This is a genomic window from Streptomyces sp. NPDC060064 (assembly GCF_042736455.1).
Lineage (GTDB): Bacteria > Actinomycetota > Actinomycetes > Streptomycetales > Streptomycetaceae > Streptomyces.
In genome coordinates this window covers 112,411-168,861 of record NZ_JBHWWF010000017.1, presented here as the reverse complement: position 1 = coordinate 168,861, position 56,451 = coordinate 112,411, and the positions used below count along the sequence as shown (strand labels likewise).

52 protein-coding genes and 1 pseudogene (1 of these 53 only partly in view) are annotated in these 56,451 nt (G+C 69.4%); 31 read left to right on the top strand and 22 right to left on the bottom strand.

What is annotated here, in order from left to right; translation table 11 throughout:
• Positions 1 to 286: 286 nt before the first annotated feature.
• From ACFWDI_RS21565 to ACFWDI_RS21540, 6 genes are all read left to right on the top strand, one after another.
• Complete coding sequence (locus ACFWDI_RS21565; protein WP_327325335.1) at positions 287 to 1,012, top strand: redox-sensing transcriptional repressor Rex; 726 nt, start codon at positions 287 to 289, stop codon at positions 1,010 to 1,012.
• Positions 1,009 to 2,745, top strand: coding sequence for a glutamyl-tRNA reductase (locus ACFWDI_RS21560; protein WP_385306071.1), 1,737 nt, complete (start codon positions 1,009 to 1,011; stop codon positions 2,743 to 2,745). Before ACFWDI_RS21565 ends, ACFWDI_RS21560 begins: the two co-directional genes overlap by 4 nt.
• On the top strand, positions 2,742 to 3,701 hold the full coding sequence (gene hemC, locus ACFWDI_RS21555; RefSeq protein WP_385306069.1) for a hydroxymethylbilane synthase: 960 nt from the start codon (positions 2,742 to 2,744) through the stop codon (positions 3,699 to 3,701). Before ACFWDI_RS21560 ends, hemC begins: the two co-directional genes overlap by 4 nt.
• A complete protein-coding gene (locus ACFWDI_RS21550) occupies positions 3,698 to 5,356 on the top strand; it encodes a uroporphyrinogen-III synthase (protein WP_385306067.1) in 1,659 nt (552 codons plus the stop codon). The genes hemC and ACFWDI_RS21550 overlap by 4 nt, the downstream gene beginning before the upstream one ends.
• 240 nt (positions 5,357 to 5,596) lie before the next feature.
• A complete protein-coding gene (gene hemB, locus ACFWDI_RS21545) occupies positions 5,597 to 6,586 on the top strand; it encodes a porphobilinogen synthase (RefSeq protein ID WP_385306065.1) in 990 nt (329 codons plus the stop codon).
• Between the two features lie 54 nt (positions 6,587 to 6,640).
• The gene (locus ACFWDI_RS21540; protein WP_385306063.1) at positions 6,641 to 6,793 is read left to right on the top strand and encodes a hypothetical protein; all 153 of its coding nucleotides are present in this window, start codon (positions 6,641 to 6,643) and stop codon (positions 6,791 to 6,793) included.
• A gap of 44 nt (positions 6,794 to 6,837) precedes the next feature.
• On the opposite strand, the gene ACFWDI_RS21535 is transcribed toward ACFWDI_RS21540, so the two are convergent.
• The 6 genes from ACFWDI_RS21535 to ACFWDI_RS21510 form a co-directional block, all read right to left on the bottom strand.
• Positions 6,838 to 9,618 carry an alpha/beta hydrolase family protein gene (locus ACFWDI_RS21535; protein ID WP_385306061.1) on the bottom strand — a complete coding sequence of 927 codons (2,781 nt, stop codon included), beginning with the start codon at positions 9,616 to 9,618 and terminating at the stop codon, positions 6,838 to 6,840.
• A 173-nt stretch (positions 9,619 to 9,791) separates the two neighbouring features.
• Complete coding sequence (locus ACFWDI_RS21530) at positions 9,792 to 10,688, bottom strand: glycoside hydrolase family 19 protein (RefSeq protein WP_385306059.1); 897 nt, start codon at positions 10,686 to 10,688, stop codon at positions 9,792 to 9,794.
• 238 nt (positions 10,689 to 10,926) lie between these two features.
• On the bottom strand, positions 10,927 to 12,564 hold the full coding sequence (locus ACFWDI_RS21525; protein ID WP_385306057.1) for an IS200/IS605 family accessory protein TnpB-related protein: 1,638 nt from the start codon (positions 12,562 to 12,564) through the stop codon (positions 10,927 to 10,929).
• Positions 12,557 to 13,132, bottom strand: a complete 576-nt coding sequence (locus ACFWDI_RS21520; RefSeq protein ID WP_385306055.1) for an IS607 family transposase — start codon at positions 13,130 to 13,132, stop codon at positions 12,557 to 12,559. Before ACFWDI_RS21520 ends, ACFWDI_RS21525 begins: the two co-directional genes overlap by 8 nt.
• 36 nt (positions 13,133 to 13,168) lie before the next feature.
• Complete coding sequence (locus ACFWDI_RS21515) at positions 13,169 to 13,879, bottom strand: DUF4253 domain-containing protein (protein ID WP_385306053.1); 711 nt, start codon at positions 13,877 to 13,879, stop codon at positions 13,169 to 13,171.
• A 111-nt stretch (positions 13,880 to 13,990) separates the two neighbouring features.
• Positions 13,991 to 14,860 carry an NAD(P)-dependent oxidoreductase gene (locus tag ACFWDI_RS21510; protein WP_385306052.1) on the bottom strand — a complete coding sequence of 290 codons (870 nt, stop codon included), beginning with the start codon at positions 14,858 to 14,860 and terminating at the stop codon, positions 13,991 to 13,993.
• A gap of 224 nt (positions 14,861 to 15,084) precedes the next feature.
• Between ACFWDI_RS21510 and ACFWDI_RS21505 the strand changes: the two genes are divergently transcribed.
• Positions 15,085 to 15,354, top strand: a complete 270-nt coding sequence (locus tag ACFWDI_RS21505) for a DUF1876 domain-containing protein (RefSeq protein WP_385306051.1) — start codon at positions 15,085 to 15,087, stop codon at positions 15,352 to 15,354.
• 120 nt (positions 15,355 to 15,474) lie between these two features.
• Here ACFWDI_RS21505 and ACFWDI_RS21500 read toward each other — a convergent pair whose 3' ends face one another.
• Positions 15,475 to 16,170, bottom strand: coding sequence for a DUF4232 domain-containing protein (locus tag ACFWDI_RS21500; RefSeq protein ID WP_385306049.1), 696 nt, complete (start codon positions 16,168 to 16,170; stop codon positions 15,475 to 15,477).
• A 339-nt stretch (positions 16,171 to 16,509) separates the two neighbouring features.
• On the opposite strand from ACFWDI_RS21500, the gene ACFWDI_RS21495 reads away from it, so the two are divergent.
• Positions 16,510 to 17,811: a helix-turn-helix domain-containing protein gene (locus tag ACFWDI_RS21495; protein WP_385306048.1), complete on the top strand. Its 1,302-nt coding sequence runs from the start codon at positions 16,510 to 16,512 to the stop codon at positions 17,809 to 17,811.
• Between the two features lie 38 nt (positions 17,812 to 17,849).
• On the opposite strand, the gene argS is transcribed toward ACFWDI_RS21495, so the two are convergent.
• Positions 17,850 to 19,619 (bottom strand): arginine--tRNA ligase, encoded by a 1,770-nt coding sequence (gene argS / locus ACFWDI_RS21490; protein WP_385306047.1) that lies wholly within the window; start codon positions 19,617 to 19,619, stop codon positions 17,850 to 17,852.
• Between the two features lie 197 nt (positions 19,620 to 19,816).
• Here argS and lysS point away from each other — a divergent pair, with 197 nt between their 5' ends.
• Positions 19,817 to 21,550 carry a lysine--tRNA ligase gene (gene lysS / locus ACFWDI_RS21485; RefSeq protein ID WP_385306045.1) on the top strand — a complete coding sequence of 578 codons (1,734 nt, stop codon included), beginning with the start codon at positions 19,817 to 19,819 and terminating at the stop codon, positions 21,548 to 21,550.
• A gap of 93 nt (positions 21,551 to 21,643) precedes the next feature.
• Here the strand turns inward: lysS and ACFWDI_RS21480 are convergent, their stop codons facing one another.
• From ACFWDI_RS21480 to ACFWDI_RS21470, 3 genes are all read right to left on the bottom strand, one after another.
• The gene (locus ACFWDI_RS21480; protein ID WP_385306043.1) at positions 21,644 to 23,077 is read right to left on the bottom strand and encodes a DUF2637 domain-containing protein; all 1,434 of its coding nucleotides are present in this window, start codon (positions 23,075 to 23,077) and stop codon (positions 21,644 to 21,646) included.
• A gap of 122 nt (positions 23,078 to 23,199) precedes the next feature.
• On the bottom strand, positions 23,200 to 23,922 hold the full coding sequence (locus tag ACFWDI_RS21475; RefSeq protein WP_385306041.1) for a DUF3558 family protein: 723 nt from the start codon (positions 23,920 to 23,922) through the stop codon (positions 23,200 to 23,202).
• Between the two features lie 124 nt (positions 23,923 to 24,046).
• Positions 24,047 to 24,916 (bottom strand): DUF3558 domain-containing protein, encoded by an 870-nt coding sequence (locus tag ACFWDI_RS21470; RefSeq protein ID WP_385306039.1) that lies wholly within the window; start codon positions 24,914 to 24,916, stop codon positions 24,047 to 24,049.
• A gap of 163 nt (positions 24,917 to 25,079) precedes the next feature.
• On the opposite strand from ACFWDI_RS21470, the gene ACFWDI_RS21465 reads away from it, so the two are divergent.
• The 6 genes and pseudogenes from ACFWDI_RS21465 (at position 25,080) to ACFWDI_RS21440 (ending at position 33,987) form a co-directional block, all read left to right on the top strand.
• A complete protein-coding gene (locus ACFWDI_RS21465; RefSeq protein WP_327325352.1) occupies positions 25,080 to 26,273 on the top strand; it encodes an RtcB family protein in 1,194 nt (397 codons plus the stop codon).
• Between the two features lie 328 nt (positions 26,274 to 26,601).
• Positions 26,602 to 29,109, top strand: a complete 2,508-nt coding sequence (locus tag ACFWDI_RS21460) for an NACHT domain-containing protein (RefSeq protein WP_385306037.1) — start codon at positions 26,602 to 26,604, stop codon at positions 29,107 to 29,109.
• A 57-nt stretch (positions 29,110 to 29,166) separates the two neighbouring features.
• A pseudogene (locus tag ACFWDI_RS21455) lies at positions 29,167 to 29,317 on the top strand (RtcB family protein); the annotation flags it as partial.
• Positions 29,318 to 29,629: 312 nt separating this feature from the next.
• Positions 29,630 to 29,962, top strand: coding sequence for a deoxyxylulose-5-phosphate synthase (locus ACFWDI_RS21450; RefSeq protein ID WP_385306035.1), 333 nt, complete (start codon positions 29,630 to 29,632; stop codon positions 29,960 to 29,962).
• A gap of 365 nt (positions 29,963 to 30,327) precedes the next feature.
• Complete coding sequence (locus ACFWDI_RS21445) at positions 30,328 to 31,611, top strand: phosphatase PAP2 family protein (protein ID WP_385306092.1); 1,284 nt, start codon at positions 30,328 to 30,330, stop codon at positions 31,609 to 31,611.
• A gap of 342 nt (positions 31,612 to 31,953) precedes the next feature.
• Entirely contained in the window at positions 31,954 to 33,987 is a 2,034-nt protein-coding gene (locus ACFWDI_RS21440; protein WP_385306034.1) for a SpoIIE family protein phosphatase, read from the top strand.
• A gap of 53 nt (positions 33,988 to 34,040) precedes the next feature.
• Here ACFWDI_RS21440 and ACFWDI_RS21435 read toward each other — a convergent pair whose 3' ends face one another.
• Together ACFWDI_RS21435 and ACFWDI_RS21430 are read right to left on the bottom strand one after the other, a co-directional pair.
• The gene (locus ACFWDI_RS21435) at positions 34,041 to 34,805 is read right to left on the bottom strand and encodes an SDR family NAD(P)-dependent oxidoreductase (RefSeq protein WP_385306032.1); all 765 of its coding nucleotides are present in this window, start codon (positions 34,803 to 34,805) and stop codon (positions 34,041 to 34,043) included.
• Between the two features lie 64 nt (positions 34,806 to 34,869).
• Positions 34,870 to 35,205 (bottom strand): YnfA family protein, encoded by a 336-nt coding sequence (locus ACFWDI_RS21430; protein WP_362678099.1) that lies wholly within the window; start codon positions 35,203 to 35,205, stop codon positions 34,870 to 34,872.
• A gap of 96 nt (positions 35,206 to 35,301) precedes the next feature.
• Here ACFWDI_RS21430 and ACFWDI_RS21425 point away from each other — a divergent pair, with 96 nt between their 5' ends.
• Positions 35,302 to 35,775, top strand: coding sequence for a hypothetical protein (locus ACFWDI_RS21425; protein ID WP_385306029.1), 474 nt, complete (start codon positions 35,302 to 35,304; stop codon positions 35,773 to 35,775).
• Positions 35,776 to 35,799: 24 nt separating this feature from the next.
• On the opposite strand, the gene ACFWDI_RS21420 is transcribed toward ACFWDI_RS21425, so the two are convergent.
• Complete coding sequence (locus ACFWDI_RS21420; RefSeq protein WP_385306027.1) at positions 35,800 to 37,302, bottom strand: FAD-dependent monooxygenase; 1,503 nt, start codon at positions 37,300 to 37,302, stop codon at positions 35,800 to 35,802.
• A gap of 103 nt (positions 37,303 to 37,405) precedes the next feature.
• On the opposite strand from ACFWDI_RS21420, the gene ACFWDI_RS21415 reads away from it, so the two are divergent.
• Together ACFWDI_RS21415 and ACFWDI_RS21410 are read left to right on the top strand one after the other, a co-directional pair.
• Entirely contained in the window at positions 37,406 to 37,981 is a 576-nt protein-coding gene (locus ACFWDI_RS21415; RefSeq protein WP_385306025.1) for a TetR family transcriptional regulator, read from the top strand.
• 104 nt (positions 37,982 to 38,085) lie between these two features.
• Positions 38,086 to 38,568, top strand: coding sequence for a MarR family winged helix-turn-helix transcriptional regulator (locus tag ACFWDI_RS21410; RefSeq protein ID WP_385306023.1), 483 nt, complete (start codon positions 38,086 to 38,088; stop codon positions 38,566 to 38,568).
• A 58-nt stretch (positions 38,569 to 38,626) separates the two neighbouring features.
• Here ACFWDI_RS21410 and ACFWDI_RS21405 read toward each other — a convergent pair whose 3' ends face one another.
• From ACFWDI_RS21405 to ACFWDI_RS21395, 3 genes are all read right to left on the bottom strand, one after another.
• Positions 38,627 to 39,361 (bottom strand): Mut7-C RNAse domain-containing protein, encoded by a 735-nt coding sequence (locus tag ACFWDI_RS21405; RefSeq protein ID WP_385306021.1) that lies wholly within the window; start codon positions 39,359 to 39,361, stop codon positions 38,627 to 38,629.
• Positions 39,362 to 39,598: 237 nt separating this feature from the next.
• On the bottom strand, positions 39,599 to 40,438 hold the full coding sequence (locus ACFWDI_RS21400; protein ID WP_385306019.1) for an NAD(P)H-binding protein: 840 nt from the start codon (positions 40,436 to 40,438) through the stop codon (positions 39,599 to 39,601).
• A 106-nt stretch (positions 40,439 to 40,544) separates the two neighbouring features.
• Positions 40,545 to 41,084 (bottom strand): GNAT family N-acetyltransferase, encoded by a 540-nt coding sequence (locus tag ACFWDI_RS21395; RefSeq protein ID WP_385306017.1) that lies wholly within the window; start codon positions 41,082 to 41,084, stop codon positions 40,545 to 40,547.
• Positions 41,085 to 41,128: 44 nt separating this feature from the next.
• Between ACFWDI_RS21395 and ACFWDI_RS21390 the strand changes: the two genes are divergently transcribed.
• Entirely contained in the window at positions 41,129 to 41,761 is a 633-nt protein-coding gene (locus ACFWDI_RS21390) for a hypothetical protein (RefSeq protein WP_385306015.1), read from the top strand.
• Here ACFWDI_RS21390 and ACFWDI_RS21385 read toward each other — a convergent pair.
• Positions 41,755 to 42,729: a DUF6597 domain-containing transcriptional factor gene (locus ACFWDI_RS21385; protein WP_385306013.1), complete on the bottom strand. Its 975-nt coding sequence runs from the start codon at positions 42,727 to 42,729 to the stop codon at positions 41,755 to 41,757. The two genes, ACFWDI_RS21390 and ACFWDI_RS21385, sit on opposite strands and share 7 nt — an antisense overlap.
• Positions 42,730 to 42,791: 62 nt before the next feature.
• Here ACFWDI_RS21385 and ACFWDI_RS21380 point away from each other — a divergent pair, with 62 nt between their 5' ends.
• Entirely contained in the window at positions 42,792 to 43,364 is a 573-nt protein-coding gene (locus ACFWDI_RS21380; RefSeq protein WP_385306012.1) for a TIGR03086 family metal-binding protein, read from the top strand.
• A gap of 16 nt (positions 43,365 to 43,380) precedes the next feature.
• Here the strand turns inward: ACFWDI_RS21380 and ACFWDI_RS21375 are convergent, their stop codons facing one another.
• Positions 43,381 to 43,677, bottom strand: a complete 297-nt coding sequence (locus tag ACFWDI_RS21375) for a hypothetical protein (RefSeq protein ID WP_385306010.1) — start codon at positions 43,675 to 43,677, stop codon at positions 43,381 to 43,383.
• A 15-nt stretch (positions 43,678 to 43,692) separates the two neighbouring features.
• On the opposite strand from ACFWDI_RS21375, the gene ACFWDI_RS21370 reads away from it, so the two are divergent.
• Both ACFWDI_RS21370 and ACFWDI_RS21365 read left to right on the top strand, forming a co-directional pair.
• Positions 43,693 to 43,833, top strand: coding sequence for a hypothetical protein (locus ACFWDI_RS21370; RefSeq protein WP_385306009.1), 141 nt, complete (start codon positions 43,693 to 43,695; stop codon positions 43,831 to 43,833).
• Positions 43,834 to 43,964: 131 nt separating this feature from the next.
• On the top strand, positions 43,965 to 44,849 hold the full coding sequence (locus ACFWDI_RS21365) for a glycosyltransferase family 2 protein (protein ID WP_385306007.1): 885 nt from the start codon (positions 43,965 to 43,967) through the stop codon (positions 44,847 to 44,849).
• Positions 44,850 to 44,936: 87 nt separating this feature from the next.
• On the opposite strand, the gene ACFWDI_RS21360 is transcribed toward ACFWDI_RS21365, so the two are convergent.
• Complete coding sequence (locus tag ACFWDI_RS21360) at positions 44,937 to 45,497, bottom strand: hypothetical protein (protein WP_362678782.1); 561 nt, start codon at positions 45,495 to 45,497, stop codon at positions 44,937 to 44,939.
• Positions 45,498 to 45,770: 273 nt separating this feature from the next.
• Between ACFWDI_RS21360 and hemL the strand changes: the two genes are divergently transcribed.
• From hemL to ACFWDI_RS21320, 8 genes are all read left to right on the top strand, one after another.
• Positions 45,771 to 47,087 (top strand): glutamate-1-semialdehyde 2,1-aminomutase, encoded by a 1,317-nt coding sequence (hemL, locus tag ACFWDI_RS21355; protein ID WP_385306005.1) that lies wholly within the window; start codon positions 45,771 to 45,773, stop codon positions 47,085 to 47,087.
• Complete coding sequence (locus ACFWDI_RS21350) at positions 47,084 to 47,758, top strand: histidine phosphatase family protein (RefSeq protein WP_385306003.1); 675 nt, start codon at positions 47,084 to 47,086, stop codon at positions 47,756 to 47,758. Before hemL ends, ACFWDI_RS21350 begins: the two co-directional genes overlap by 4 nt.
• Before the next feature lie 114 nt (positions 47,759 to 47,872).
• Positions 47,873 to 49,108 (top strand): hypothetical protein, encoded by a 1,236-nt coding sequence (locus ACFWDI_RS21345; RefSeq protein ID WP_385306001.1) that lies wholly within the window; start codon positions 47,873 to 47,875, stop codon positions 49,106 to 49,108.
• A 68-nt stretch (positions 49,109 to 49,176) separates the two neighbouring features.
• Entirely contained in the window at positions 49,177 to 49,782 is a 606-nt protein-coding gene (locus ACFWDI_RS21340) for a TlpA family protein disulfide reductase (RefSeq protein ID WP_385305999.1), read from the top strand.
• A gap of 42 nt (positions 49,783 to 49,824) precedes the next feature.
• Complete coding sequence (locus tag ACFWDI_RS21335) at positions 49,825 to 50,562, top strand: cytochrome c biogenesis protein CcdA (RefSeq protein ID WP_327325376.1); 738 nt, start codon at positions 49,825 to 49,827, stop codon at positions 50,560 to 50,562.
• A 5-nt stretch (positions 50,563 to 50,567) separates the two neighbouring features.
• Positions 50,568 to 52,262, top strand: coding sequence for a cytochrome c biogenesis protein ResB (locus tag ACFWDI_RS21330; protein ID WP_385305997.1), 1,695 nt, complete (start codon positions 50,568 to 50,570; stop codon positions 52,260 to 52,262).
• On the top strand, positions 52,259 to 53,350 hold the full coding sequence (gene ccsB / locus ACFWDI_RS21325; RefSeq protein WP_385305995.1) for a c-type cytochrome biogenesis protein CcsB: 1,092 nt from the start codon (positions 52,259 to 52,261) through the stop codon (positions 53,348 to 53,350). Before ACFWDI_RS21330 ends, ccsB begins: the two co-directional genes overlap by 4 nt.
• Before the next feature lie 93 nt (positions 53,351 to 53,443).
• On the top strand, positions 53,444 to 53,977 hold the full coding sequence (locus ACFWDI_RS21320) for an SRPBCC domain-containing protein (RefSeq protein WP_385305994.1): 534 nt from the start codon (positions 53,444 to 53,446) through the stop codon (positions 53,975 to 53,977).
• Here ACFWDI_RS21320 and ACFWDI_RS21315 read toward each other — a convergent pair.
• The gene (locus ACFWDI_RS21315; protein WP_385305992.1) at positions 53,964 to 54,893 is read right to left on the bottom strand and encodes an isopenicillin N synthase family dioxygenase; all 930 of its coding nucleotides are present in this window, start codon (positions 54,891 to 54,893) and stop codon (positions 53,964 to 53,966) included. The genes ACFWDI_RS21320 and ACFWDI_RS21315 overlap by 14 nt on opposite strands.
• Positions 54,894 to 54,965: 72 nt before the next feature.
• On the bottom strand, positions 54,966 to 55,373 hold the full coding sequence (locus ACFWDI_RS21310; protein WP_385305990.1) for a PLD nuclease N-terminal domain-containing protein: 408 nt from the start codon (positions 55,371 to 55,373) through the stop codon (positions 54,966 to 54,968).
• 89 nt (positions 55,374 to 55,462) lie between these two features.
• On the opposite strand from ACFWDI_RS21310, the gene ACFWDI_RS21305 reads away from it, so the two are divergent.
• On the top strand, positions 55,463 to 56,451 hold the 5' portion of the coding sequence (locus tag ACFWDI_RS21305) for a menaquinone biosynthesis decarboxylase (protein WP_385305988.1). It continues 463 nt past the right edge of the window; the window shows 989 of its 1,452 coding nt (coding positions 1-989); it begins with the start codon at positions 55,463 to 55,465; the stop codon falls past the right edge of the window.

Sequence of the window (56,451 nt, the reverse complement as noted above, 5' to 3'; positions counted from 1 at the left end):
CGCGGTCCGGGCTCTATCGGGACGCGATGCGGACAGGGCACAGTAAGCGGTCTCGGGGGCGTATTCGTGAGGAGTGTGTACGGCTTTGCCCCCTTCGGGTCTTCAATGGACCAGTGCGGTCCACGGTTCCAGGGTCGCGCGATCGGATGGCGTGACCCCGGTCACTTTGCACGGACAAAACGGACACCATCTTTGTGCACGCGTTCACAAAGACATAGCCTGCATTCGACGGGGCGGTCCTGTGTCATACGGCCGCCTGCAGCCTCGCTCATCCCGCAGGAGCACCGTGGCAACTGGCCGAAATCACCGACCGGCGACCCGTAGCCGAGGAATCCCCGAGGCCACTGTCGCCCGACTTCCGCTGTACCTGCGCGCCCTGACCGCTTTGTCCGAGCGGTCCGTCCCCACGGTCTCGTCGGAGGAACTCGCCGCCGCCGCCGGAGTCAACTCCGCGAAGCTGCGCAAGGACTTCTCCTACCTGGGCTCCTACGGGACGCGCGGTGTCGGCTACGACGTCGAGTACCTCGTCTACCAGATCTCTCGCGAGCTCGGTCTGACGCAGGACTGGCCCGTGGTCATCGTCGGTATCGGTAACCTCGGCGCCGCGCTCGCCAACTACGGCGGTTTCGCCTCCCGGGGTTTCCGGGTCGCCGCGCTGATCGACGCCGACCCGGAGATGGCCGGGAAGCCGGTCGCCGGGATGCCCGTCCAGCACACGGACGAGCTCGAGAAGATCATCAGTGACAACGGAGTGTCGATCGGTGTCATCTCGACGCCCGCCGGCGCCGCGCAGCAGGTGTGCGAGCGGCTGATCGCGGCCGGTGTCACCTCGATCCTCAACTTCGCCCCCACCGTCCTCTCGGTGCCCGACGGCGTCGATGTGCGCAAGGTCGATCTCTCGATCGAGCTGCAGATCCTCGCCTTCCACGAGCAGCGGAAGGCCGGCGAGGAAGCCGAGGCCGCAGGCCGGAAGGGACCCGACGGGGACATGCCCGCCGTGATGCCGGCATGAGTCTCCTGGTCGTCGGGCTGAGCCATCGCAGCGCGCCGGTGAGCGTGCTGGAGCGGGCCTCGCTGTCCGCTGATGCGCAGGTCAAGCTGTTGCAGGACACCCTCGCCGCGGAGCCCGCGGCCGAGGCGGCGGTGCTGGCCACCTGCAACCGCATCGAGCTGTACGCGGACGTGGACAAGTTCCACGCCGGTGTCGCCGAGCTCTCGACCCTGCTCGCACAGCACAGCGGGGTGGGGCTCGAGGAGCTCACCCCGTATCTCTATGTGCACTACGAGGACCGGGCCGTGCACCACCTCTTCTCGGTGGCCTGCGGACTGGACTCCATGGTCGTAGGCGAGGGGCAGATCCTCGGGCAGATCAAGGACGCTCTCGCGCTCGGGCAGGACCTGCACACCGCGGGCCGGCTGATCAACGACCTGTTCCAGCAGGCCCTTCGCGTCGGCAAGCGCGCGCACAGCGAGACCGGGATCGACCGGGCCGGGCAGTCGCTCGTCACCTTCGGTCTCGAGCAGCTCGCCGCGGGCGCCAACGTCGAGGCATGGGCGGCGGACAAGCGGGTGCTGGTCATCGGCGCCGGCTCGATGTCCTCGCTCGCCGCGACGACGCTGGCGCGCCTGGGTGTACGTGAACTCGTCATCGCCAACCGGACGCTGGAGCGCGCGGAGCGACTGGCCGCGGTGCTGACGGAGCCGGGCGGGGTGAGCGTGCACGCCGTGTCCATGACCGATCTTGCCGACGAACTGACACGTGCCGATGTGGCGGTGTCCTGCACCGGCGCGACAGGTCTGGTCCTGACGGCCGAGTCCGTTGCCGCGGCGCTCGCGGAGCACGTGGTGCCGGTGGCGGTCCCGGTGGCGGGTAACGACCTGCGGGCGCCGGACGGCAGTCTGGTGGCCCGTCTTGCCGCGGCCGCGGCGCGCGACGGCCGCGTGGCCGACAAGTCGGCTGCGGGGGGCTCGGACGCGGCGGACCGCGAACCGTCCGCCCGGATCACGGACCCGGCCGGCCCCGTCGGCGCGGATGCGCCGGGCGTGGGTGGTCCGGCCGGCCTCGGTGCCGCGGTGGACCTCGACGAAGCCGCCGGGGCGTGCCCCGTCGGGCTCGGCGACGGGCCCGGGCCCGATGCGCTCGCGCAGCACCAGGCGTGGGTCGACAACGCGCCCCGGGGCACCCGGGTCGCCGGAGCCGTGCACGCGCGGGGCGCCACAGCCACCGCGCCCGTCCGGCTCGCGCTGCTCGACCTCGCCATGCCCCGTGACATCGACGGTGCCGTCCACCGGCTCGCCGGCGTACGGCTCGTCGACATCGAGTCGCTCGCCGAGGCCTCCGCCGACGCCCCGATGGCCGCCGACGTGGACCAGGTGCGCGGCATCGTCTCCGACGAGGTGGCCGCCTTCGGCGCCGCCCAGCGCGCCGCGCACATCACTCCGACCGTCGTCGCTCTGCGCACCATGGCCGCCGATGTCGTCGCCGGCGAGGTCGCTCGGCTCGAGGGCCGCCTACCCGACCTGGACGACAAGGAGCGCGCCGAGATCACCCAGACCGTGCGCCGCGTCGTCGACAAGCTCCTGCACGCGCCCACCGTGCGGGTGAAGCAGCTGGCCAGCGAGCCCGGTGGCGCCGGGTACGCGGACGCGCTGCGGACACTCTTCGACCTCGACCCGGAGACGGTCGCCTCCGTCAGCCGGGCCGACCTGAATGACGCCGACGTCAAGAACCGAGGGCGAGTATGACCGAGAGGGCACTGAGGCTCGGGACCAGGCGCAGCAAACTGGCCATGGCCCAGTCCGGGCAAGTGGCTCAGGCAGTGCGCCAGTTGACCGGCCGTGCCGTCGAGCTTGTCGAGATCACCACGTACGGGGACACCTCCCGTGAGCATCTCGCGCAGATCGGCGGTACGGGGGTCTTCGTCACCGCATTGCGGGACGCCCTGCTGCGGGGTGACGTCGACTTCGCCGTTCACTCGCTGAAGGACCTGCCCACCGCGCAGCCCGACGACCTGGCGCTGGCGGCCGTGCCGCTGCGCGAGGACCCGCGGGACGTGCTGGTCGCGCGCGACGGACTGACGTTCGACCGGCTGCCGAACGGCGCCCGGATCGGCACCGGTTCGCCGCGCAGGATGGCGCAGCTCAACGCGTACGCGCGCAGCCATGGCATGGCGATCGAGACTGTGCCGATCCGCGGCAATGTCGATACGCGGATCGGATATGTACGGAGCGGGGAGCTCGACGCCGTGGTGCTTGCCGCGGCCGGGCTCAACCGCATCGGCAGGATCGACGAGGTCACCGACTTCCTGGCGGTCGACTTCGTCCTGCCCGCCCCCGGCCAGGGGGCATTGGCGATCGAGTGTGCCGCGGCCAACGCGGACCTCACCGCCGCACTCGCCGAGCTCGACGACCCGTCCACACGGGCCGCCGTGACCGCCGAGCGTTCCCTGCTCGCCGCCCTGGAGGCCGGCTGCACCGCACCTGTGGGTGCGCTGGCCGACCTGCTGGCCGACGGACAGGTTGTCACCGAAATGCGCCTGCGCGGCGTCGTCGGCACGACCGACGGCTCGACGCTGGTGCAGTTGTCCACCACCGGTCCTGTACCCACGTCGCACAGCGACGCCGTCGCGCTCGGTCGCGAACTCGCGTCCGAGATGCTCGCCAAGGGTGCGGCCGGTCTTATGGGGGAGCGAGCACGTTGAGCCCCACCAACCTTCCGGCCCTTCCTGCACACGGACACGGGCACGTCACCTTCCTCGGCGCCGGACCCGGCGACCCCGGACTGCTGACACTGCGCGCCGTCGAGGCGCTCGCGGGTGCGGACGTACTGATCGCCGAGCCAGATGTGCTCGACGTGGTACGCAGCCATGCGCGAGCGAGCGTAAGCACGCCTGAACTGACGGTTGTTGACGACGCGTCAACAGCCGCCGGGATCCCCGTCCTCAGGGATGCGGCCAATCTTGTCATGGAGGCCGCAAGGGTCGGCAAGCGGGTCGTCCGCGCAGTCTCCGGCGACCCTGGCCTCGACGGAAACGCAGGTCAGGAGATGCTCGCGTGCGCCGCGGAGGGGATTCCCTTCGAGGTCGTGCCGGGTGTCGCCACGGCGGTGGGCGTGCCCGCCTACGCCGGTGTGCCGCTGCGCGACGCGCAGGGCGCCGACGTCCGTATCGTCGACGCCCGTAGCGCGAGTGAGCGGTGCTGGACCGAGGTCGGCGCGAGCGACGGCACGGTCGTCGTCTCCGCGACGCTGGAGACGGTTGCCGCGGCTGCGGCCGAGCTGGTGGCCGCGGGCCGCAAGCCGGACACCCCGCTGACCGTGACTGTCGCCGGTACGACGACGCGGCAGCGGACCTGGTCCGCGACGCTGGGGACGATCGCGCAGGTCCTGAAGCAGGCGAAGGTACTGCCCTCCCCGCAGGGTCACCGGCCGGTCATAGCGGTGGTCGGTGAGCGCAGCTCCGCCGCCCAGCGGGACCAGCTCTCGTGGTTCGAGTCCAAGCCGCTCTTCGGCTGGAAGGTGCTCGTGCCGCGGACCAAGGAGCAGGCGGCTTCGCTCTCCGACCAGCTGCGGAGCTATGGAGCCGTGCCGCACGAGGTGCCGACGATCGCCGTCGAGCCGCCGCGGACGCCCCAGCAGATGGAGCGGGCGGTCAAGGGCCTGGTGACGGGCCGCTACGAGTGGATCGCTTTCACGAGCGTGAACGCCGTGAAGGCGGTGCGGGAGAAGTTCGAGGAGTACGGGCTCGACGCGCGCGCTTTCGCGGGGATCAAGGTCGCCGCGGTGGGCGAGCAGACCGCTGCCGCGCTGGTTGATTTCGGTGTCAAGCCTGATCTGGTGCCGAGCGGGGAGCAGTCGGCCGCCGGTCTGCTGGAGGACTGGCCGCCGTACGACCCGGTCTTCGACCCGATCGACCGGGTCTTCCTGCCGCGTGCGGACATCGCCACCGAGACGCTGGTGGCGGGCCTCATCGAGCTGGGCTGGGAGGTCGACGACGTGACCGCGTACCGGACGGTGCGGGCGTCGCCGCCGCCGGCGGATACCCGCGAGGCCATCAAGGGTGGTGGGTTCGACGCGGTGCTGTTCACGTCGTCGAGCACCGTGCGGAATCTGGTGGGCATAGCCGGCAAGCCGCACAACGTGACCGTGATCGCGTGCATCGGTCCGGCGACCGCCAAGACGGCGGAGGAGCACGGGCTGCGGGTGGACGTGCTGTCGCCGGAGCCGTCGGTGCACAGGCTGGCGGAGGCGCTGGCGGAGTTCGGCGCGCAGCGCCGGGCGGCGGCGGTGGAGGCGGGCGAGCATGTGACGCGTCCGAGCGAGCGGCGTCCTGGCGGTCGCAGGCGCCGTACGACGTAGTTGGTGCGGGGGCGGGGTGCGGGTCGCCTTCGGGGCGTTTCCCCACCCCGTCCCTTCCCGTAACTGGGGGCAAGCCCCAGACCCCGGTACGGCCTTCGGCCGTGTCCTCAATCGCCGACGGGCTGGGTTTTCCCGGACATGTTTGAGGCGCGGGGGCTGGGGCCGAGCCCCGCCAGGGCCCGTACGGGCCCGACACCCTGTCGGCAATCGCGCACCCCCACCCGGCGTAGCGTTGCCCCTATGACTGCGTACGGATCCTTTCCCGGCGCGCGGCCGCGGCGGCTGCGCACGACCCCCGCGATGCGGCGCATGGTCGCCGAGACGCGGCTCCACCCCGCCGATCTGATCCTGCCCGCCTTCGTGCGGGAAGGGATCAGCGAGCCCGTGCCCATCTCCGCGATGCCCGGCGTCGTCCAGCACACCCGCGACACCCTGCGGAAGGCGGCCGTCGAGGCGCTTGAGGCCGGGGTGGCCGGGATCATGCTGTTCGGGGTGCCCGAGGACGCGAAGAAGGACGCCGCAGGGACCGCGGGGACGGATCCGGACGGGATTCTGCAGGTCGCGATCCGGGATGTGAAGGCCGAGGTCGGTGACGAGCTCGTGATCATGTCCGATCTCTGTCTGGACGAGTACACCGATCATGGGCACTGCGGGGTGCTGGACGCCGAAGGGCGCGTCGACAATGACGCGACGCTCGAGCGGTACGCCGAGATGGCCCAGGTCCAGGCCGACGCCGGTGTCCATGTCGTGGGGCCCAGCGGGATGATGGACGGCCAGGTCGGCGTCATCCGCGATGCGCTGGACCAGACGGGACACGAGGACGTGTCGATCCTCGCGTACACCGCCAAGTACTCCTCCGCCTTCTACGGGCCGTTCCGGGAGGCCGTCGGGTCCTCGCTGCGCGGTGACCGCAAGACGTACCAGCAGGACCCGACCAACCTCCGGGAGTCCCTGCGGGAGTTGGCGCTGGACCTCGAAGAGGGCGCCGACATGGTGATGGTGAAGCCCGCCGGCCCCTACCTGGACGTCCTGGCGAAGGTCGCCGAGTCGGTGGACGTGCCGGTCGCCGCGTACCAGATCAGCGGTGAGTACGCGATGGTCGAGGCCGCCGCCGAGAAGGGCTGGATCGACCGCGACAAGGCGATTCTGGAGACCCTGCTCGGCATCAAGCGGGCCGGCGCGAGCATGATCCTGACCTACTGGGCGACCGAGGTCGCCCGGGGCTGCTAGCTCTCGAGAAGCAGTTCCCAGTGTGCTTCGACAGCCCGCTGCTGACGTCCTCCTGTGCACGACAGCGGTGACGGGCGGCCCTGCGTGGGCGACCCGGACGGCGAGTCGGGGCGCGGCCTGTCGCCGGCGGACGCGCCGGCCGACGCCTGGGGTGTCGGCCGGCGCGATCCGGGCAAGGCGGTGTGGTGCGCGTTCACCTGGCCTTGAGCCGGTCGTGCCGGTTCAAGGCCAGGTGACGCTGCGGCCGGTGCCTACGACGCGTCGAGCACTGTGCCGGTCAGTGCCGGGCCGTGCGGCCCGCCCTCGTCGTCGGTGGGCTGGAGGCCCACATACTCCGTCGGCTCGGCCACCTGGTCGCGGACCGTGGGCACGGTCACCTCCGCGCTGGTCTTCCCGGCCGGTACCGACGCCCACAGGTTGGCGTGCTCGAGCCGGGACAGGGGGACTTCACCGTCGGGGACCTCGCCGAGCATGTCGAGCAGCCACTGCCGGTCGACGTCCTTGGTGGACAGCTCGGGGCGGCCCGGGACGGGGACGATCTGCAGCGTCTTCGTCAACTCCACGTCGGCGGGCGTCGACAGGGAGATCTGCCACTTCAGGGGCTGCCCCTCGGTCACCTTGTCGGCGACCGGCTTCACGGTGATCTCGGGCATCGGGTCGTCGTTCTCGGCGACGACCCCGCCGGCGTGCGAGCCGACGACAGCCCCGCGGACCGCCTTCACGAGCACGTCGTGGGACACGTCGTAGGCGTACCGCTTGTTGCCCTTCACCTGCACCTTCACATCGATGCTGCTGCCACCGGGCCGCACCGTCACCAGCCGGTCCTTCGCCTTGCCGGTGGCCGGGTCGAGCACGTACAGCCGCACCGCGCCGCTGCCCTTACCGGACACGCGCACGGGCACCCGGTACGTGCGTTCGCCCGAGTCGCCCTCCTTGACCTTCAGGCGGCCGATGTCGACACGGGTCAGCGGTGCTTCCCGCACGGCGGGGGTGCCGGGGCTCCAGGCCCAGGCGTCCATCAGCCACGCCTGTCCGGAGCGGGTGCGCGGGGTCAGTTCCAGGGAGGCGACCCGGCGCAGGTCGAGGCCGGCGCGGGTGGCCGCGGTGAGCGGGACGCGCACCTCGCGCGCCCAGTAGGAGGAGGTGCGGTCGCTGCCCGGCAGCCCGTCCACCCGTACGCGGCCGAGGGCCGCCCGCTTGCCGGAGGCGTCGGTGACGGACACGTCCAGCTGCGTCCCGGCGGAGTTCGGCGGTACGAAGACGCGCAGCGCGAGGCTCTGGGCACCCTTGACGGTGAGCGGCTTGCCGGGGCGCACCGTCACCGCTTTGCCCGGCGCTGACCAGCGCATGGCCACCGCCCGGCGGTCCGTCTCGCGGTCCGGCCCCCAGCCGGCGAAGTGCGGCGAGGAGCCGCCCGCCTCGGGGTTCAGACACGCGGTGCGCGGGTCGGGGGCGATCGCGGAGCACAGCCGTCCGCCGGTCACCTTCACGGGCCCGTCCGGCAGGAACCCGGCGCCGCGGTTCGCGCCGACCGCGTGGGTCAGCACCCGCGCGGGATCGGCGGAGGGGGCGCGGCGCCCCGAGCCGTCGACGAGTTCGCGCACGCGGTCGTCCCCGGCGACGAACAGCCGGGCCGCGGCGGCGATGTAGGTGGCGCCGGCCCGGTGCTGCTGGTCGGCGGTCAGCCGGGTCGCGGTGCCCGGCGAGCACACCGCGTCCGGCTGCTCGGGGTCGTGCCCGAAGTCGTCGTCGGCGGGTGCCTGGGCCTGGCCCGGAGTCCACTCGCTGTTGAAGTAGTTGTGGTTCGCGCCGACCACGTAGACCGCGCTGTGCAGGGCCTTGCCCCGGCTGACACCGCGGGTGCCGTCGGCGTACACCTGGCCCTGGAGGTCGGACACGTCGCCGTCGCAGCCCGGCAGGATCGTCAGCGACGGCACGTCCGCCACCGGGTTCTGACCGAAGATCGTCGGTCCGATGAGCACGGTCCCGCGGATGTGCCAGCGCACCTTTCCGCGGTAGCCGTCCTGGGCGGGCGGGGGCGGGTAGAGGCTGTCCATGGCGGCCCGGTTGACGCCCTCGCCACCGCGCGAGTGGCCGACGAGCAGAACGCGGGACAGGTCCGCCGTCGGCGCCTTGCGTACGGCCGCCGGTGCCGTGGCCGGCTTCGCGGCCCAGTCGGCCCAGCGGGCCAGATGGGTGCGCACCAGCGAGGAACGCGCCTGCGCTCCGCCGTCCTCGGCGTCCCCGTCCTGGCCGTTGATGCCGTTGGCGGAGATCGACACGGTCAGATAGCCCTGGGAGGCCAGCAGCTCCTGGTCGCGCAGATAGCCCCGGTGGCTCGGGATCGGCTTGGCACCCTTCGCGCAGGGCCAGTCGATGTTCGGCTCCTCGCCGCCCGGGACGTAGCACGTGGCGTGCCGGCCGTGCAGGAACAGTGCGATCGGACGCTTGCCGGTGGCGCCCTTCGGCGCGACGACGACGCCGCGCATCTCGACGGGTGCCGAGAAGCCGGGCAGGCGGACGGGGTCGAGCGTGTACTCGCCGGTGACCGTGCGGTACGTGCCCGGCTTGCCCGGATCGACGGAGCCCGCCGGGAGCCGGGTGGGCGGCTTGGCGGCGGGTGGCGCGGAACGCCGGTCGCGGGCGTCGGACGCCCCATCGGCCCGGTCCAGCCGCCGGCCCGCCGCCAGCACCTGAAGGCCTGTCAGATCCGCTGTGCGTGCGTCGTCGAGGGCCAGCCGGAAGGTCCGGCCGTCCTTCGCCTGCTCGGGCACGCCGACCAGCTTGCCGTCGGCGTGGAACTCCACGCGCGCGTCGCCCGCCGGCACCGGCCTCGGGGAACGCCACTCCAGCGCGTTCTCGCCGTCGGTGTTCGTGATCCGCCAGCCGGGCGGTAAACGACCCTCGTCGTTCGCCGCCGTGGCGGGCCGGACATCGGGCGGCTGCGGCCGGGCCTGCGCCACTGCCGGCGACACCCCCGCCACCGTGAGCACCGCTATCGCGGTGGCCCATATCCTCCGGGCACGTATCAACGGTCCCCTCCTCAATCCCGTGGGTCGGGCGCCCGGTCCGCTCGGGTGCCTCTCGATCTCGGAGGACGGGGGGAAGATTGTTCGGGTTGCCTGTGGGGCCGCGTGAACATGGCGGCCGCGGGCCCGGGGGAACGCCCCGGGGCCGCGGCCCGTTCATGAGCCCATCAGGGCGGTCAGCAGTAGAGATTCCCGCCCGGGGCGACGCCCAGGATCTGGGTGAACTGCTGGTAGCTGTTGACGCGGCTCTGGACCTGCGCCGGGTTCTTGCCGTCGCACTCCAGCGAGCCGTTGATGGAGCGGATGGTCTGGCCGAAGCCCGCCTGGTTGACCATGGCGTTGTGGGGGGTCATCGTGCCCGGCCCGTTCTGGGTGTTCCAGTACCAGAGGCCGGTCTTCCAGGCCACCGCGGCGTCGTTCTGCACAAGCCAGGGGTTGTTGAGCAGATCGATGCCGAGCGCGTCGCCCGCGGCCTTGTAATTGAAGTTCCAGCTGAGCTGGATCGGACCGCGGCCGTAGTACGCCGCCTGGCCGGCCGGGCAGCCGTAGGGCTGGCTCCAGTCGCAGTAGTGCGGGTAGTTGGCCTGGTTCTGCTCGACGACGTGGACCAGTCCGCCGGTCTCGTGGCTGACGTTCGCGAGGAAGGCCGCGGCCTCCTGCTTCTTGACGGTGTCGCTGCCGGTGTTCGCGAAGCCCGGGTACGCGCTGAGGGCCGCCTTCAGCCCGCTGTAGGTGTAGAACGAATTCCGGCTCGGGAACATCTGGTTGAACTGCGCCTCGCTCACGACGAAGCCGGAGGGGGACGGGTCCCCGCCGCCGCTACAGGTGTACGGGTCCCAGAACCAGGTGCTGATGGTGGGGTCGTAGCCCGGGTTGTCGTGCTCGGCTATGTAGTACTTGCCGTCGGTGTATTTGACAACGTTGCCAGTGACGTACGACGTACCGGCGGACCAGTTCGGCGCGGAGGTGCAGGCGTCCGCGGTGGCGGCGGATGCGGCAGGCATGAAGACCGCCGCCAGTCCGCTTCCCGCCAGGATCGCGATCAGCAACGCCACGATGCGGTGTCTCAGCACTCGATCACTCCTTTGCGCGCAACGGCCTTGCCCGGAACGGGACTTGCGGTCCGGGCAGGCCGCGGTGGGGGGTTGTGTCGCACACTCAAGCGCGTTGACGTGATCGAGTCAAGGTATAGACCAATGTGGATCAGGGGTCAGCCGAAAACTGTTCCTCCGGTCAGTCCCACCAGAAGGTCCAGTGCTGCTTGCCCAGCAGCGCCCGTTCCGCGTACTCGCGGATCGTGTCGTACCGTTCCTAACCAGTGTGCGTAAGTGAGTCTTGGACCCACTGCTGCGAACTGGGCGCATCCCGAACGGTGTTGGATGCACTGGGTCTCCGCTTTCTCGTCCCGTTCGGCGACGTACCTCCAGGGGTGCGGTCCGTGGCGGGTGGGCGGTTTCCGTCCCGCCCTCGGGTCTGCGGTCGGGCCTGGACGGTCCGATGCCCCGCGGCATCGCTCTGGTGTTGCGGGGGCGGTGTCGTCCGTCGCCTGATCGGATGTCCGAGGGCGCGTCGCCCGATCGCGATGCCGGCGGCATCGTGACGGGTCGTCCTACGTTCTGGGGTGGTCAGCGGTTTCTGCCAGTGCTGGCCGCTCCAGCGGGAGGTATAGGCCGGGTCGACCGCGACGATCGCGAGGCCCTGCTCGGCGGCCATGGAGATGAGCCGGGCTTTGAGTTTCGCGGTGGGGAAGCGGGAGAGCAGCCGCCGAAACCGCTTGTTCCGGCCGTACCTCTCCCGGGTCTTGGCCTGCGTGAAGTCCAGGTCCTCGATCGCGATGGCCTGGACGCCGACCCGCTTGGCCCAGTGGAGCAGGCGGGTCAAGGCGTGGCGGATCTGCGCGTCGCGGTGATCGGCCGTCCTCGAGAGGTCGTAGAAGAAGCGGTGGGGTTCACCTACCGGGTTGCCGTGGGTGTCGAGCTGCCAGGCGGCGAGGTGATCGTCATTGGTGTCGACACCGATACAACCGAAGGACAGCGCGGCGTCGAGCGGGATCGTCTGGAGGAGTGGGCGCTGCCACGAGGCGGTCACATACCAGCGGTCGCGGCCGACGTCGTGATGGATGCGGTACGCAACGGCACGGTTCGCTCCGATGCGGTCGGCCCACTCCTGCCCCCGGTGCTTGAACGCGACGGTGCAGGCGAGGATGTACCTGCCATGTTCGGCGTTCGCCAGGTGGGCAAGCGGCACGGGCAGTCTGATGGCGATCTCGCCGTGCGGGGTGATGCGGATCGTTTCGTTCCCGAACCGCTTCCCCGACTCCCCGTCCGCCGACAAGAACATGCGCTCGGCTCCCCAGCGGTCCCGCCACTCCTCGGCGGTGAGATTGGCCTTCTCCAGGTTGTGGCGGGTGTTGACCAGGCGCTTACCGCCCCGTACTACACGTACACGCCCGGCCTGCCAGTCCGCGAGCGCGGCAGCATGCCGGGCCTGAAGAGCGGCCAGGCGCCGGGACTTGTGAAACCACTCGCCTTTGGACCGGTAGCCACCCGGAGCCTGCTTGGATCCGCGCTCCCCCAAGGGCAGGGACAGTCGGTGTTGCAGCGTCTTGATTCCGGCTTCCAGGCTGTGGATGCAAGCGGCGAGGCAGCGGCGGGCGAGCGCCCACTGATCATGCGTGCTCTTGGTGACCGATCCGGCCCACCGTGACGAAGACACCGCCGTCAGGCCCCGTTTGCGGGCCGCCCACGTCTCACTGTCGTGTTCAAGGCCGTCCGCGCACCGGGCCTTGAGGTCGCGGGACGCGAGCGTGCCCATATGCTCGCCCACCAGCCGCAGGACGTTCTCGTCCTGGAGGGTCAGGCTCCGCAGGCGGTCGCGTACCGCCACACCGGACGGACCCAGAGCCACAAACGACGGAGCAATCGTGCGCAGCTTCTTCGGCTCAGCCACGCTCAGCCGCCTCAACTGCCTTCTGCGCCCGGTTCTTCGCCGACCTCCGCCCGTACAGGCGGGCACAGAAGGAGGTCAGCACCTCGACCATGTCCCGCACTGGATCGTCTTCCACTTCCCCGTCATCCAGCACGACGAGCCGGCGGCCATGGGCGCACAGTGCGGCCTCGACCAGTTCGGTATTCACCCTGCCGAGCCGGTCCTTGTGCTCCACCACCACGGTCGTCACATCCGGATCGGCCAGCAGCCTACGGGCCTTCGTGCGACCACCGTTCATGCCGGAACCGACCTCGGATTCCACCCGCACCACCCGATGACCGGCCTTGGCCGCCCACCGCGACAGCCGCGCGACCTGGCGCTCCAGGTCCGCCTTCTGGTCCTGCGAGGAGACGCGGGCGTACAGGCCGACACCACCGACTACGTCCGGCGCGGTATTGGCCTCGACATTCACCAGAATCGTGCGCAGCCCGACTCGCTCAGCCGGAACCGGCAAAATACCCTCGCGGAACCAGCGATACGCGGTCTGCGGATGCACACCCTGCGCCTGCGCCCACTCCTTGAGGTTCATGCACCCGACCGTAACAACACTCACCAAAGTGCACTATCACTCACAAGAGTGAGCTAACAACCCCTGCCGGACGTTGTCCGGGCAGAACGCGTGGTGCTCGGCCGCGACCGCGAGAGCCTCCGTCATCGTGCGGGGCGGGGCCGCGACCGAGACGTCCAGGCGGTCGAAGTGGAGCGCCACAACGCGTATGCCGAAGCGGTCCTCCCAGGAGCGCAAGACGGTGGACAGCAGGCCGGTGTCCGCGTGGTTGTACGGGCCGAGCCAGCCCAGCGCGGCGGGAATGTCCGCGCTGCGGCGGACGGGAATCAGCCCCGCCCGGGCGGCCTTCAGCCGCCCGGCGTCCAGCAGTTCGGCGGCGACGCGAGCGGCCGTGGCGTCCGCTTCGGCCGGCGGCTCGCCCGCGGGGGCGAGACCCGGCCACTCGGGCGTGAAGGGGGCGATGGTGTCCGCGTCGCCCTGGTCCGCGTCCTCCGCCTGGACGGAGGACCAGAGCGATATCAGGACCTCTTCGAGGTCATGGTCGTCGGGGTGTGACACATGCTCGACATCGAGATCCTCGTCCCAGGTGAGGGAACGGCTCTCGTCGTTCACGAGCAGCACCGGGTGCATGCCGCACGCCTCCCGGGCGGGCAGGAGACGTGCCCAAGTGTCGTGCTGCGCCGGGTCGTTCGCGTACCAGAGGGACGGCTGGACGCGCATGGCACCGGACGGCAGATCCAGGCCGAGTGCGCTCGGGTTGATCACCATGCAAGCGACTCCAGGGGCCGCCACTGACAATCGGCTCAGAGCATGGTGGCGGTGAAGGCGGCCCAGGTGGCGGGGGTGAGGCCCGTACAAATGGCTTGTACGGGTTCGCCGTCACTTCCTGAGCAGGTCGGCGATGCGGGACAGGCCGTCGGCCTCGTGGCCCTCGGTCATCGCGCGGTCCAGGATCGCCTGGAAGGGCTCGAAAAGATCAGTTCTGACGCCCTGGTCGCGGAAGGCGGCGAGGAAGTTCGGGAAGGCCGCGTGGTTCACGGCGAGGCTGGAGACGTCCGTGAGGTGCCGGCCCGAGTCGATCGATTGGGCCCACTGGGGCGCGCCGGCGAGCATCGCGCTGATCCAGGGGACCAGGAGCTCGGAGAACTCGGTGGCGGGGATGTCCTCCGTACGCACCAGGGCGTAGGCCTGCATCACGCCGAGGACCATGCCGTACATGCCGGTCAGCAGCGCCAGGTCGTAGAGCGCGGCGAGGCCGGGGTCGGTGCCGACGTACTTTGTGCCGCCGAGGGCGGACAGCGTCTCGCGGTGGGCGTCGAACGTACCCTGCGGGCCGCTGTAGAAGACGTACGCGTGCGGGCCCGCGATCATCTGCGGTACGGCCATGATGCCGCCGTCGACGTACTCGGCCCCGTGCTTCGCCGCCCAGGCCGCCAACTCCCTTGCCTGGGAGGGGGTTCCGTTGGTGACGTTGACCAGCGTCCTGCCCGAGACCTCCTCGGCGAGGGTGGCGAGGAGCTCCCCGACGTTGTCGTTGGTGAGCAGACAGACAACCACCAGGGGGCTCGCGGCGACGGCTTCGGCGGCGGTGCCGGCGGGGAGCGCGCCCTGGGCGACCAGCGGACCGGTCCTGGCGGCGGATCTGTTCCAGACGGTGACAGGGTGCCCGGCCTTCAGAAAAGCGGCGGCGAGGGCAGAGCCCATCATTCCGAGGCCGAGAACGGATACGGCGGGCTTGGGCGCGGACATGGAAGGGCTCCTTGGAAGGGACGTAAGGGATCTCCTCCGATCCTCATGCCCCGCCGGAATACCCACAAGTACCGACTATTTGGTCAGCTACTGACCTGAAGGTGCGTACGAGGCCGCCAGGCCCGGGCACACTCGCATCCGGCTGGGCGGGGCCGAACTCATCGACTAGTGGTGATCTGCGCTCCGGCGGCGCACTCTGGAAGAGGTACCGGAGGTGATCCGCCATGCAGACACTCGTCGGATGGCACGTAGAGATGGAATTCACCGAGGAAGGCGACCGGACCAGGTCGGCCGCCATGGTGAGGCTGGGCGACGGCACGGAAATACGCGGCCACGGTAATGCCCAGCGTCACCCGTCCGATTCGGAACAGCTGCGGGTCGGCGAGGAGATCGCCGGCGCACGAGCGCTCATGGACATGGCCTCGCAGCTGCTGCAGAAGGCCCACATGGAGATCGACGAGGCCTCGGGCAGAAAGTCGCACGCACTGATGTGACGGGATGCGGTGCGGCCCCCGCCGGGGTTTCCGGCGGGGGCCGCATGCGCGCACGCAGGCGTGCGCCCTACGCGCATACGCGGCCTGGGCGCCCTGCACGCCCTGCACGCCCTACGCGCCTTAGTAGGTGAGTGCGTCCTCCATGCTGCTCTGCCAGTAGCTGACAGCGGTGGTGGAGTCGGCGTATGTGCCCGCCGGCAGAGCGAGTCCGACGGGGGTGCCGGTCGAGCCCGAGCCGCTGCGCGGCGCGAAGTGGACGGTCAGACGCTTGGCCGTGTAGCCGTGCTTGCCGCTGCCGTCGGCGCTCGACAGCAGGATGGAGGCGTACGCGGACTCACCGGGGGCGATGGTGGTGACCGCCTGCGGCCGGCTGTCCTCCATGACCTGGGTGACGGCCTGTGCGTCGTCGAAGCGGAGCAGCGGTGCATGGTAGGCGTTGCACGCCTTGGAGCCGGTGTTGGTCACGGTGAGCAGCAGGTGGTTGATGGGGCGGGTCACCTTGCTGACGGTGACCTTGCTGTTCGCACCGCTGCAGGCGTCGGTGACGGGGCCGGGCTCACTGTTGCCCTTCCCCTTCCCCTTGTCCTTGCTCTTGCCGTCGCCGGCCGCCGAGCCGCCGCTGCTGCCGCCGTTGCCCTTGCCGCTGCCCGCGGGGGTGGACGTGGGGTCGGCCGCGGGCTTGCTCCGGTCGGCGGTGGGACTCACGGACGTGCCCGGGTTCTTTGCGTCGTCGTCGGACTGGCACGCCGTCAGCGAGAGGGCGGCCAGCAGAGCTGTGGCGGCGACGGCGGTGGTGCGGATGCGGGCGTTGCGCATGGTGTTCGGTTCTCCCCGTGTAGTTCGTCTGTGCATCGTCTGTGGATCAGAAATGGCAGATGAGGGCCGTGACGACCGCAGTCGCTGCGATCAGTACAAGCACGGCCGTGACATCGATGAGGCTGTTGCGGATGCGGGTTCGCATGGCTGCTTCCGGCTGCTTCCCGGTGGACTGTGCGGTGCGATCACAGACTGCGCGGCGGCTGATTCCGGCCGCAACAGCCCCTGAACCATTGGGGATGCTGGAACGCTTGCGCGTACGGTGACCTGGGGGGATACCCCGTCCCTGGAACGGCGTTCCGGGACAGTCGGCAGGGCTTACGAGGGGGAACACAGCACGTGGCGACGCTGGAGGCCGGGGAGTTCGCGGCCCTGCTCAGGGAACTCAAGGACCGCTCGGGACGCAGCTACGGAGTCCTCGCGGGCAAGCTGCATGTGAGTACGTCCACGCTCCACCGGTACTGCAACGGCGATGCCGTCCCCACCGAGTACGCCCCGGTGGAGCGGCTCGCCCGGCTGTGCGCGGCGACGCCGGACGAGCTCGTGGAGCTGCACCGGCGATGGATCCTGGCGGACGGCGCGCGGCGGCGCGCGCGGGCCGAGGGCGCGGCGGTGCCGTACCCCGTGCCGGAGGTGCGTGAGCCGGACGCGGTGCCCGAGGCTGAGCCGGACGCGGTGCCCGAGGCTGAGCCGGACCCCGTGCCGGAGGCTGAGGCAGCCGAGCCTCACATCCGTGCCCGCAAGAGGCTGCGGATCGCGCTCGCCGCAGGCGCCGTTGTCGCCCTCGCCGTGCCGGCCGCCTTCGTCGCGAGCCACGCGGCCACGCAGGACCAGGACGGCAAGGGGCAGTCCCACGCCGTCGCCGGGGCCAGTGCCCCGCCCGGCACCGCCGCGCCCCGGTCCGCGTCACCCAGCACCTCGCCGAGCGGCAGCCCCGCCCCCAGCACCTCGCCCGGCGGGAGCCCGGCGGCGACACGGTCCAAGGGCGTGGCCTCCGCGCCTCCGGCTCAGGCCGGCGGCGTACCGCTGCGGGTGGGCGTCAGCTCGTACAACTGGGAAGAGCCCTGCGGCCAGTACTACCTACTCGACCAGGCACCCGACGCGGTCCCGCCGCCGCCCGCGCCGCAGGACAACCGGAGCTGGGCCCGTGCGCTGGGCGGGGTGGACGGCGGCCACATGCTGCTTCAGCTGACCGCGACGGGCAGGACGACGGACTCGGTGGTGCTGAACGCCGTGCACGTACGGGTCGTTGCGCGCAGCGCACCCCTCGACTGGAAGGCGTACTCGATGTCCTACGGCTGCGGTGGCGGCATCACCCCGCAGGCCTTCGACATCGACCTGGATGCCGGGCAGCCGCTGGTGAAGCCCGTGGCGGGGCAGGACGGCGACACCGTCGTGCCCGCCAAGGACTTCCCGTACAAGGTCGCGTCCAACGATCCGCAGGTGCTCAACCTCGACCTCCACACCGAGGGACACGATGTCAGCTGGTACCTGGAGCTCGACTGGAGCAGCGGGGACCGGCGGGGGACGGTACGTGTCGACGACGACGGGAAGCCGTTCCGTACGAGCGCGATGAACGGACGGACCGAGTACGGGTACTGGCCGGACAAGAGCGCGTGGGTCGAGCAGCCCGCGCCCTGAGGGTCTCTGTCGTACGAGACCCTCAGGGGGGCCGAGGGTCAGAGGCGCTCGGGGGTGCGGATGCCGAGGAGCGCCATGCCCTGGTGGAGCGTGCGGGCAGTCATGTCGCAGAGCATCAGGCGGTTCTCGGCGACCTCGCGCGCAGGCGCGGGCTTGATGACCGGGCACTTGTCGTAGAACGTCGTGAACAGCGACGCCAGCTGGTACAGGTACGCGGCCAGCTTGTGCGGCTCGTACGAGCCCGCGACCTCCGTCAGCGTCTCGCCGAACTGGTCCAGATGCAGACCCAACGCCCGCTCCGCCGCGGCCAGTTCGAGCTCCGGGTGGGCGGCCGGCTTGACCTCGCCCGCCTTCCGGAGGATCGACTGGATACGGGCGTACGCGTACTGCAGGTACACGGACGTGTCGCCGTTGAGCGACACCATCTGGTCCAGGTCGAACTTGTAGTCCCGCGCCGCCGACGTGGACAGGTCGGCGTACTTGATCGCGCCGATGCCCACCTGCGTACCGCGCTCCGCGATCTCCTCCTCGGTGAGCTGCTTCTGGACGTCCTTCTCGCGCACGACTGCCGTCGCCCGCTCCACCGCCTCGTCCAGCAGGTCCACCAGCCGTACGGTCTCGCCCTCACGGGTCTTGAACGGCTTGCCGTCCTTGCCGAGCACCGTGCCGAACGCCAGCTGGACGGCCTTGACCTCGTCGTTCAGCCAGCCCGCCCGGCGCGCGGTCTCGAAGACCATCTTGAAGTGCAGGGACTGCCGGGCGTCCACGACGTAGATGAGCGTGTTCGCCTTGAGGTTCTGCACCCGGTCGCGGATGGCGGAGAGGTCGGTGGCCGCGTAGCCGTAACCGCCGTTGCTCTTCCTGACGATGAGCGGGGTCGGGTTGCCGTCCGGTCCCTTCACATCGTCGAAGAAGACACACAGCGCACCCTCCGAGCGGACCGCCACGCCCGACTCCTCCAGGAGGCGGCAGGTCTCGTCGAGCATGTCGTTGTAGCCGGACTCGCCGACGATGTCGGCGTCGTGGATCTCCATGTCGAGCTTGTTGAAGACCGAGTAGAAGTAGATCTTCGACTCGTCGACGAACCGCTGCCAGTGGGCACGCGTCTCGGGCTCCCCGGCCTGCAGGTCCACCACCCGGTTACGGGCGCGGTCCTTGAACGCCTCGTCGGAGTCGAAGAGCGCGCGCGAAGCCTTGTAGATGCGGTTCAGGGAGGACATGGCCTCCTCGCCGGTGACCTCCTCGGCGCCCTCGTGGTCCAGCTCGTGCGGGTGCTCGATCAGGTACTGGATGAGCATGCCGTACTGGGTGCCCCAGTCGCCGATGTGGTGGCGCCTGATCACCTTCTCGCCCGCGAACTCCAGGATCTGGACCATCGCGTCGCCGATCACCGCGGAACGCAGGTGGCCGACGTGCATCTCCTTGGCCACGTTCGGCTGGGCGTAGTCGACGACCGTGGTGCCCGGGTTCTGCGCGTACGGGACGCCGAGCCGGTCGTCGGTGGCGCGCGCGGCGAGGGTCTTCACGATCGCCTCGTCGGTGAGCGTGATGTTGAGGAAGCCGGGGCCCGAGACCTCGATCTCCTTGATCAGGTCATCGGTGGACAGGCCCCCGACAACCTTGGCCGCCAGCTCGCGCGGGTTGCCCTTCAGCTTCTTGGCGAGCGCCAGGATGCCGTTGGCCTGGAAGTCGGCCCGGTCGCTACGTCGCAGCAGGGGGTCGGCGGAACCGGCCTCCGGCAGAGCTGCCGAGAGGGCGTCCGCGAGGCGCTGCTGCACGGTCGAAGCGAGGGAAGGGACCGAGGCCATGAGCTTCCGTTCTTGTCGAGTCTCGTCGAGAGGTCTATTTCGGTTGTCAAGTGTCCCATGGGGCGGCAGCCTCTCTCTCCCGAGTTTCTCTCCGGTTTCCGTCCGGGACGAGCAACCTCCGAGTGGGGCGTTCCGTCTGGGACAATGGCGTACGACGCCTGTCGAGAACCCCAAGAGAACCCCAAGCATTCAAGGACGTGCCGATCGTGGCTCAGAGCAGCACCGAGACCGACTGGGTCTCCCGTTTCGCGGACGAGGTCATCGCCGAGTCGGAGCGACGTGCGCCTGGCAAACCGGTCGTCGTCGCGTCCGGTCTGTCGCCGTCCGGCCCGATTCACCTGGGCAATCTCCGTGAGGTGATGACCCCGCACCTGGTCGCGGACGAGATCCGGCGGCGCGGGCACGAGGTCCGGCATCTGATCTCCTGGGACGACTACGACCGGTACCGCAAGGTGCCGGCCGGGGTCCCCGGCGTGGACGATTCGTGGGGCGAGCACATCGGCAAGCCGCTCACCTCGGTGCCCGCGCCGGCCGGGTCGGCGCACCCGAACTGGGCCGAGCACTTCAAGGCCGCGATGGTCGAGGCGCTGGCCGAGCTGGGTGTCGAGTACGACGGCATCAGCCAGACCGAGCAGTACACCTCGGGTGTCTACCGCGAGCAGGTCCTGCACGCGATGAAGAACCGGGGCAAGATCGACGCGATCCTCGACCAGTACCGGACGAAGAAGGCTCCCGCGAAGAAGTCGCAGAAGCCGGTGGACGAGGCGGAGCTGGAGGCGGCGGAGGGTTCCGGCGCGGCCGCCGAGGACGACGGCGGCGGCGGTGCCGGCGGCTACTTCCCGTACAAGCCGTACTGCGGCCAGTGCGAGAAGGACCTGACCACCGTCACCTCGTACGACGACGAGACGACCGAGCTGGTGTACACCTGCACGGCCTGCGGCTTCGGCGAGACCGTGCGGCTGAGCGAGTTCAACCGCGGCAAGCTGGTCTGGAAGGTCGACTGGCCGATGCGCTGGGCGTACGAGGGCGTGATCTTCGAGCCGAGCGGTGTCGACCACTCCTCGCCGGGATCCTCGTTCGTCGTCGGCGGGCAGATCGTGCGCGAGATCTTCGACGGCGTCCAGCCGATCGGTCCGATGTACGCGTTCGTGGGAATCTCCGGGATGGCGAAGATGTCGTCGTCCCGGGGCGGTGTGCCGACGCCGGCCGATGCGCTGAAGATCATGGAGGCGCCGCTGCTGCGCTGGCTGTACGCGCGCCGCAAGCCGAACCAGTCCTTCAAGATCGCCTTCGACCAGGAGATCCAGCGGCTGTACGACGAGTGGGACAAGCTGGAGGCCAAGGTCGCGGACGGGACCGCGCTGCCGGCGGACGCCGCGGCGCACTCGCGGGCCGCCCGGACGGCCGCGGGTGAGCTGCCGCGTACGCCGCGCCCCCTGCCGTACCGGACGCTCGCCTCTGTCGTCGACATCACGGCGGGGCACGACGAGCAGACGATCCGGATCCTGAGCGACCTGGACCCGGCGAACCCGCTGTCCTCGCTGGACGAGGCCCGGCCGCGGCTGGACCGCGCCGAGAACTGGATCACCACCCAGGTCCCGGCCGACCAGCGCACCCTGGTCCGCGAGGAGCCGGACACGGAGCTGCTCGGTTCGCTGGACGACCAGGGGCGCGAGTCGCTGCGGCTGCTCCTGGAGGGGCTGGACACGCACTGGTCGCTGGACGGTCTGACGACGCTGGTCTACGGCGTGCCGAAGGTGCTGGCGGGCCTGGAGCCCGACGCCAAGCCGACGCCGGAGCTGAAGGCCGCGCAGCGGTCCTTCTTCGCGCTGCTCTACCACCTGCTGGTCGGCAAGGACACCGGGCCGCGACTGCCGACGCTGCTCCTGGCGGTGGGGGCGGAGCGGGTGCGCAAGCTGCTCGGCGCGTAGCTGCTGCCGTGGCCGCCGCTGTGGCTGCCGCTGTACGGAGGGCCCTCGTCCGGGGATCGGACGAGGGCCCTCCGGCGTTGCCGCGAGCTTTGGTTACGCGATGTGTTCCGCGTCCGCGTCCAGTTCCGTCTGGTAGCGGTAGCGGAAGTCCCGCAGGTAGCCCCTGAGCGAGCTCTCGCTCAGCGGGCCGCCGGTGCGGCCGGTGATGCCGTAGAGGTCCATCAGATAGAGGCCGAACTGCCGGGCGTTCGGGAAGTCGCCGTGCTCACTGACGTACTTGCGGAAGGCGTTGAAGTACGCCTCCTCACGCGTGAGGTCGTCGGGCAGACCGGACACCGGAAGTTCCTCGGCCTCCGACTCCGGGTCGGCGTACTCCTCGGCCGGCGGCTCCTGCCCGGCGGCCGGGCCGGGCTCGGCGTACTGGGCCTGGGTCCGGTCGTCCGTGCGCTGGCCGGGGACGACGCCGCCGAGGGGGCGGGTGCGGCCGGGGCCTGCCGGGACGCGCACCGGGGTGGGCTCCAGGCCCTCGACGTACGTCGGGTTGAACGCACTCTCGTACGCGTCCTGCGGCACCTGCGGAGCTGCGAACCAGGGGCTCTCGTGGTTCTCCTGCGGGTACTGCTGCTCCGCGTACTGCGGGTCTCCCTGGCCCTGGCCCTGACCCTGGACCTGGCCCTGGCCGCCCGGGATCTGGCCCTGGCCGTCGTACTGCTCATATTCCGCGTGCTCCTGGGGCCACTCCTGGCCGCCGGGCTCCTGGCCCTGCGCCTGGCCCTGCGTCTGGGCCCGCGGCAGCTGGGGCTGGGGCTGCGGGGCCGGTGCCGGCGGGAGCAGCGCCGGCTCGATGCCCGCCGCGGCCAGCCCGGCGGGAGCCGTCTCCGCCAGGGGTACGCCGTACTTCGCGAGGCGCAGCGGCATCAGCGACTCCACCGGTGCCTTGCGGCGCCACGCCCGTCCGAAGCGGGCCTGAAGGCGGGCCTGGTAGATCAGCCGGTCCTGCTCGAGCTTGATGACCTGCTCATAACTGCGCAGCTCCCACAGCTTCATCCGGCGCCACAGTTTGAACGTGGGTATCGGGGACAGCAGCCAGCGGGTGAGACGTACACCCTCCATGTGCTTGTCGGCCGTGATGTCCGCAATCCGGCCCACCGCGTGCCGCGCCGCCTCGACCGAGACGACGAACAGGATCGGAATCACCGCGTGCATGCCGACGCCGAGCGGGTCGGGCCAGGACGCCGCGCCGTTGAAGGCGATGGTGGCGACGGTGAGCAGCCAGGCCGTCTGGCGCAGCAGCGGGAAGGGGATGCGCAGCCAGGTCAGCAGCAGATCCAGGGCGAGAAGGACGCAGATACCCGCGTCGATGCCGATCGGGAAGACGAGAGAGAAGTTGCCGAAGCCCTTCCTCACGGCGAGCTCGCGTACGGCGGCGTACGATCCCGCGAAGCCGATCGCGGCGATGATCACCGCGCCTGCGACGACGAGCCCGATGAGTATGCGGTGCGTGCGTGTCAGCTGCATCGCGGCCACCCGCGATCCCCTCCCGTTTTCGAATCCAGCGGGCACAGCCTGGCACATGCTTGCGGAGCCCGTCCCTCCGGGGAGCGACGGGCCCTGTCAACCGGCCCGGTGCGGAACCTACTTCGCGGTACCTACTTGTTGGCGGCGGTGACCGAGGCCACAGCCTCCTTCGTAGCCGTCACGGCGTCCTTCATCAGGTCGGAGGCGGACGGGCTCTTTGCGCCCGCGTAGCCGGTGCCGTTGTAGGTGAGCGTGATCACGACATTGCCGGTGCGCGCCACGATCGTCGCGTATGTGAAGTCCTCGCCGGTCTTCTTCAGCTCGTAGCCGACGGCTGTCGCCGCTTCGCCGACGCCGGTCGCGGGCGAGCTCCGCACGTTCTTGGCGCCCTCCGTGGACTTCGCCTTGGAGATCTCCTTGGCGTAGCTGTCCTCGGCGCGCTTCTCGCCGCTGACACCGAGGGACGACTCGGACGCGTACCGGATGAAGGAGACATCGAGCCAGCGGTACTGCGAGCCCTTGACGCCGTTGTCGTCCAGACCGTTCCAGGAGCAGCTGCCGCGGTTGGCGGTGTCCGTGGAGTTGCCGGCGGTGCCCGACTTGACCTTGGTCTCCGGCACCAGCTGCTCGATCGTCTTCGCGGAGATCGTCTTGCAGGGCTCGGGAAGCTTGGAGTACTTCGCGGGTGCGACGGTCGCCGGCTTCTGCTTCTGCGCTTCCGGGGAGGAGGCGGAGGAGGACGAGTCCTTCTTGCTGTCGCTGGCGGAGTCCGACGAGCAGCCGGCGACGACAAGCATCACCGGGACGGCTGCGCAGGCGAGTATGCGGGTGAGTCGCGGGGCTGAACGGTGCATGGTTCCTTCAGTCGATTGTCGTACGGTCCGGTTGTCGTGCGGTCCGGTCGGCGAGGCCACGGTACGCGGACATGGCCCGTCCACGGGCGTGTCTCCGGAGACGTACGTGCGTCTGCGGACCCGCTCAGCCGGTGAACTGCTCGACGAGTCCGCGGGCCAGACTCTGTGCCTTTTCCTGCAGTTCCTTGCTGTCCGGCACCTCTGTCGTCACGGCCGGCTGCTCGGCGTACACGATGGTCACGATGACGTTCGATGTGCGGAAGACCACGCTCACGGTGCGGCGCTGGGCGGTGGATCCGGCCCCGGCCCCGGTGAGGACGTCGTCGAGGAAGGCGGCGTCGCCGAGGTTCTCGAGCACGCGCGGCTCCAGTCCGTCGGCGGTGCCGGTGCCCGATGGCGTTCCTGTGCCCGCCGGTGTGGAGGGTGTCGCCGGCGGAGTCGCGGGTGCCGTGGACGTCGTGGGTGCCGCAGGTGTCGCCGGTGTCGTGGACTTTGCGGGGGACGCGGTGGGGGCCGTGGACTCCTGCCCCTTCTCGTCACGGGGGTCGACCGCGACCGGCAGCGAGGCCCCGGCCTGCTTCTCCGCGAAGACCTCCTGCGCCCGGTCCTCGTCGCTCACCGCCCCGTCGTAGGAGACGACGCGCTCGAAGTCGACCGTGAGGTGGTGGGAGGCGTACGGGGCGTCGGCCTTCCAGCTGCAGCCGACGCGGCGGTCGGTGTCGTAGGTGACGGCGGCCGTACCGCGGTACACGTTCTGCTGCTGTTCCTCGGGCAGCTCGGCGGCACCGGGCAGCAGGTCCTTGAGGGTGGAGCGCTCGACGGAGCGGCAGGGCTCGCGGAGGGTGCGGTACTTGCCCGGGGGCGCGGCGGAGGACTTGGCCCCGCCCGCCTTGGAGTCGGTGGCGGAGCCGTCGGTGCCGGTGCCGGCGGTGCAGCCGGCGACGAGCGCAACGAGGAGCGCCGCCAGGCCGGGTACGTACGCCTTTCGTTGCACGGTCCAAGGCTCCCTTCGGGAAGAAAAACGGTTGCCGCCCGATGGCGGCCGCTGGACACAATGTCTATCGCACACGCTGCCGTGGATGCCGGTCCGTTGAGTCTTTCGCGGTCCTTGGTGCCGAATTTTGCGTTTTAGACTTTTACGGGGGAATCGAGGGGTTATGTCGTATGTAGAGGTACCGGGCGCCAATGTCCCGATCCGGATGTGGACCGACCCGTCGAAGGTCGAGGGCGGCGCGATGCAGCAGCTGCAGAACGTCGCAACCCTGCCCTGGATCAAGGGCCTGGCCGTGATGCCGGACGTCCACTACGGCAAGGGCGCGACGGTCGGCTCGGTGATCGCGATGCACGGGGCGGTCTGCCCGGCGGCGGTCGGAGTCGACATCGGCTGCGGTATGTCGGCCGTGAAGACATCGCTCACCGCGAACGACCTGCCGGGTGACCTTTCCCGGCTCCGCGCCAAGATCGAGCAGGCGATTCCGGTCGGCCGGGGGATGCACGACGACCCGGTGGATCCGGGCCGGATACACGGTTTCCCGACGGGGGGATGGGACGACTTCTGGAGCCGGTTCGATGGGGTGGCCGATGCGGTCAAGTTCCGTCAGGCCCGGGCGACGAAGCAGATGGGAACGCTGGGATCCGGGAACCATTTTGTCGAGTTCTGTCTCGACGAATCGGGTTCGGTCTGGCTGATGCTGCACTCCGGATCCCGGAACATCGGCAAGGAACTGGCCGACTTCCATATCGGCGAGGCGCAGAAGCTGCCGCACAACCAGGGTCTGGTAGACCGCGACCTGGCGGTTTTCATCTCGGACACCCCGCAGATGGCGGCGTACCGGAATGACCTCTTCTGGGCGCAGGAGTACGCGAAGTACAACCGCGCGATCATGATGGGGCTCTTCCAGGAAGTGGTCCGCAAGGAGTTCAAGAAGGCGAAGGTGACCTTCGAGCCGGTGATCTCCTGCCACCACAACTATGTGGCGGAGGAGCGGTACGAGGGCATGGACCTGCTGGTCACCCGTAAGGGTGCTATCCGTGCCGGTAGCGGGGACTTCGGAATCATTCCGGGGTCGATGGGCACCGGTTCGTACATCGTGAAGGGGCTCGGGAACGCCAAGTCCTTCAACTCGGCTTCGCACGGCGCCGGTCGGAAGATGAGCCGGAACGCGGCGAAGCGACGGTTCTCGACGCGGGACCTGGAGGAGCAGACGCGGGGTGTGGAGTGCCGTAAGGACTCCGGCGTCGTGGATGAGATCCCGGGTGCGTACAAGCCGATCGAGAAGGTGATGGAGCAGCAGCGGGACCTGGTGCAGGTGGTCGCGAAGCTCAAGCAGGTCATCTGCGTCAAGGGTTGATGTCCAGCACACCACCTGATCGACAGGGGCCCCGGACTGATTGCAGTCCGGGGCTCTGCCGTGTTGCTTCTCTCCGTCAGATCAGCTCGCGGAGCCAGTCGATGACAGCGCGCACGACTCCAGCGACGGTCCCGCCGACGGTCGCGTTGCGAAGGTCCTTGTCAGACCGAATACGGCGACGTGACTTGCGGTTGCGGGGCATAGTTCGGGTACTCCTTCTTGTCGGTCGGCTACGGGCGACCGGCCGGTCGAGTACCAGGACTAGGTCTGAACGGCGTTCACCGGGTTCACGTGAACGACACTGAACTGCACGTCGGGGAGCGCTTGGGTGACGGACGAGAATCCGCGAGATCGCGACCTTGCACGTGACGAGTTGAAGCGTCGCCTGCGTGATGCCCTGGAACGCAAGGGGTGGAGTCAGGCCGCTCTCGTCAAGCAACTGGAGCTACTGGGTACGCCGCTGTCGAAGGGCGCCGTTAGCCAGGCGCTGAATCTGGCGAAGGCAGCGCCCTCCCTGGACACCCTTAACAAGATTGCCGCTGCGCTCGACGTCCAAGCTGAGGACGGCCTCGCACTGCGCCGGTTGAGACAACGAGCGGCCCACGGACCTGATCGGTGGGAGGTGTATCTGCGAGCTGCGCGTCGCGCCGCTCTTGAGCATCCCTATCCCGGAGTCCTGCCCGGGATCACGCCGCCGCTGGCATCGGTACATCTGTGTCAGAGGGCATTAGCTCACGACAGAGAGCCGGAGCAGTACCTGTCGGAACTGGCAAGGCACGATCGCGAGGCCTGGGTGCCCGGTGAAGAGATCTTGACCCGCGAGAGCAGTTGTTGGGTGCTGGCCGGCCCGGGTGGCGGTAAGTCCAGCCTGCTTCGTATGGGACTGGCTGCATCAGTGGATCGCTGGCTCGGCGAAGGCGCAGACAACACGGCTCCGGTCCTGGTGCCCGCTGCGGAACTGAACGTACGGCGTCCGTTTCCCGAGGTAATTGCAGAGTCAGTGACCGCCGAACTCAGCGCGTACGGGCTGCTGGAGGTTCTCCCCGCAGACTTCTTTGGTACCCCGCCACGCCCCGGCGTGCGGTGGCAGATCATGATCGATGGCCTTGATGAGATCACAGACTCGGCTGGTCGGCGACGCGTGATGGAAGGCCTGCACAACCTCGCCCTCGGCGCCGATACCTCCCTGTACCAATTCGTCGTAGCGACCAGGCCGCTGCCGACCGACGAACTCGTTCAACTAGGGGAGGGCATGCCGCAATACGATCTACAGCCCTTCGCCGCGGAGCAGCTTCCCGCCTTCGCCGAGCAATGGTTCGGCAAGCTCGGCCTTCCCGACCCCCACGGGGCCGCGATTGCGTTCAACAACACGCTGGAAGATGCTGGCCTGGTCGAGCTAGCTCGCACGCCGCTGATGGCAACCATGCTTTGCCAGTTACGCGCGACCGCCCCCGAAGGGCCATTGCCCATCGGGCGGGGAGAGGTGTACGAGCGCTTCATCACCCTGCTCCACGACCGTCAGCATGCCGACAGCGGGGGTGGTATCACCGCACAGACCACAGCCACTCTGGGCCGTTACGGGCCGGCAGCGCTCGCTAAGGCACATCACACGATTGACAGAGTGGAGACCCTTGTGGCGCACCTGGCCGCCGAGCGCTACAAGGGGAACGAAGACGCAGCCCTGACCATCATCTCCTCGCACGCCCACGCGGCTCGTCCAGACCGAATTCCGCAGAAGGCATGGGAGGCCTTCCTGGACGAGATGCTGCGCCGCAGTGGCCTGCTGACGGTGCACGCCGATGAGATCACCTTTCTTCATCAGACCCTCGTGGAACACCTCGCCGCGCGTCACGCCACAAGCGATCCAGAGGCAAGCGCCCATGTCTTCCACGAGCTGTTTGAGCAACCGTGGACCCGGCATTCCGCACCCTGGTCTCGCAAGACGTGGAAGCGGCCCGAACAGGAAGACTCGTATACCGGGTTCCTTCTCGATGCGTGGCAGAGCCAAGGGACAGACATTGGTCGGCCTCTCCGGCGACTGGCCGTCCGTGGTGGACTGACAGCCTGCGAGTTCATCGCCGACCAGAAAGCACTCGGCACGGCCATCCCCCGGAAGGTGGTAGCCGCCGCCGCCGCCACGCTCGAGGCAATGATCCGCCGCTCCAATCCAGGTGACGACCGGCGAGTAGACGCAGCACGCACGCTCTCAGCGCTCGGAGATCCACGCGGCAGGGACCACCTCGCCGACCTCGCCACAGGTCTCGGAGTCATAGGCCCGCTCCGTGTGGACGCAGCCCGCAGACTCGCAGTCCTGGGCGATCCACGTGGCCTGGACATCCTGGCCGTGCTCGCCTCGGGATCCGACCTGAGCACGGGCAAACTGGACAGGCAGCGCAAGAAAGTTGCACACATGATGGCTACGTACTTTTTTGATCACCCGCAGCGGCACAACATGGCCGCTACCTACTACGGACCACAGGTGTGCGGCCTGCAGAGGGTGGAGGCAGCCGCGACCCTTGGCATGCTTGGTGACTCTCGCGCCGCTGGTTTGTTGAGCGCTCTCGTCACGGGTGCCGACATCGACCTCCTTGCCGAGCATCGCGTGATCGCTGCCGATTTCCTGGTCAACCCTGACTCGCTGTGCGTCGATGCGCTGGTGGACATCGCAACCGAATCGAGGCACTGGAGCAAAGCGCGGGTTGACGCAGCGAAGCTGCTCCTCAACTTCGACGAGCCCCGCGCACTCGTCATCCTGGAGAGCCTTGCGACTGACGCAAACGTGGACGAGGGCCAGCAGTGGAGAGCAGCCAAGCACTTGCGTCGCCACCGACCGTGACTAGGCGGTTTGGCACGCCCAGGCAAGCTGGCCCTCGCGTGCCCCGGTAATGCGCAGGTCAGTTGTAGGCACCACAACTATGTGGCGGAGGAGCGGTACGAGGGCATGGACCTGCTGGTCACCCGTAAGGGTGCTATCCGTGCCGGTAGCGGGGACTTCGGAATCATTCCGGGGTCGATGGGCACCGGTTCGTACATCGAGGGTCTCGCCCAATGGCCCGATCAGGCATTCGGCACCATCTGGATCACCTGGACCGAGCTGAAGGCGGTCGACTGGGGAAGCCGGTCCGGGCCGTCATGGAAGCGCTCGCCTCGCAGCACGGTGACGACAATGTTCGACTCGTCGTCTGGTTCGACAACTGAGTCGACCTGCCGGGGGCAACGCGTGGCCCGCACATGAGATCCGGGGTGCGCACAAGCCGATCGAGCAGGTGACGGGCGCGCCAGTGACCTGTGAAAACACTCTGTCCGGTCCTGAAACTCTGTCGAATCCATCGTGGGGTGTTGCTTACGCTGATGGCATGGCCGCCCACGCGAAGACCTCGTACGTCTGCCTGCCCTGTCGGGCCTCGTACAAGCAGCCCTACGACAGCGAGCGGCAGCGGATCTGCCCGCGCTGCGCCCAGCCGTTGATCCACGCGGGATCGGCCTTCGCCGCGCCCAGGCGGCGGGACACCGCGGCCTGGCGGACGCTCTCGGTCTTGTTGAACGCAGGCGTGGGCTTCCACAAGAGCTGCTGCGGCGGACCTGGATACCGGCCCCGCACGCTGCGCGAGGTGCGCGAGCGGGTGGCGTACGCACGGCGTACTGGCGAGCCTGTCGCCAGGGCTCTCGTGCGGTGCGATGTGCCGTGATCTGCGGAGCGGATACCTGTGCTCCTCGACCGCCTGAGAACGGCGGACGAGGGCGTACCTGTGCATGAATGCGCGACAGCGCTGACGAGAGCAGCTGGGCTCGCGCCGCCCCAATCCGGGGCCCGCGCGGCGTTTCATGTCCGCCGTGGCTGTGGCCGTGGCCGCGGGCAAAGGGGAGCCGATTGCTGTATTCGGCGTACCCGTGATCAGCGAAACCCACCCGCTCCGCTAGCATGTTCGAGCTCACAATGATCACGTTGAAATATTACAAATCGGCTGAAAAATTGATATCTACGGTAGCGCGAGGGTGGTTTTCGCGAATAGGCGGCAGCCTTCGGTTGGCTGCATGGCGTCAACCACGCGTCATGCTGTGGGTCGCGGTGAGTGCGGTGGGCCTCGGATTCCTCATTGCACTGGAGATCGCCGCGCGTCGGTACGGGGAGCCGGGGCCGATCACCGACCAGGCGCGAGAGGTGATATTCGCCCCCAAGTCGGGGACGGTGCTGTACGTCAGTATGGCGTTGGTGATGGTGGTGCTCACCTGGCGGCAGCGGTTCATCGCGGTCGGCGCCGCGATCGGCATCGACGTCGTCTTCTGGCTTGTGCGGTGGGCTGTCGACGCCGAGATGATGTACGGCAACGGCGCGTTGTGGGTGACTTTGGCCTGTGCCGTCATCGCCGTCACGCGCCGCACCGGCCGGGACCGCGTCCTGCTGCTGAAAGGCGTCGGACTGGCCCTGCTGCTGGTGGCCGGCCGCAAGACCGGCTACACCTGGCTGCTGATCACGTCGAAGACCCGCCCGGCGGTGCTCGACCAGTACGTGGCAACCGCCGATCACGCGTTGGGCAACCCGTCATGGCTGGTAGGCCGGATTGTCGAGGCCACGGGCACGGTCGGCGCCGAGGTTCTCAACTGGGTCTACGTTCAGCTCGCGGTGGCCGCGGTCATCGTCGCGCTGTACCAGCTGCGCAACGTGGCGGTCGAGCGCTGCTTCCCGGGCCATCATCTGGTGCGCACGTTTCTGGTCATCGGCCTGCTCGGGCCGGGCATCTACATGCTCTACCCGGTGGTCGGACCGATCTTCGCCTACGGTGCCGACGGGGGGCACTGGGCGGTGGCCAATCTGTGGCCGAACACGCCGCCGCCGGTCAGTACCCCGCATCCGATGCTCTTCGACGAGGTCACCCCGCGCAATTGCATGCCCAGTCTGCACACGGCGTGGGCTGCCGCGATCTTCATTCATTCCCGCAAGGGCCCGCGGGCTCTGCGATTCCTGGGCGCGTTCTGGATGATGGCCACGCTCGGCGCAACGCTGGGCTTCGGCTACCACTACGGCGCGGACATCGTCGCCGGTGTGGTGTTCACGCTCACGATCGAGACGGCGCTGCGCTCGCTCGACCGCGGCTGGGACCGGCCGGGAATCCAGCTGGTCGGCTACGGCGCCGCGGTCTTCGCTGCGCTCTTGGCGTCGTATCGCTATCTGTCAATGGAGATGGCCCAACATCCGTGGGTGTTCGGGCCGCTGCTCATTCTGGCGATGAGCTCAGTGGTCTACGGCTACGTACGGACCACCAAGCTGTGGGAACGGACGCCCGCGTCGGCGCATCTGCCGGAACCGCGACGCGAACCGCAGCCCGAACTGGTATGAGGGTGCGCAGCACGCCCGTGACCTGACGCGTCAACGCGCCTCGACCCACCACAACCAAGAGGCCGCTGGTCGACCGGCTCAGCGACGGACCCCGGACCAGGATGGTCCGGGGCCTCGCTGTGATCGTGATTGTCGGAGCCTGGTGTCACAGCTCGCCCGTTCGGCCAGTCGTGGAGTTCTGGAGGCTCAGCGGGCCCCCGCGCCTCGGTCGTACGTCGGCCTCCGCTACCAGTGATCACCAGTTGTGGTCACTTTGCGTAGGAGGCAGCCCGGCCTCCGCTGCGAGATGCTGATTGCACAGACAGCCGTGCTGGGTTCGGTGGCGAAGGAGGCCCTTACGGCATGCACCCCGACTACGCCGAGGCACTTCTCCGCGCGCTGTTCACCCAGCCCCCGATCGGCCTGCACGTACTGGACCCCGATCTGCGGATCGTGCGGTTCAACGCCGCGGCGCCGGGCGCACAGGGCTTCAGCGAGAGTGAGGCCGTGGGTCGTAGCTTTCGGGACCTCGGGTTCGTTGCGGAGGACGTCGAACGCATGCTCCGCGGGGTGCTGGCCACCGGGGAATCGGTCAGCAACTTCCAGTACGAGGGCCGTCTGCCTCGTGGTCCCGATGGAGTGCGGGTGCTGGCCGTCTCGGCATTCCGCCTCCAGAGCGCCGACGGCCGCACCCTGGGGGTCGCCACCACGGTGGTCGACATCACCGAGCAGCATCGCGCCCAGCGACGGCTGGAACTGCTGTACCGCGCCGGTGAACGGATCGGGACCACCCTGGACGTGTTCCGTACGGCGCAGGAGCTCGCCGGCGTGGCTGTGCCCGGCCTGGCCGACGTGGTGGCGGTCGACGTTCTCGATTCCGTGCTGCACGGCGATGCCCCCGCTCCGGGGCCCTTGCTCAACCAGGTCACCCTGCGACGGGCGGGCTTCCAGGCGGCGGCTCCGGAGGCGGTCCACAGCTCGTACGAGATGGGGGATGTCAGGTTGATGCGGTACGGCACCCCGTATGCCCAGTCCCTGACAGACCTGCGGCCCCGTCTCATTCGCGAACTGGGAAAGGACGAAGGGTGGCCGACCAGGGACCCGGTCCAGGCCCGGATGCTGCGGGAGGCGGGTGCGCACTCGGTCATGGCCGTGCCGCTGGCGGCGCGTGGAGTGGTCCTCGGGGTGGCGGCCTTCTTCCGCACGAAGCGTTCACCGCCCTTCGAGGAAGCCGACCTGAGCGTCGCCGCTGACCTGGTGGCCCGTGCCGCGGTATGCATCGACAACGCCCGCCGCTACACGCGCGAGCACACCCTCGCCCGACTCACTCAGCGGTCATTGGTGCCCACCCGGCTGCCCACGCACACGGCCGTGGAGACCGCGTACACCTATCTGCCGGTGGCCTCCGGCGGCGCCTGGTACGACGTCATCCCGCTGTCCGGCGCGCGGGTCGCGCTCGTGGCGGGCGATGTGTGCGGGCAGGGCATGGGGGCCGTGACCACCATGGGACGGCTGCGCACGGCAGTCACCGCCTTCGCCGCCATGGACCTGCCGCCCGACGAGCTTCTCGAACGCCTCCACAGCCTGACCGAGGAACTCTCCCGCGACTACCCGCCTGCGCAGCACGAGCACTGGTCGGAGTTGACGGCGACCTGCCTCTACATCGTCTACGACCCCTCCGACGGCAGTTGCGTCCTGTCCCGGGCCGGTCACCCTCCGCCCGTCCTTGCCCTGCCCGATGGCACGGTGCGGATCGTTGAAACCCCGACCGGTCCCGTCCTGGGGCGGGGAGCCCCCTCGTACGCCAGTGCGAGCGTGGATGTGCCCGAGGGCAGCGTCCTCGCCCTTCACAACACCGGGCTCCTCCAGGGCACCACGGAAAGCCGGCTTCCCGTCTATCGGAAAGCCCTGGGCAGAACCACGGGAACCCTGCAGGACACGTGCGACGATCTGGCTGCCTCACTGCTCCCCGAGGCCCCCGACGACGATGCCCTGCTGCTACTCGCACGTACCCGCGCACTTGGCCCGGACAAGCTGGCCTCCTGGACGCTGACCAACACCCCGGAGAGCGCCGCCGAGGCCCGCCGCCTGGTCAGCGGACAGCTCGCGGAATGGGACCTCACCGACCTCGACTTCAGCACCGGGCTCATCGCCAGCGAACTGGTGACCAATGCCGTCCGCTACTCCGACGGGCCGATCGGGCTCCGCCTGATCCGCGACGCCGTTCTGACCTGTGAGGTCGTGGACTTCAGCAACGCCTCCCCACATCTGCGACACGCCGAGGATGACGACGAAGGCGGCCGCGGCCTGTACCTGGTCGCCCAGTTCACCGAGAACTGGGGCACCCGACGCACGGGGAGAGGCAAGATCATCTGGACGGAGCAGACGCTCCACTGACGCGAGCACACCGGGGCTGAGCAGTCGGAGGGGTGGTGGGCGTGGGGCAGCCCTCAGAGCTCGCGGTGCACCTTGGAGTTGGAGGCCTGGGCGCGGGGGCGGACCACCAACAGGTCGATGTTGACGTGGGAGGGGCGGGTGATGGCCCAGGTGATGGTCTCTGCGACGTCGTCGGCGGTGAGGGGCTCGGCCACGCCCGCGTAGACCTTGGCGGCCTTCTGCTCGTCACCGCGGAAGCGGGTTGTGGCGAACTCCTCGGTCTTGACCATGCCCGGGGCGATCTCGATCACGCGGACCGGGGTGCCGACGATCTCCAGGCGGAGGGTCTCGGCCAGGACGCGGGCGCCGTTCTTGGCGGCGACATAGCCGGCGCCGCCCTCATAGGTGGCGTGGCCCGCGGTGGAGGAGAGGATCACGACGGTGCCGTCGCCGCTCGTGGTGAGCGCCGGGAGCAGGGCCTGGGTGGTGTGGAGCGTGCCGATGACATTGACCTCGTACATCGTGCGCCAGTCGGCGGGATCGCCGGTGGCGACGGGGTCGGCTCCGAGTGCGCCGCCGGCGTTGTTGACGAGGACGTCGCAGCGGTCGAGGGAGGCGGCGAAGGTGTCGACGGCCTGGCGGTCGGTGACATCGAGGGCGTACGCGGTGGCCTGGTAGCCCGCGCCGGTGAGCTCGGCGGCGAGTGCCTCGACGCGGTCCTTGCGGCGGGCGGTGAGGACGACGTGGTAGCCGGCGGCTGCCAGTTGCCGTGCCGTGGCGGCTCCGATGCCGCTGCTGGCTCCGGTGATGACGGCGACGGGGGTCCCAGCGGCGGTCATGTCGTACTCCTCGTGCGTGTGATCTATTACGGCCAGGATAGGCGGCCTTGTGCGGGTCGCGGAGTCAGCGTCCGCGGGGGGCGTACATGATCACGGCCATGCCCGCCAGGCAGACCATGGCTCCGATCACGTCCCAGCGGTCGGGGCGATAGCCGTCGGCGACCATGCCCCAGGCGATCGAGCCCGCCACGAAGACTCCGCCGTACGCGGCGAGGATGCGCCCGAACTCGCCGTCCGGCTGGAGGGTGGCGACGAAGCCGTACGCACCGAGGGCGATGACTCCTGCGCCGATCCAGATCCAGCCCCGGTGCTCCCTGAGCCCTTGCCAGACGAGCCAGGCTCCGCCGATCTCGAAGAGGGCGGCGACGAGGAAGAGAGCGGCGGAACGGGCGACGAGCATGGATACAGGCTGTCATGCAGGAGGCCGGAGACTCGCCGGAGCTGATGAATAATCAGGTCAATGGGGATTAATCGGTATCTTCTGACTATGTGTGCGATGCGCAAGGCGCTGTGGGCGGTGTCCGCCGCGGCGGTGATGGTGGTCGGTTCGGGGGCGAGCGCGGCCGCGGGTGACCGGGTGATCGCGCCGGAGTCGGATGTGGCGCACCACGGTCATGTCTCGCTGACGGACGGGTGGCTGGCGGTCTGGCTGCTGAGTGAGAGTCACGGTCCCTCCAGCCTCATGAACGCGACCGTGCGGCTGTCCTTCTCGGTGCCTCTGGCCGGAGTGCAGGAACTCCCGGCCGGGTGTCTGTGGGCCGAAGACCGGGTGGTGTTCTGTGCCACGGGCTCGCTGCCGGCGGGCGGGGTCGGACGGCAGCTCGCGCTCGATCTGAGGACGGTGGGCACACCGGACGAGGTGGTCGTGACCGTCGGTACGCAATGGAACGGCGGCGCGACCGACCGGAACCCGCAGAACAACGAGCACCGGGTGCTGGTGCCGGCGACCGGGGACCGGTACGTCTTCTGAGCGGGTGCTTTCCCGGTTGGCTGCTCAGCGGCCGGCTGCCCAGGCGATATAGCCGTCGGGGCGGATCAGGAGCGCAGTGCGGCGGTCCGTCGTCCAGTGCGCCCGTATGACACGGCCGGGGGCGGCAGGGGCCGCGGGTGTCTCTCCTGCCGGGCCGACCAGTACGAACTCGCCCTTGCGCAGCAGTTCGTAGAGCCGGCCCTCAGTGAGATCCAGGTCCGGTGCGCGCCTGCCCGTGAGGCGGTGGGCGCCGCGCGTCGCGCCGTACGAGATGCCGATGCCGGAGATCATGCCCATCGCCCTGTCGGCGGCGGGACGGACCGCGTTCAGGAACCGGGCTGCGAGGGAGCGGGCCGTGCGCTGAAGCGGGGTGTGGGCCATGGCGAGGCGGACGATCGCGCCACTGCTGCGCAGCACCATCGCGCCGACGCGGTGCCGCTCGGTCTGGTAGCTGTCGAGCAGGGCCTGGGGGTCGGGGGCGTCGCCGTGGAGGACCGAGGCAAGCTTCCAGGAGAGGTTCGCCGCGTCCTGGAGGCCGGTGTTCATGCCCTGGCCGCCGGCCGGGGAGTGGACGTGCGCCGCGTCGCCGGCGAGGAAGACGCGACCGGTCCGGTAGGCGGGGACCTGGCGCTCGTCGCTGTGGAACCGGGAGATCCAGCGGGGGTCGTGCATGCCGTGGTCGGTGCCGAGGGCGAGACGGGTGATCTCGCGCACCTCCTCGAGGTCGACGGGCTCGCTGTCCGGGACCTGGCGCTTGCGGTTCCAGCCCATGACCCGGTACCAGCCGTCGCCGAAGGGGGCGATGAAGGCGAAGGCGTCTCCCGTGCCGTTGACGGTGAGCAGGTCTTCGGGCTCCTCGGTGAGCTTCACGTCCGCAAGGACGATGGACCGGATCACGGAGACGCCCGGGAACGGCAGGCCCAGGGACTTGCGCACGGCGCTGCGCACTCCGTCGGTGCCGACCAGATAGCGGGCCCGGAGGGTGGTCCGCACGCCTTCGGCGTCCTGGATCTCGGCGGTGACCGAGCCCCCGTCCGAGCCCGAGCCCGAGCCCGAGCCCGAGCCCGAGCCTGCGTCCGCGTCGGCGGACTGGTGCAGGCCGAGCAGTTCCGTCCCATACCGGAAGTCGACGCCGGTGGACAGCGCCCGGCGCTCCAGCAGATGCTCCACCTCGTACTGCGGGGTGATCAGCAGATAGGGGAAGCGGGACGGCAGCCGGGACAGGTCCAGCGAAAGCCGGCCGAACAGCCGCAGGCCGGTGATCGGGGTGCCCTTCTTGACCAGTTCGTCGGCCAGGCCCCGGGCGTCGAGGAGCTCAAGCGTGCGGGCGTGCACCCCGAAGGCGCGCGTCATATTGCTGGTCTCGTGCGGACGGCGCTCCATGACCGTGACCGAGACGCCCGCTGCGGCGAGGTCGCCCGCGAGCAGCATCCCGGTGGGGCCCGCGCCCACGACGAGGACGTCAGTGATGTCGCCCGCTGTATCGGCTGCGCGGGATGTTCCGTTGGTGCTGGGCGTGCCGGTCATGGCTTTGCCTCCTGAATGCCAACGCTCGTTGGTCAACGCTTGTTGGCAAATGTAGAGCCGACGGCACTGGCGTGTCAACACTTGTTGGCCTACAGTTGTTGGCATGACGACGGAAGCCCCCAGCGGTCCACGCCGCTCCGATGCCACCAAAGCCGCCATCCTCGAAGCCGCCCGCGAGCGCTTCGCGGCCGACGGGTATGAGCGCGCCACCATCCGTGCCATCGCGCGCGACGCCGGCATCGACCCGTCGATGGTCATGCGCTACTACGGAAACAAGGAGGGGCTGTTCGCCGCCGCCTCCGAATTCGACCTGCGACTACCGGAGTTGGGCGCTCTGCCCCGCAAGCACATAGGCGCGGTACTCGTCTCCCACTTCCTCGACCGGTGGGAGCAGGACGAGGTACTGACCGCTCTGCTGCGGGCCAGCGTCACCAACGCGGCGGCAGCCGAGCGCGCGCAACAGATCTTCAAGGGGCAGCTCGGGCCCGTCGCCGTCGGCGTCTGCCCGGACCCCGCCGAGGCTCCCCGCCGGGCCGCACTTGTCGCCTCGCAGATCCTCGGCATGGCGCTTGCGCGCTATGTGCTCCACTTCCCGCCCGCCGTCGAGATGACCCGTGAGGAGGTGGTGAGCTGGCTGGCCCCGACCGTGCAGCGCTATCTGACGGACGAGCGACCGTAGCTGGTGCCGTTGAGCCCGGGTCGTTGGGCTTGGGCCGTCGAGCCTTCGCCGAGTTGGGCAGAGTTGCGCCGAGTTGCGCCGAGACTGCGCCGTACAATTTCTGCATGACGCAGAAGAGTACGGATGGCCGCAGCGGGCTGATGAGAGAGCTGTCCACCGCGTCGCGCCGCTATATGGCCTCGTACGCCCTCTTCAACCAGGCGCTCGCCGATCATCTGCAGCTGCACCCCACCGATCTGCAGTGCCTCAATCTGCTCAGCCTGGAGCCGGAGCCCGTCACCACCGGCCGGGTCGCCGAGCTGACCGGGCTCACCACCGGGTCCGCGACGCGGCTCGTCGACCGGCTGGAGCGGGCCGGCTATGTCACGCGTGAGCGCGACACCGCGGACCGGCGACGGGTGCTCGTGACCCTCGTGCCCGAGCGCGTGGCGGAGTTCGGTGCTGTGTGGCAGAAGCTGAATGGCGCCTGGTTCGCGATGTTCGATGCGTACAGCGACGACGAGATCGCCCTGCTCACGGCTCATATGCGACGGACTGTGGAGCTCAGCGCCGCGCAGGTCGAGCGGCTGCGCGGCGGGCAACTCTGAACTACGGCATCATCGCATTTTTCAGGTACGGCCCCCGCGGCCCCACGGCGCTGACGCACTACGCGGCAGCGCCGCCGAATTCGCGCAGCGCGGTCTCGACGATGGCTTCCAGCCGCGCGTGGTGCGCGCCCCGCCAGTAGACGCGCTCGCACGCCGTGCACTGCGCGAAGACGTCGTACGAGCGCTGTGTGCCCTGCTCAAGATGTTCCTGGACCGAGTCCTTGTCGGTGTCGGTCAGCCGGCCGTTGCATGCCGTGCAGCGGGTCCATGGCGCGAGTACCGGCGCGAACCGTTCGAGTACGTCCCGGAGTTGGTCCTCGGGCCGGTCGCTGTAGATGTACGCCCCCGCCCAGAGCTCCCGCCGCCGCAGCAGCCCGCGGTCCCGGGAGAGCAGTACCCGCCGCTCCTTCGCCGAGAGCGCGGCCAGGGCGGGGTCGCCGATGTCCTCGTTCTCGTACGCCGCATCGACGCCGAGGAGCCGCAGCCGCCGCGCCAGTGTGCCGAGGTGGACGTCGAGCAGAAAGCGCAGCGGCGCACCGGGCACCTGCTGCGGCCGCTCGACGGAGAGGACCTCGACGTTCTCGCCCGCGCGCGGGATGTGGGACACGGTGACCTGGCGGCCGTCGACGAGCAGCCGGCCCGCCTCGGTGAGCGGGACGCCGAGTGACTCGACGACATGGCCGAGTGTCGAGGAGCCGTCGGTGACCAGGGTCGTACGGCCCGCGCGGCGCTCCGACGGGACGAAGAGACACAGCTCAGGGGCGACGCTGAGGGTGATTTCCGGTCCGTTCACGCGGCAAGCATGTCATCGGGCGGCGCGCGTCAGCCAGGGCTTTCCGGTCCGGCGGGATCCGGCGGGTTCCTGCGGGTTCCTGCGGGTTTCTCCGGGCTCCTGCGGGCTCCTGCGGGACCCGCGGTCTCCGCCGGTTCCTCCGGGCTCCTGCGGGACCCGCGGTCTCCTGCGGGCCTGGTGGGGTGGAGCTGCGGCCGACCGGTCCGGCCGGGTCCACTGCGGCCCGGTCGGATCCGGTCAGGCGCGGAAGGAATCCGCGTTCTCCTTCGCCCACTCGGCGAAGGTGCGGGCCGGGTGCCCGGTCAGCTCCTCGACGTTGCTGGTGAGAGGAGTGGGTGAACCGTCCGTCGAGGCCCAGTAGTCGAGCAGCCCGTCCGCGAAGGAGGCGGGCATGTAGTCGGCCATGGACTCCTTCCAGGCCTCGCGTGTCACGGTGTTGAAGGGGATGGTGCGGCCCGCGGCGTGCTCGAGGATCGCGATCTGCTCGGTGAAGGTGAGGGACTCGGGACCGGTCAGGTGGTACGTCGCGCCCCGCAGCAGCGGCCGTGTGAGGACCGCGAGCGCGGCTTCGGCGATGTCCCGCTCATGGATCGGATCGCCGTAACTGCCGGGGTACGGAAGGTCGATCGCGCCCGTGGACCGCAGTGCCCACAGCCACGGGCGCGCGTTGCTCGCGAAAGCGCCGGGCTGCAGGACGGTCGTTTCGAGGGGTGAGGCCGCGAGCGCCTGCTCGACCGCGAGATGGGACGCGGCGATCGGGTTGTCGGCGGCGCCGGGGTCGAGGACCGAGCTGGAGGAGAGCAGCACGATGTGCTCGACCCCTGCCGCCGCGGCTTCTTCGAGGAAGGCGCCGATCTGCGACGGCTCGGCGTAGAGGAAGACGGAGGTGACCGATTCGAGGGCGGCCGGGAAGGTCGCGGGGTCGTCGAGGGCGCATTTCACGGCCTTGACGCCCGCGGGCAGGCTGAGCTTCTCGGGGCTGCCGGAGGCGGCGCGGACGTCGACTCCCGCCTCGTGCAGGAGCGTTATGAGGGTGGAGCCGACCTGGCCTCGGCTTCCGGTGACGAGGATGGGCATGGAGGGATTCCTTTGTAACTCGGAGAGGGCAGCCGCAAACGAAAATATTCTACGTTGCGCAGAAGCTGCGTGACGCAGATGAATATCCGCGAAAAGGGCCCGCTCGTCAAGCGGGCCCCGCCTCCTCATCCATCAGGCTGATGCGCCAGTCGTTGGACCGCAGGATCTGGCCGGGCGGGTACTCGAAGTCGCACTCGCCCACCAGTTCGAAGCCCGCCTTCCTGCACACCGCGTTGGAGGGGCCGTTGGCCACGGACGGGAAGGCATGCAGATGGCGGTGCTTCTGCTCCGCCCGCGCCATGGCGACGACCGCCAGCGTGCCCGCCGTCGCGATGCCCCGCCCCTGGAACCCGGGCAGGACACTCCACCCCGTCTCGTACACCTGCCCCCCGTCCCACGTCTGCTCCCAGAAGCCGACGGTGCCGACGACCTCCTCGCTCCCCTCCAGCACAATGCGGAACATCCGGCCCCTGCCCGTCCGGTCCGCGCTCAGATCCACATACCGCTGATGCCGCTTGATCAGCTGTTCTTCCGTCTCCGGGCCCCCCAGGTGATCCATCAGCTCCGGTGCGTTCGCAGCGCGGAGCAGGTCGAAGTCGTCCTCGGACCATGGCTCGATCCGTACCGTCGATGCTTTGATCTCCATGCCACGCACTGTAGGACGAGGGTCGGACAAGCGGGGGTCGGAAGATGAGCTTCACCGGTGTATGGACGGTCGGCGCCGTTCCCGACGCCGAAGTCGCCGCCCTGCCCGGACGGTTCGTCGATCTGACGGGAGACCTCGCGGGGGAGTGGACCACACCTCCCGGCTACGCCGAGGATCTGACCTGGTGGCTCGGCGGCGGCGACCGCGAGCCCTACTTCACGCCCGAACCCACCCCCGCCGCCCTCCGCTTCGCCGCCTTCGCACGCAGCGGCGGCCCGAGTTCCCCGGCTGTCGCCGCCATGAAAGAGGCCGGCATGGACCTGCTGCGCGATACGGAAGGGAGCGCCGTGTTCGTTGCCTCGGCGCGCAAGGGCGACCCGGCCGGCGCTCTCTGCTACGGGCTCGGGGCCGAGGCCACGGCCCGACTGCCGGGCTGGTTCGGCGACTTTCTGCTGACAGCCGCCGAGGTACGCGCCGTTCTCCCGCACGCCGAGTCCGCACTCGCCGTCACCGGGCCCCGCCGCACCGAGGTCCTCGCTCGCATCGACGCCTGGATGTCGGCCATGAGCGACGCCCCGGAATTCGACGCGCGCACACTGCTGGACGGGCCGTTGCGGGTGCTGCGGTACGCGGCGGCCAATGGCTCGGGCGCGGTCGGCGTCACCGAGCGCTACTGAGTGTTGCCAAGGGGTGGGCGCGCGTACGCGGTCGGCGGGACGCCCACCGTCGCCGTGAAGTCCCGTACGAGATGCGCCTGATCGCTGTACCCGAGCTCAGCGGCGAGCGCTGCCCAGTCAAGACCGCCTCCCGAACGTTCGCCGTCGCCCGGGACCTCACCCATCGGGCCTTCACCCGCCGGGCCCTCGCCCGACTCGGCGCGCTCCAGTGCCTCGTGGATGCGATAGCGCAGGATGACCCACTTGGGACCGACCCCGACGTACGCGGCGAACAGCCGCTGCAGCGAGCGCGCCGACACTCCTTCCGCGGCCGCCAGCTCGGCGACCCGCCGGATCGAGCGGTCCGTACGCACCAGGTCGACCAGCGCCATCGCGCGCAGCGCCTGCGGGTCGGCGTCCGGCTCGAGCCCCAGCAGGAAGGCGTCCAGCGCGGCGACCCGCGCGTCCTCCGCCTGGGCCTGAGCCTCCGCCTGGGCCTGAGCCTCCGCCTGAGCCCCCGCCCCCGCCTGGCCCTGTGCCCCCGGCCGCCCGTCCTCCGCCGCCTCCGGTCTGAGGATCCCGAGGACTGTGTCCTGGTCCGCGCCCGGCAGTACGTCCGCGATCGGCAGCCGCTGTCCCGTCCAGTCGGACACCGGCCGGTCCGGCGCGAACGGCCGGAAGCCGCCGGGGCGGAACTGCACCCCGCACACCCGACCCCGCCCCTCCAGTTTCTGTGTGAAGAGCCGCAGGCCGATGCCCGCGACCTCGCCCCAGCCGGCCTCGTCGCCGTACCGCTGGAAGACGACGTTCACAGATGGATGGGGCACCACATGGGAGGCGTACGGCTCCGTCAAGTCCCAGTCGATGAGCCAGTAGTGCTCGAGATACGGACGCAGTGCCGGGGTGGGCTCGCGGCGGCGGAAACGTACGCGCGCGAAGAGCTCTTGGGCTTCGACGATGCCCCGGGTGTCGCGTCGCGGACCTGCCATGCGGGGATCCTATGTCGCCTTTGTTCAATACGCAGGGCGTCGGCCGCGCCTACCGTCGAACCATGACGAACAGCATCAGTGACCTCCTCGAATCGGCCGTGGAACGTGCTGTACCGGTGGTACGCGGCATCGCCGACGACCGGCTGGCCGACCCGACCCCCTGCACCGAGTACGACGTACGCGACCTGATCGATCACCTCCTCCAAGTGGTGATCAACTTCCAGGCCCTGGCGGCGCGGAAGGACGCTGACTTCGCCTCCGTGCGGCACTACACCCACGGTGACTGGCGGGGCCGGTTCGCCGACGAGGCCGCCGCGCTCGTCGCAGCGTGGGCGGTTCCCGGCGCCGAGGCGGGCACGACGGGGACCATGGGGCTGCCGGCCAGGACCGTGGGGCAGATGGTGCTGGGCGATCTGACCGTGCACGCCTGGGACCTGGCCCGCGCCACCGGGCAGGAGTTCACGCCGGACCAGGTTGTGGTCGGTGAACTCGGGCCCTCGCTCGCGGAGATGGCGCCGATGGCGCGCAAGGGAGGCGTGTTCGGCGAGCCGTTTCCGCTGGCGGAGGGGGAGCGGGCATCGGAGTTCGACCGGGTGCTGGCCCTGACCGGCCGGGACCCGCACTGGCAGCCGTAACAGCAGGAACCGGTGGCTACCGCCTCGTCGGCGGACTCCCGTCCCGGCCGCCCGGCTGCTTGCCCTGGCGACGGGCCTGGCGGGTCAGGCGGCCCCGGTTCTCCCGCTGGTAGCGCCGCTCCAGGCGGGCCTGGTGGTCGCGGCGGTCGCGGTACTCCCGGTACCCCATGTCGTCCCGGCCTGGGGAACGGCTGCCGCCGCGACCGTAACGGACATGGCCGAAGACCAGCACAGCCGCGGCCACCCACAGGACGGGCTCCATGAACCCGAAGCCGATCAGGGCCACGACGACGAGCACCAGTACAGGGTTCACGGTGGACCTCCGCGCGTGGACAGGAAGTTCACGCTGCCGAGGTCTCGGGCGGCCGCGCTGTCCAACCTAGCCCTGCCCGCGCGCCCGGAGAAGACACCCGACGAGCATTCCGGCAGGCACTCCCTGGACGAGCGTCAGCAGCAGAAACAGCGGTGAGGTCACGCGCGGGACGCTGTGTGTCGCCCGGAATCGTGCGCAATCCCGACAAGCTCGCCGCCGTACGGGACTCGGACGACGGCTAGACTCGCCGCCCACCATCCCGAGGGGAGCCTGTGGACGTGCCGGATGTGTCTCGACCGCGTGTGGGTGTGGCCGTACTGACGAGGGGTACGCGGCCCGACGAACTGCGGGCCCTGCTCGACTCGGTGGCCCGGCAGGACTGCCCCGCGACACGCGTGGTGGTCGTCTGCAACGGCTCGCCGGTCTCCGAACTGCCCGAGCTCCCGGACCGCGCGACCGCCGTCGAACTGCCGGAGAACCTCGGTGTTGCCGGCGGCCGCAATGCCGCCATGGCCCGGCTGCGGGAGTTCGGGGACGTGGACGTCCTGGTCGACCTCGACGACGACGGGCTGCTGATCGCGGCGGACGTCTTCCGCCGGATCGGCGATCTGTACGCCGCCGATCCGGAGTTGGGCATCGTCAGTTTCCGTATCGCCGACGAGACCGGCTTCACCCAGCGGCGGCACGTGCCCCGGCTGCGCTCCGGCGATCCGATGCGCGGCGGCCCGGTAACCACGTTCCTCGGCGGCGGCCACGCCCTGTCGATGGCGATGCTCGACCGGATCGGCGGCTGGCCGGACGACTTCTTCCTCACGCACGAGGAGACCGACCTGGCCTGGCGCGCTCTGGACAGCGGCTGGAAGATCGTTTACGCGCCGGAGCTGGTGCTGCAGCATCCGCGTACGTCTCCGGCCCGGCACGCGGAGTACTACCGCATGACCGCCCGCAACCGGGTCTGGCTCGCGAAACGCCGTCTTCCGGCCCCGCTCGCGCCGGTCTACCTGGGAACCTGGACCGCGCTTACGCTGCTCCGTACGCGGTCGGCGCCCGGCCTGCGCGCCTGGTTCGGCGGTTTCGCGGAGGGAGTCCGTACGCCGTGCGGGAAGCGGCGGCCGATGCGCTGGAGCACTGTGTGGCGGATGGCCCGCCTGGGACGCCCGCCGGTCATCTAGCCCGCAGCCGCAGCCGCAGCCACCCCGCAGCCGCAGTAGCCACGGCCGAAGCCGCAGAGACGGCCGCAGCCGAAAGCGCCTGGCGGCTCAGGGCCACACCAAGCAGTACGGCTGGTGCCCCGCCTCGTGGAGCCGGACCGAGAAGTCCTGCCACTCGTGCAGCAGTTGGTAGACATTGAAAGCGTCGCGCGGACCGCCCCGGTCCGGGACGGTCGACCAGATGAAGGCCGCCGCGCCCACCGACTCCTCGCCGATGCCGCGCAGCGGGTCGACCACCGTCATCGGAAGCTTGACCACCGCATAGTCGGGGTGGAGGACCACCAGTTCCAGCGGCGGCACCTTGTTCAGCGGCATGCCCTGGATGCCCGTGAGCACCATGGCGGCTATGGTCTCCGGCTTGATCTTGGCGAACATTCCGCCCATGCCGAGCTCGTCGCCGCCCAGCTCCTCAGGGCGCATCGAAATCGGCACCCGAGCGGCAGTGGCCCCGTCAGGTGCGCCGAAGTATTTGTAGGTCACCCCCACTCGGCCGCTCCTGCTTCCCATGGGTTCATCCGCGCCGGCATCGCCTCGCCGGTGCTTTCCCCGCCGGGCAGGCTCAGGACCCAGGTCGTCGGTCCCCTCGCCCAGTCCGCCACCGCGATGCATATCTCCACCCGACCACTCGCAGCCCCCGCCGCGCAACCCGATCATCGTGACAGTGACCTCCCCCACGAAAGTGCTGTGAAACACCGGTCCCCAAGAACTTCGGGGCCTCTGACACCATGGATTCCGTGAGCTTTCCCTATGTCGCCCCAGTTTCGCAGACGCGAGAGGGATGACGCCCTTTTGTAATACGAGGAGATCGCCCCATCCGCTCACCGGTGGCCGAGATCATCTGTCCCGGCCCCTCGACCGCCCGCATCGCAGATCAGGACCAAAGTGTCGTATTCATACGAAGCCCCAGTTTCGCAGGCGCTTTTCGACCGGGCGTCACTCGTGACGCCCGGCGGCGTGAACTCTCCCGTCCGTGCCTTCCGCGCCGTGGGCGGTACGCCCCGGTTCATGGTGTCCGGTACCGGCCCGTACCTCACTGACGCGGACGGGCGCGAGTATGTCGACCTCGTCTGCTCGTGGGGTCCGATGATCCTCGGGCACTCCCACCCGGCCGTCATCGAGGCGGTGCAGGCCGCGGTCGCCCGCGGCACCTCCTTCGGTACGCCGGGCGAGGGCGAGGTCGCCCTCGCCGAGGAGATCGTGGCCCGCGTCGAGCCGGTGGAGCAGGTACGGCTTGTTTCCAGCGGTACGGAAGCGACGATGTCCGCGATCCGCCTCGCCCGCGGTTTCACCGGCCGGGCCAAGGTCGTGAAGTTCGCCGGCTGCTACCACGGACATGTGGACGCGCTGCTCGCCGCGGCCGGCTCCGGGGTGGCGACCTTCGGGCTGCCGGACACCCCGGGGGTCACGGGCGCGCAGGCCGGCGACACCATCGTGCTGCCGTACAACGATCTCGAAGCGGTGCAGGAGGCCTTCCACAACCACCCGGGCGAGATCGCGTGCGTGATCACCGAGGCCTCGCCGGGCAACATGGGCGTCGTGCCGCCGCGGCCGGGCTTCAACGAGGGGCTCAAGGCGGCCTGCGCCAAGAACGGCGCGCTGTACATCTCCGACGAGGTCATGACCGGATTCCGTACGTCGAAGGCCGGCTGGTACGGCGTCGACGGCGTCGCGCCCGACCTGATGACCTTCGGCAAGGTCATGGGCGGCGGCTTCCCGGCCGCCGCGTTCGGCGGCCGCAAGGACGTCATGGAGTACCTCGCCCCGGCCGGCCCCGTCTACCAGGCGGGCACCCTCTCCGGTAACCCCGTCGCCACCGCCGCCGGCCTCGCGCAGCTGCGGCTGCTCGACGACGCCGCGTACGAGAAGATCAACGCCGTCTCGGCCGCCATCCAGACGCTGCTGACGGACGCGCTCGCCAAGGAGGGCGTCGCCCACCGGCTGCAGACCGCGAGCAATATGTTCTCCGTCTTCTTCACGGACAGGGACGTCAGGAACTACGAGGACGCGAAGAAGCAGGAGTCCTTCCGCTTCAACGCGTTCTTCCACGCGATGCTCTCCCGGGGCGTCTATCTGCCGCCGTCCGCCTTCGAGTCCTGGTTCGTCTCCACGGCCCACGACGAGCGGGCGATCGAGCGGATCGCCGCCGCACTTCCCTCCGCCGCCCGCGCCGCCGCCGAGGCGACGGAGGTGTCCGCATGAGCGAGATCACCGTCGTCCACCTGGTGCGGCACGGCGAGGTCCACAACCCCGACGGGGTGTTGTACGGCCGCCGTTCCGGCTACCACCTCTCCGAGCTCGGCCGGCAGATGGCCGACCGGGTCGCCGAGCATCTCGCGGGCCGCGACATCACCCATGTGGTGTCCTCGCCGCTGGAGCGCGCGCAGGAGACCGCCGGGCCCGTCGCCAAGAGCCACGGCCTCACCCTCGACACCGACGAGCGGCTGATCGAGGCAGGCAATGTCTTCGAGGGCAAGACCTTCGGAGTGGGCGACGGCGCGCTGCGCAAGCCGGCCAACTGGAAGCATCTGACCAACCCGTTCCGCCCGTCCTGGGGTGAGCCGTACGTCGATCAGGTCGTACGGATGATGGGTGCGCTGAACTCCGCGCGAGACGCGGCCCGCGGGCACGAGGCCGTCTGCGTCAGCCATCAGCTGCCGATCTGGATCGTGCGGAGCTTTGTCGAGCGGCGCCGGCTCTGGCACGATCCGCGCCGCCGGCAGTGCACTCTCGCGTCCCTGACCACCTTCACGTATCAGGACGACAAGATTGTCTCGGTCGGCTACACCGAGCCGGCGCGCGATCTCGTACCGGCGCATCTTCTGGCGGGCGCGAAACCCGTGAAGGGCAAGTCCAAAGCATTCGGTGCGTAGTTGCTCACGAAAATAGTTGGCACCCTTCGGAACCTCCGCCTTCCACCCGGCATCTAAGTCGGTGCCGGTGTGGATGGGCTCTCTGGACCAAGAGAGAGCGCGGATGGGGACGATATGCGCGACGTCAGTCGAAGGGGTTTGCTCGGGGCGGGACTTGGGGCGGCGGCCGCGATCGGGATCGCGGGCTGCGGCTCCACCGGCCAGGGCGGAGCGGGACAGGCCGGGGCCGGCAAGGACAGCGGCAAGGGCGGCAAACCCTCCAAGATCGAAGGCCGGCCGATCGGCGACGGTTCCACGTCCGACACCGGAAAGCAGCCGCATCAGCCGCCGAAGCCCGTTCCTCTCGAACCGGGCCAGACGCCGCCGCAATTCGTGATCTTTTCCTGGGACGGGGCGGGCGAGGTCGGCAACGGCCTCTTCCCGCGCTTCCTCGAACTCGCCAAGAATCACGATGCGGCGATGACCTTCTTCCTCTCCGGGATCTATCTGCTCCCCGAGTCGAAGAAGACGCTCTACCGCCCTCCGAACAACGGCATCGGCGCGTCCGACATCGGCTATCTCACCGACGACCACATCAAGGCGACGCTGAAGTACATACGCCAGGCATGGCTCGACGGCCATGAGATAGGCACGCACTTCAACGGGCACTTCTGCGCCGGTTCCGGAACGGTCGGCAACTGGTCGCCCGCGGACTGGCAGAACGAGATCGACCAGGCTGTGAAGTTCGTCACCGAGTGGCGTACGAACACCGGCTGGACCGACATCGACCCGCTGCCGTTCGACTACCGCAAGGAACTGGTCGGCGCCCGCACCCCCTGTCTGCTCGGCCAGGACAAGCTGCTGCCGACCGCGAAGAAGCTCGGCTGGCGCTACGACGCGAGCTCACCCGGCGGCCGCCAGATGTGGCCCGAAAAGCGACAGGGCCTCTGGGATCTGCCGCTGCAGCAGGTGCCGTTCCCCGGGCACTCCTTCGAGGTGCTCTCGATGGACTACAACATCCTCGCCAATCAGTCGCAGAATTCGACCAAGGGCATGCCCGAGCGCTATCCCGGCTGGAAGAAGCAGGCCACCGAGGCCTATCTCGCCGGATTCAAGCGCGCCTACGAGTCGAATCGCGCGCCGCTCTACATAGGCAACCACTTCGAGCAGTGGAACGGCGGCATCTACATGGACGCCGTCGAGGAAGCACTCAAGGGCATGGCCGGCAAGAAGGACGTACGGCTGGTCTCCTTCCGGCAGTTCTGCGACTGGCTCGACGTCCAGGACCCGAAGGTGCTCGCCAAGCTCCGTACGCTCGAGGTCGGTCAGTCCCCGGCCGGCGGCTGGAACACATTCCTTAAGGCAGCCTGACAAGGGGCTATCCGGGCACCTCGGGGGGCGCGGAAAGATCCCCGGAACGGCCATGCGAAACTTTTCACATGAGCCTTAGCCGTGCCTCCCGCGCCGCCCTGCTGACCGCCGTGGTCGCAGTCGGCGCGATCAGTCTGTCGGCCTGCAGCGGTGACTCCAACGGCAAGTCCGGCGGTGGCGGCAACACCAACTTCGTCACCGACTCCGGCGGTATCTCCACCGTCGCGAAGGGGAAGCGCACTGCCCCCAACAAGCTGTCCGGCGAGACCCTCGAGGGCAAGCCGCTCGACATCGCCGACCTCAAGGGCAAGGTCGTCGTGATGAACACCTGGGGCTCGTGGTGCCCGCCCTGCCGCGCCGAGGCCCCGCATTTCGCGAAGGTCTCCAAGGAGACGAAGGCCAAGGGTGTGGAGTTCGTCGGGATCAATACCCGAGACCACAACAAGGGCCCGGCGCTCGCCTTCGAGAAGGATTTCGAGATCGGGTACCCCAGTCTGTACGACCCGGTGAGCAAGCTGATCGTCAATGGCTTCCCCAAGGGCAGCCTCAATCCGCAGGCCATTCCCTCCACGATCGTGCTCGACCGCGAGGGAAAGATCGCCGCACGCTCCCTCAAAGCGCTCGACGCCACGGCACTCCACAAGATCATCGACCCGTTGATCGCGGAGAAGTGATCCTGTGGAAGCTCTGACGCCGTGCTCCTGGGGTGAGCCCCAGTGAACGAGACGGTCTTCAGCGGGGCGCTGCTGGTCGCGCTGCCCATCGCCGTACTCGGCGGCCTCGTCTCCTTCTTCTCGCCCTGCGTACTGCCGCTCGTACCCGGCTATCTCTCGTACGTCACCGGGGTCAGCGGCAGCGACCTGGCCGAGGCCAAGCGAGGCCGGATGGTCGCCGGAGCGTCCCTCTTCGTCCTCGGCTTCACCGCCGTCTTCGTCTCCGGCGGCGCGCTCTTCGGCTACTTCGGCGCGACCCTCCAGGGCGAGAAGGAGACCCTCTCCAAGGTTCTCGGCGTGCTGATGATCCTGCTGGGCGTCTTCTTCATGGGGCTGATGCCCTGGCTCACCCAGCGCGAATTCCGCCTCCACAAGCGGCCGGTGACCGGTCTGGTCGGCGCACCGCTGCTGGGCGCGCTGTTCGGCGTCGGCTGGACGCCCTGCATCGGCCCGACGCTCGCGTCCGTGAACGCCCTCGCCGCCGAGCAGGCGAGCGCGGGCCGTGGGGCCATACTGACGGTCGCGTACTGCATCGGCCTCGGCCTGCCGTTCGTCCTTGCCGCGGTGGCCTTCCGTAAGGCGCTCGGCGCGTTCGGCTGGGTCAAGCGCCACTACGCCTGGGTGATGCGGATCGGCGGCATCATGATGATCGCGACCGGTCTGCTGCTGCTGACCGGTGTCTGGGACAGCCTGGTGCAGGGCATGCAGGGCTGGACCAACGGCTTCACGGTGGGGATCTGAGTTCCATGAGCAAGACAGCGTCCGACGAGCAGAGGGACAGCCAGGACGGCAAGGACCTCGGAGCGGCCGGAGCCCAGCTCTCCACCGCTCCCAGGGAAGAGCTCATCGCCGGTCCCTCCCTCTCCGTCCTCGGCTGGGTCCGCTGGTTCTGGCGGCAGCTGACCTCCATGCGGGTCGCGCTGATCCTGCTGTTCCTGCTCTCCCTCGGCGCGATCCCCGGCTCCCTCATCCCGCAGAACAGCGTGGACGAGCTGAAGGTGCAGACCTTCAAGGAGGCGCACAGGACGGTCTCGCCGCTCTACGAGAAGCTGCAGTTCTTCGACGTCTACAGCTCGGTGTGGTTCTCGGCGATCTACATCCTGCTGTTCGTCTCCCTCATCGGCTGCATCGTGCCGCGCACCTGGCAGTTCGTCGGCCAGCTCCGCGGCCGGCCGCCGGGCGCCCCCGGCCGGCTGACCCGGCTGCCCGCGTACACCACCTGGCGCAGTGAGGCGGAGCCCGAGCAGGTGCGCGCCGCCGCGCTCGCGATACTGAAGCAGCGCCGCTTCCGCGCCCACACCGTCGGCGACGCGGTCGCCGCGGAGAAGGGCTATCTGCGCGAGGCCGGCAATCTCCTCTTCCACATCGCGCTGATCGTGATGCTGGTCGCCTTCGCCGTCGGCCAGCTCTTCAAGTCCGAGGGCGGCAAGCTGATCGTCGAGGGCGACGGCTTCTCCAACAGCCTCACCCAGTACGACGACTTCAAGTCCGGCTCGATGTTCAGTACGGACGAGCTCGCACCGTTCAGCTTCACGCTGGACAAGTTCACGGGCACGTACGAGAAGAGCGGGCCGCAGCGCGGCACGGCGCGCACCTTCGAGGCCGACGTCAGCTACTCCCAGGGCGACGGCCCCGACAAGAAGTCCGTCATCCAGGTCAACAAGCCGCTGATCGTCGACGGCACCAAGGTCTATCTGCTGTCGCACGGATACGCGCCCGTCGTCACCGTCCGGGACGGCAGGGGCAAGGTCGTCTTCAACGGCGCGGTGCCGCTGCTGCCGATCGACAACAACATCACATCGACCGGCGCGATCAAGGTGATGGACGGCTATCGCGACAAGAACGGCAGGAAGGACCAGCTGGGCTTCCAGGCGTTCTTCGTGCCGACGTTCGGGGGCGCGGGCAAGGGCACGATGTTCTCGCAGTTCCCGGGTCTCGAGTTCCCGGTGCTCGCCCTCACCGGCTACCACGGCAGCCTCGGCGTCAACGCCGGTCTGCCGCAGAACGTGTACCAGCTCGACACCCGCAAGCTGACGCAGTTCAAGGACGCCAAGGGCCAGATCCTCAAGGCACGGCTGCTGCCCGGCGAGAAGATGACGCTGCCGGACGGCGCGGGCTCCATCACCTTCGAGAAGGAAGTGAAGGAGTGGGCCAGCTTCCAGATTTCGCAGCAGCCCGCCAGCGGCTGGGCGCTGACCGGCGCGATCGCCGCCATCGGTGGCCTCGTCGGCTCGCTGTTCATCCAGCGCCGCCGGGTCTGGGTCCGGGCCGTGGCGGGGGAGGACGGCGTGACCGTCGTCGAAATGGCGGGGCTCGGCCGCAGCGAGTCCCCGAAGCTTCCCGAGGAGCTGGCCGACCTGGCGGTCACGCTCCATGCAGAGGCGCCGACCGCGCCAGATCCCGATCCCGCAGATGTACCTGCCGAAGGGGCTGAGAAGTGACTCTCGCCGCCGCAACCACCAACGAAAATCTGGCGCACATCAGCAATGTGCTGATCTATTCGTCGATGGCCGTCTACACGCTGGCCTTTCTCGCCCATATCTCCGAATGGGTCTTCGGCAGCCGCAGCAAGGTGGGCCGTACCGCCGCCGCGCTGACCGGCACCGGGACCGCTGCGGCGGCCGGCTCGGTGAAGGTCCGGGTGAAGCAGCAGGGCGGCGGCACCGCCGTACTGGACAAGCCCAAGGTCATCACCCGCTCGGCGGCCGGCACGCGTGACGTCCCGGACGGCCCCGGCGCCGCGGGCGGCACCGAGAAGGGCGATCTGTACGGCCGGATCGCCGTCTCGCTGACCGTCCTCGGCTTCTTCATCGCGGCGGGAGGCGTCGTCACCCGCGCACTGTCGGTGCAGCGGGCCCCCTGGGGCAACATGTACGAGTTCTCCATCACCTTCTCCACGGTGGCGGTCGGCGCGTACCTCGGCTTCCTGCTCGCCGGGAAGAACGTCCGCTGGATGGGCCTGCTGCTGGTCGCGACCGTCCTCGCAGACCTGGGTATCGCCACCACCTGGCTGTACACCGACAGCGATCAGCTGGTCCCGGCCCTGCACTCGTACTGGCTGTGGATCCACGTCTCCACCGCCATCTTCTGCGGTGCGGTCTTCTACCTCGGCGCGGTCGGCACGCTGCTCTATCTGTTCCGTGACAGCTACGAGAACAAGCTCGCCCGCGGCGAGCAGCCCGGCGCCTTCGCGACCTCGGTCCTGGAGCGGCTGCCGGCGGCCGCCTCGCTCGACAAGTTCGCGTACCGCATCAACGCCGCGGTCTTCCCGCTCTGGACCTTCACGATCATCGCGGGTGCGATCTGGGCCGGCGACGCCTGGGGCCGCTACTGGGGCTGGGACCCCAAGGAGGTCTGGTCCTTCATCACCTGGGTCGCGTACGCCTGCTATCTGCACGCCCGCGCCACCGCAGGCTGGAAGGGCCGGAAGGCGGCAACCCTGGCGCTCATCGCCTTCGGCTGCTGGCTCTTCAACTACTACGGCGTGAACATCTTCGTCACCGGCAAGCACTCCTACGCCGGCGTCTGACCGTTACGCACGCGTCCGACCGTCGCCCACGGCCCCGAGGCGCCGTAGCGGCGCAGGCGTGCGGAACGGCTGAGTGCGCGCGAGGCTGGTGCCATGACCGCAACCATCGACCAGGGCACCAGCCGGAGCGCGGGAGACACCCACACCCTTCACTTCGAGCTCCGCCTCCCCCACCCTGTGGACCGGGTCTGGGCGGCCGTGGCCACACCCGGGGGCCTGCGGGGCTGGCTCGCGGCCGCCGATGTGCTCGAGCCCCGGCTCGGCGGCGTGGTCACGCTGCGCCGGCTGGACACGGATGCCGAGGGACGGCACCCGGTCGTCGAGGGCAGCATCACCGCCTGGGACGTCGAGCGCGTCGCCGAGTACACCGTGGACACCCTCCCCGGCCGGATGCGCTTCCATCTGGAGCCGGCCGGCAGTACCGGCACGACGGTCCGCTTCACCAACGAGTTCAACGGCGACGACGAGCTGCGTCCGGTCTCCCTGGCGGGCTGGCACAACCACTTCGAGTATCTCGTCGACGCACTCGACGGGCGGCCGAAGGACTGGTCCGGCTGGACTCCGGAGCGCCGCGAGGAACTGCGCGAGGCGTACGTGGCCAGGGAGCGCGACGTCAGCCGGCCGTGATCGCGTCGAGCTGGGCCCGCAAATAGGTGTGCGAATCGATGCCCCGGACCTCGGTGCCCGGATCGCACTCGTAGAAGTAGACGAGCGAGATCAGCTCCTCGGCCGGTACGTCCGCCGGCGGCGGCAGCACCCGGTGGCGGCCCGAGCGCCAGCGGTCGCCCGTCCAGCGGGCCATCAGATCCCCGATGTTGATGGTGAACGCCTCGGGGTCGTACGGCGCGTCCTCCCAGCCGCCCTCGTCGGTGAACACCTGCAGCCCGCCCTTGCCCGCCTGCCGGTCCAGGACCGTGACCGTGCCGAAGTCGGTGTGCGGGCCGATGCGGAACTGGCCGGGCTGCGGCTCGCCGACGGTGTCCGTCCCCGGGTACCAGTTGATGTTGAAGCCCCAGGTGGGATGCCCGGTGTGCCGGGTGAAGAAGTCCTCGGCCTCGCCCAGCGCGACCGCGAGAAGCTCCAGCAGCAGATCGGAGAGCGCCCGCAGTTGCCCGAGATACGTCTCCACCCGCTCCTTCAGTCCCGGCACCTCGGCCGGCCAGGTGTTGGGCAGGAACCACTCGGCGTCGACCGCCGGGTCGCCGGTGGGGTCCTCGGCCGCGAAGGACAGCGACTCCTTCAGGTCCGGTGGAGTCTCGGTACCCTCGGCGTACCCGTTCGCCTCGGCGCCGGGGCCCAGCCAGCCGCGTCCGCCGACCTTGACGGCGTACGGCTCCTTGACGCCGGACGGCAGCCGGAAGAACTCCCTTGCCACCTCCCGGATCTCGGCACGCAGCCCTGGGTCGATTCCGTGTCCTGTGACCAGGAGGAATCCGGCGGTCCGCAGGGCCTGGTCGACGGTCGTCGCGATCTCCGCGCGGACGGCCGCATCCCCGGTGAGCCAGGGGCGCAGGTCGATGCCGGGAATCCTGGAATCAGTCACCGATGTCCTCGTTCCACAGTTCGGTGTCGGCCTTGATGACGTCACGCATCAGGCTCCCGCACTCGGCGCCGTTCAGGACTGCTTGGGGTCGTCGCCGTTCTCGCGGCGCTTGAGCTCCTCCTCGCGGCGGCGCAGATCCGCCTCCCAGTCCTTGAGGAGCGCCTCGTCCTTTACCTCTTGGGAAGCGGCCTCGTCCTTGAGGGACTTGAGGAAGTCGGGGTTGTCGTCGGGCGCGACCCACTCCGTGCGGTGGTTGCGGCGTCGCTCGGAGGATGTGCTGCCGTCGGCGGAGACCTTGCGTGCCCGGCCGGCGACGAGCCAGGCGACCGGGCCGATCAGCACCTCGCCGAAGAGCAGCACGATGATGATCCACACCACCTTGGGGAGGTGTTTGACCTCCTGCTCAGGGGTGTTGAGGCAGTCGATGAAGGCGTAGATCCACAGCGCCAGGACCAGCAGGAAGGGCAGATACCGGAGCATGGTGGTGCGATCCCCCCGGGGGAGCGGTGGCGGGGCGCCGTGGGCCCCGGTGACGGATACAGGGTAGTGGGTGGCCGATACTGGTTGGCATGGCTTACGACGATCTTCGCTCCCTGCTCCGGGCGCTGGAGCGCGAGGGAGACCTCAAGCGCATCAAGGCCGAGGTCGACCCCTGTCTGGAGGTCGGGGAGATCGTCGACCGCGTGAACAAGGCGGGCGGTCCCGCGCTGCTCTTCGAGAATGTGCGCGGATCCGCGATGCCGCTCGCGATGAACGTCTTCGGTACGGACCGCCGGCTGCTCAAGGCGCTCGGCCTGAAGTCCTACGCGGAGATCAGCGACAAGATCGGCGGGCTGCTCAAGCCGGAACTGCCGCACGGCTTCGTCGGTGTGCGCGAGGCCTTCGGGAAGCTCGGCACGATGGTGCACGTACCGCCGAAGAAGGTGAAGGACGCGCCGGTGCAGGAGGTCGTCCTGCACGGCGACGACGTGGACCTGGACCAGCTGCCGGCGCTGTTCACCTGGCCGGAGGACGGCGGTTCCTTCTTCAACCTGGGCCTCACGCACACCAAGCATCCGGAGACGGGCGTACGCAACCTCGGTCTCTACCGCCTGCAGCGCCACGACAGGCGCACCATCGGCATGCACTGGCAGATCCACAAGGACAGCCGCAACCACTACCAAGTGGCGGCCAAACGCGGTGAGCGGCTGCCGGTCGCGATCGCCTTCGGCTGCCCGCCGGCCGTGACGTACGCGTCCACCGCGCCGCTGCCCGGTGATATCGACGAGTACCTCTTCGCGGGCTTCGTCCAGGGCAAGCGGATCGAGATGGTCGACTGCAAGACCGTGCCGCTGCAGGTCCCGGCGAACGCCGAGGTCGTCATCGAGGGCTGGCTGGAGCCCGGCGAGATGCTCCCCGAGGGCCCCTTCGGCGACCACACCGGCTTCTACACCCCGCAGGAGCCCTTCCCGGCACTGACCATCGACTGCGTCACGATGCGCAAGCGTCCGCTGCTGCAGTCGATCGTGGTGGGCCGGCCGCCGACGGAGGACGGTCCGCTGGGCCGTGCCACGGAGCG

Excerpts from the sequence above, each read along its gene's own strand:
- ACFWDI_RS21400 (WP_385306019.1), bottom strand. The coding sequence starts at position 40,438 with ATGCCCATCCTCGTCACCGGAAGCCGAGGCCAGGTCGGCTCCACCCTC.
- ACFWDI_RS21360 (WP_362678782.1), bottom strand. The coding sequence starts at position 45,497 with ATGCATCGCGGTGGCGGACTGGGCGAGGGGACCGACGACCTGGGTCCT.
- ACFWDI_RS21420 (WP_385306027.1), bottom strand. The coding sequence starts at position 37,302 with ATGACCGGCACGCCCAGCACCAACGGAACATCCCGCGCAGCCGATACA.
- ACFWDI_RS21430 (WP_362678099.1), bottom strand. The coding sequence starts at position 35,205 with ATGCTCGTCGCCCGTTCCGCCGCTCTCTTCCTCGTCGCCGCCCTCTTC.
- ACFWDI_RS21465 (WP_327325352.1), top strand. The coding sequence starts at position 25,080 with ATGTCGTATGTAGAGGTACCGGGCGCCAATGTCCCGATCCGGATGTGG.
- ACFWDI_RS21330 (WP_385305997.1), top strand. The coding sequence starts at position 50,568 with ATGAGCAAGACAGCGTCCGACGAGCAGAGGGACAGCCAGGACGGCAAG.
- ACFWDI_RS21520 (WP_385306055.1), bottom strand. The coding sequence starts at position 13,132 with ATGAACCTCAAGGAGTGGGCGCAGGCGCAGGGTGTGCATCCGCAGACC.
- hemB (WP_385306065.1), top strand. The coding sequence starts at position 5,597 with ATGACTGCGTACGGATCCTTTCCCGGCGCGCGGCCGCGGCGGCTGCGC.
- ACFWDI_RS21510 (WP_385306052.1), bottom strand. The coding sequence starts at position 14,860 with ATGTCCGCGCCCAAGCCCGCCGTATCCGTTCTCGGCCTCGGAATGATG.
- ACFWDI_RS21345 (WP_385306001.1), top strand. The coding sequence starts at position 47,873 with ATGCGCGACGTCAGTCGAAGGGGTTTGCTCGGGGCGGGACTTGGGGCG.
- hemC (WP_385306069.1), top strand. The coding sequence starts at position 2,742 with ATGACCGAGAGGGCACTGAGGCTCGGGACCAGGCGCAGCAAACTGGCC.
- ACFWDI_RS21415 (WP_385306025.1), top strand. The coding sequence starts at position 37,406 with ATGACGACGGAAGCCCCCAGCGGTCCACGCCGCTCCGATGCCACCAAA.
- ACFWDI_RS21450 (WP_385306035.1), top strand. The coding sequence starts at position 29,630 with ATGGCCGCCCACGCGAAGACCTCGTACGTCTGCCTGCCCTGTCGGGCC.
- ACFWDI_RS21395 (WP_385306017.1), bottom strand. The coding sequence starts at position 41,084 with ATGGAGATCAAAGCATCGACGGTACGGATCGAGCCATGGTCCGAGGAC.
- ACFWDI_RS21340 (WP_385305999.1), top strand. The coding sequence starts at position 49,177 with ATGAGCCTTAGCCGTGCCTCCCGCGCCGCCCTGCTGACCGCCGTGGTC.
- ACFWDI_RS21410 (WP_385306023.1), top strand. The coding sequence starts at position 38,086 with ATGACGCAGAAGAGTACGGATGGCCGCAGCGGGCTGATGAGAGAGCTG.
- ACFWDI_RS21390 (WP_385306015.1), top strand. The coding sequence starts at position 41,129 with ATGAGCTTCACCGGTGTATGGACGGTCGGCGCCGTTCCCGACGCCGAA.
- ACFWDI_RS21380 (WP_385306012.1), top strand. The coding sequence starts at position 42,792 with ATGACGAACAGCATCAGTGACCTCCTCGAATCGGCCGTGGAACGTGCT.
- ACFWDI_RS21445 (WP_385306092.1), top strand. The coding sequence starts at position 30,328 with ATGCTGTGGGTCGCGGTGAGTGCGGTGGGCCTCGGATTCCTCATTGCA.
- ACFWDI_RS21560 (WP_385306071.1), top strand. The coding sequence starts at position 1,009 with ATGAGTCTCCTGGTCGTCGGGCTGAGCCATCGCAGCGCGCCGGTGAGC.
- ACFWDI_RS21515 (WP_385306053.1), bottom strand. The coding sequence starts at position 13,879 with ATGGTGATCAACCCGAGCGCACTCGGCCTGGATCTGCCGTCCGGTGCC.
- argS (WP_385306047.1), bottom strand. The coding sequence starts at position 19,619 with ATGGCCTCGGTCCCTTCCCTCGCTTCGACCGTGCAGCAGCGCCTCGCG.
- ACFWDI_RS21425 (WP_385306029.1), top strand. The coding sequence starts at position 35,302 with ATGCGCAAGGCGCTGTGGGCGGTGTCCGCCGCGGCGGTGATGGTGGTC.
- ACFWDI_RS21310 (WP_385305990.1), bottom strand. The coding sequence starts at position 55,373 with ATGCTCCGGTATCTGCCCTTCCTGCTGGTCCTGGCGCTGTGGATCTAC.
- ACFWDI_RS21320 (WP_385305994.1), top strand. The coding sequence starts at position 53,444 with ATGACCGCAACCATCGACCAGGGCACCAGCCGGAGCGCGGGAGACACC.
- ACFWDI_RS21500 (WP_385306049.1), bottom strand. The coding sequence starts at position 16,170 with ATGCGCAACGCCCGCATCCGCACCACCGCCGTCGCCGCCACAGCTCTG.
- ACFWDI_RS21505 (WP_385306051.1), top strand. The coding sequence starts at position 15,085 with ATGCAGACACTCGTCGGATGGCACGTAGAGATGGAATTCACCGAGGAA.
- ACFWDI_RS21475 (WP_385306041.1), bottom strand. The coding sequence starts at position 23,922 with ATGCACCGTTCAGCCCCGCGACTCACCCGCATACTCGCCTGCGCAGCC.
- ACFWDI_RS21440 (WP_385306034.1), top strand. The coding sequence starts at position 31,954 with ATGCACCCCGACTACGCCGAGGCACTTCTCCGCGCGCTGTTCACCCAG.
- ACFWDI_RS21435 (WP_385306032.1), bottom strand. The coding sequence starts at position 34,805 with ATGACCGCCGCTGGGACCCCCGTCGCCGTCATCACCGGAGCCAGCAGC.
- ACFWDI_RS21385 (WP_385306013.1), bottom strand. The coding sequence starts at position 42,729 with ATGGCAGGTCCGCGACGCGACACCCGGGGCATCGTCGAAGCCCAAGAG.
- ACFWDI_RS21350 (WP_385306003.1), top strand. The coding sequence starts at position 47,084 with ATGAGCGAGATCACCGTCGTCCACCTGGTGCGGCACGGCGAGGTCCAC.